The 57,671-nt window shown below is 66.0% G+C and carries 45 protein-coding genes (1 of these 45 running past the window's edge); 21 read left to right on the forward strand and 24 right to left on the reverse strand.

Features of this window, described 5'->3' with window-relative positions; translation table 11 throughout:
- Positions 1-6 precede the first annotated feature (6 nt).
- Entirely contained in the window at positions 7-3,933 is a 3,927-nt protein-coding gene (locus EO174_RS08750) for a YhdP family protein (RefSeq protein WP_126944117.1), read from the forward strand.
- 130 nt (positions 3,934-4,063) lie between these two features.
- Here EO174_RS08750 and EO174_RS08755 read toward each other — a convergent pair whose 3' ends face one another.
- Positions 4,064-4,819 (reverse strand): DUF6065 family protein, encoded by a 756-nt coding sequence (locus EO174_RS08755; RefSeq protein WP_126943874.1) that lies wholly within the window; start codon positions 4,817-4,819, stop codon positions 4,064-4,066.
- 99 nt (positions 4,820-4,918) lie between these two features.
- On the opposite strand from EO174_RS08755, the gene tldD reads away from it, so the two are divergent.
- Entirely contained in the window at positions 4,919-6,364 is a 1,446-nt protein-coding gene (gene tldD, locus EO174_RS08760; RefSeq protein WP_119128498.1) for a metalloprotease TldD, read from the forward strand.
- 256 nt (positions 6,365-6,620) lie between these two features.
- Here tldD and yjgA read toward each other — a convergent pair whose 3' ends face one another.
- Positions 6,621-7,199 carry a ribosome biogenesis factor YjgA gene (yjgA, locus tag EO174_RS08765; protein ID WP_126943877.1) on the reverse strand — a complete coding sequence of 193 codons (579 nt, stop codon included), beginning with the start codon at positions 7,197-7,199 and terminating at the stop codon, positions 6,621-6,623.
- Positions 7,200-7,317: 118 nt separating this feature from the next.
- Between yjgA and pmbA the strand changes: the two genes are divergently transcribed.
- Entirely contained in the window at positions 7,318-8,685 is a 1,368-nt protein-coding gene (pmbA, locus tag EO174_RS08770) for a metalloprotease PmbA (RefSeq protein ID WP_126943880.1), read from the forward strand.
- A gap of 90 nt (positions 8,686-8,775) precedes the next feature.
- On the forward strand, positions 8,776-9,240 hold the full coding sequence (locus EO174_RS08775; protein ID WP_164739140.1) for a DUF4870 domain-containing protein: 465 nt from the start codon (positions 8,776-8,778) through the stop codon (positions 9,238-9,240).
- 70 nt (positions 9,241-9,310) lie between these two features.
- Here EO174_RS08775 and EO174_RS08780 read toward each other — a convergent pair whose 3' ends face one another.
- From EO174_RS08780 to EO174_RS08800, 5 genes are all read right to left on the reverse strand, one after another.
- Positions 9,311-10,399, reverse strand: coding sequence for a M35 family metallo-endopeptidase (locus EO174_RS08780; RefSeq protein WP_104581915.1), 1,089 nt, complete (start codon positions 10,397-10,399; stop codon positions 9,311-9,313).
- Between the two features lie 412 nt (positions 10,400-10,811).
- Positions 10,812-11,687, reverse strand: a complete 876-nt coding sequence (locus EO174_RS08785) for a polyprenyl synthetase family protein (protein ID WP_126943883.1) — start codon at positions 11,685-11,687, stop codon at positions 10,812-10,814.
- Complete coding sequence (locus EO174_RS08790) at positions 11,688-11,951, reverse strand: exodeoxyribonuclease VII small subunit (protein WP_115677569.1); 264 nt, start codon at positions 11,949-11,951, stop codon at positions 11,688-11,690. It lies immediately after the preceding gene.
- A gap of 31 nt (positions 11,952-11,982) precedes the next feature.
- Positions 11,983-13,278: a tRNA lysidine(34) synthetase TilS gene (gene tilS / locus EO174_RS08795; protein ID WP_126943886.1), complete on the reverse strand. Its 1,296-nt coding sequence runs from the start codon at positions 13,276-13,278 to the stop codon at positions 11,983-11,985.
- A 91-nt stretch (positions 13,279-13,369) separates the two neighbouring features.
- Positions 13,370-15,076, reverse strand: coding sequence for an alkaline phosphatase (locus tag EO174_RS08800; RefSeq protein ID WP_104581919.1), 1,707 nt, complete (start codon positions 15,074-15,076; stop codon positions 13,370-13,372).
- 142 nt (positions 15,077-15,218) lie between these two features.
- On the opposite strand from EO174_RS08800, the gene EO174_RS08805 reads away from it, so the two are divergent.
- The 3 genes from EO174_RS08805 (at position 15,219) to EO174_RS08815 (ending at position 18,001) form a co-directional block, all read left to right on the forward strand.
- A complete protein-coding gene (locus EO174_RS08805) occupies positions 15,219-16,559 on the forward strand; it encodes a dicarboxylate/amino acid:cation symporter (RefSeq protein WP_104581920.1) in 1,341 nt (446 codons plus the stop codon).
- Positions 16,560-16,568: 9 nt separating this feature from the next.
- Positions 16,569-17,408 carry a class I SAM-dependent methyltransferase gene (locus EO174_RS08810; RefSeq protein ID WP_164740144.1) on the forward strand — a complete coding sequence of 280 codons (840 nt, stop codon included), beginning with the start codon at positions 16,569-16,571 and terminating at the stop codon, positions 17,406-17,408.
- A gap of 101 nt (positions 17,409-17,509) precedes the next feature.
- Positions 17,510-18,001, forward strand: a complete 492-nt coding sequence (locus tag EO174_RS08815) for an acyl-CoA thioesterase (protein WP_104648042.1) — start codon at positions 17,510-17,512, stop codon at positions 17,999-18,001.
- A 223-nt stretch (positions 18,002-18,224) separates the two neighbouring features.
- Here the strand turns inward: EO174_RS08815 and EO174_RS08820 are convergent, their stop codons facing one another.
- Both EO174_RS08820 and EO174_RS08825 read right to left on the reverse strand, forming a co-directional pair.
- Positions 18,225-18,974 carry a C40 family peptidase gene (locus EO174_RS08820; RefSeq protein WP_104581923.1) on the reverse strand — a complete coding sequence of 250 codons (750 nt, stop codon included), beginning with the start codon at positions 18,972-18,974 and terminating at the stop codon, positions 18,225-18,227.
- A 109-nt stretch (positions 18,975-19,083) separates the two neighbouring features.
- Positions 19,084-19,692, reverse strand: a complete 609-nt coding sequence (locus EO174_RS08825; protein WP_180707890.1) for a C40 family peptidase — start codon at positions 19,690-19,692, stop codon at positions 19,084-19,086.
- A 46-nt stretch (positions 19,693-19,738) separates the two neighbouring features.
- Here EO174_RS08825 and EO174_RS08830 point away from each other — a divergent pair, with 46 nt between their 5' ends.
- The 7 genes from EO174_RS08830 (at position 19,739) to EO174_RS08860 (ending at position 25,746) form a co-directional block, all read left to right on the forward strand.
- Positions 19,739-20,218 (forward strand): peptidylprolyl isomerase, encoded by a 480-nt coding sequence (locus EO174_RS08830; RefSeq protein WP_115677565.1) that lies wholly within the window; start codon positions 19,739-19,741, stop codon positions 20,216-20,218.
- Positions 20,193-20,429 carry a hypothetical protein gene (locus tag EO174_RS08835; RefSeq protein WP_126943889.1) on the forward strand — a complete coding sequence of 79 codons (237 nt, stop codon included), beginning with the start codon at positions 20,193-20,195 and terminating at the stop codon, positions 20,427-20,429. Before EO174_RS08830 ends, EO174_RS08835 begins: the two co-directional genes overlap by 26 nt.
- Positions 20,426-21,670: a DUF418 domain-containing protein gene (locus tag EO174_RS08840; RefSeq protein ID WP_126943892.1), complete on the forward strand. Its 1,245-nt coding sequence runs from the start codon at positions 20,426-20,428 to the stop codon at positions 21,668-21,670. Before EO174_RS08835 ends, EO174_RS08840 begins: the two co-directional genes overlap by 4 nt.
- 7 nt (positions 21,671-21,677) lie before the next feature.
- Positions 21,678-22,928 carry an FAD-dependent oxidoreductase gene (locus EO174_RS08845; RefSeq protein WP_126943895.1) on the forward strand — a complete coding sequence of 417 codons (1,251 nt, stop codon included), beginning with the start codon at positions 21,678-21,680 and terminating at the stop codon, positions 22,926-22,928.
- Complete coding sequence (gorA, locus tag EO174_RS08850; protein WP_126943898.1) at positions 22,925-24,295, forward strand: glutathione-disulfide reductase; 1,371 nt, start codon at positions 22,925-22,927, stop codon at positions 24,293-24,295. Before EO174_RS08845 ends, gorA begins: the two co-directional genes overlap by 4 nt.
- Before the next feature lie 304 nt (positions 24,296-24,599).
- Positions 24,600-25,007 carry an MGMT family protein gene (locus tag EO174_RS08855; protein ID WP_119131279.1) on the forward strand — a complete coding sequence of 136 codons (408 nt, stop codon included), beginning with the start codon at positions 24,600-24,602 and terminating at the stop codon, positions 25,005-25,007.
- Between the two features lie 40 nt (positions 25,008-25,047).
- Entirely contained in the window at positions 25,048-25,746 is a 699-nt protein-coding gene (locus EO174_RS08860) for a rhomboid family intramembrane serine protease (protein WP_026064941.1), read from the forward strand.
- A gap of 216 nt (positions 25,747-25,962) precedes the next feature.
- Here the strand turns inward: EO174_RS08860 and EO174_RS08865 are convergent, their stop codons facing one another.
- The 3 genes from EO174_RS08865 to EO174_RS08875 form a co-directional block, all read right to left on the reverse strand.
- A complete protein-coding gene (locus tag EO174_RS08865) occupies positions 25,963-27,975 on the reverse strand; it encodes a M13 family metallopeptidase (protein WP_126943693.1) in 2,013 nt (670 codons plus the stop codon).
- A 173-nt stretch (positions 27,976-28,148) separates the two neighbouring features.
- Positions 28,149-30,248, reverse strand: a complete 2,100-nt coding sequence (locus EO174_RS08870) for a M13 family metallopeptidase (protein ID WP_126943901.1) — start codon at positions 30,246-30,248, stop codon at positions 28,149-28,151.
- A 380-nt stretch (positions 30,249-30,628) separates the two neighbouring features.
- Positions 30,629-32,731 (reverse strand): M13-type metalloendopeptidase, encoded by a 2,103-nt coding sequence (locus EO174_RS08875; protein ID WP_164740157.1) that lies wholly within the window; start codon positions 32,729-32,731, stop codon positions 30,629-30,631.
- Positions 32,732-33,084: 353 nt separating this feature from the next.
- On the opposite strand from EO174_RS08875, the gene EO174_RS08880 reads away from it, so the two are divergent.
- Positions 33,085-34,680 (forward strand): NAD(P)/FAD-dependent oxidoreductase, encoded by a 1,596-nt coding sequence (locus EO174_RS08880; RefSeq protein WP_126943904.1) that lies wholly within the window; start codon positions 33,085-33,087, stop codon positions 34,678-34,680.
- 146 nt (positions 34,681-34,826) lie between these two features.
- Here the strand turns inward: EO174_RS08880 and EO174_RS08885 are convergent, their stop codons facing one another.
- The 3 genes from EO174_RS08885 to EO174_RS08895 form a co-directional block, all read right to left on the reverse strand.
- Positions 34,827-35,192, reverse strand: a complete 366-nt coding sequence (locus EO174_RS08885) for a DUF6289 family protein (protein WP_126943907.1) — start codon at positions 35,190-35,192, stop codon at positions 34,827-34,829.
- A gap of 291 nt (positions 35,193-35,483) precedes the next feature.
- Positions 35,484-38,570: a TonB-dependent receptor gene (locus EO174_RS08890; protein WP_126943910.1), complete on the reverse strand. Its 3,087-nt coding sequence runs from the start codon at positions 38,568-38,570 to the stop codon at positions 35,484-35,486.
- Between the two features lie 379 nt (positions 38,571-38,949).
- Positions 38,950-41,940, reverse strand: a complete 2,991-nt coding sequence (locus EO174_RS08895) for a TonB-dependent receptor (protein ID WP_126943913.1) — start codon at positions 41,938-41,940, stop codon at positions 38,950-38,952.
- Positions 41,941-42,277: 337 nt separating this feature from the next.
- On the opposite strand from EO174_RS08895, the gene apbC reads away from it, so the two are divergent.
- Together apbC and dcd are read left to right on the forward strand one after the other, a co-directional pair.
- Positions 42,278-43,129: an iron-sulfur cluster carrier protein ApbC gene (gene apbC, locus EO174_RS08900; RefSeq protein ID WP_104581933.1), complete on the forward strand. Its 852-nt coding sequence runs from the start codon at positions 42,278-42,280 to the stop codon at positions 43,127-43,129.
- Positions 43,130-43,226: 97 nt separating this feature from the next.
- Positions 43,227-43,796, forward strand: coding sequence for a dCTP deaminase (dcd, locus tag EO174_RS08910; RefSeq protein WP_010366727.1), 570 nt, complete (start codon positions 43,227-43,229; stop codon positions 43,794-43,796).
- A gap of 21 nt (positions 43,797-43,817) precedes the next feature.
- Here the strand turns inward: dcd and EO174_RS08915 are convergent, their stop codons facing one another.
- From EO174_RS08915 to EO174_RS08930, 4 genes are all read right to left on the reverse strand, one after another.
- Entirely contained in the window at positions 43,818-44,003 is a 186-nt protein-coding gene (locus tag EO174_RS08915) for a DUF5668 domain-containing protein (RefSeq protein ID WP_126943916.1), read from the reverse strand.
- Positions 44,004-44,264: 261 nt separating this feature from the next.
- Positions 44,265-44,432: a DUF5668 domain-containing protein gene (locus tag EO174_RS08920; protein WP_006452352.1), complete on the reverse strand. Its 168-nt coding sequence runs from the start codon at positions 44,430-44,432 to the stop codon at positions 44,265-44,267.
- 27 nt (positions 44,433-44,459) lie between these two features.
- On the reverse strand, positions 44,460-44,897 hold the full coding sequence (locus EO174_RS08925; protein ID WP_119128514.1) for an HIT family protein: 438 nt from the start codon (positions 44,895-44,897) through the stop codon (positions 44,460-44,462).
- Positions 44,894-45,556, reverse strand: coding sequence for a dienelactone hydrolase family protein (locus tag EO174_RS08930; protein WP_104581935.1), 663 nt, complete (start codon positions 45,554-45,556; stop codon positions 44,894-44,896). Before EO174_RS08930 ends, EO174_RS08925 begins: the two co-directional genes overlap by 4 nt.
- A gap of 181 nt (positions 45,557-45,737) precedes the next feature.
- Between EO174_RS08930 and rimO the strand changes: the two genes are divergently transcribed.
- Positions 45,738-47,111: a 30S ribosomal protein S12 methylthiotransferase RimO gene (gene rimO / locus EO174_RS08935; protein ID WP_126943710.1), complete on the forward strand. Its 1,374-nt coding sequence runs from the start codon at positions 45,738-45,740 to the stop codon at positions 47,109-47,111.
- Positions 47,112-47,236: 125 nt separating this feature from the next.
- On the opposite strand, the gene greB is transcribed toward rimO, so the two are convergent.
- Positions 47,237-47,743: a transcription elongation factor GreB gene (greB, locus tag EO174_RS08940; RefSeq protein WP_126943919.1), complete on the reverse strand. Its 507-nt coding sequence runs from the start codon at positions 47,741-47,743 to the stop codon at positions 47,237-47,239.
- A gap of 106 nt (positions 47,744-47,849) precedes the next feature.
- On the opposite strand from greB, the gene EO174_RS08945 reads away from it, so the two are divergent.
- Positions 47,850-49,316 (forward strand): rhomboid family intramembrane serine protease, encoded by a 1,467-nt coding sequence (locus tag EO174_RS08945; RefSeq protein ID WP_164740145.1) that lies wholly within the window; start codon positions 47,850-47,852, stop codon positions 49,314-49,316.
- Between the two features lie 412 nt (positions 49,317-49,728).
- Here EO174_RS08945 and EO174_RS08955 read toward each other — a convergent pair whose 3' ends face one another.
- Positions 49,729-51,003: a DUF4013 domain-containing protein gene (locus EO174_RS08955; protein ID WP_164740146.1), complete on the reverse strand. Its 1,275-nt coding sequence runs from the start codon at positions 51,001-51,003 to the stop codon at positions 49,729-49,731.
- Positions 51,004-51,367: 364 nt separating this feature from the next.
- Here EO174_RS08955 and nudK point away from each other — a divergent pair, with 364 nt between their 5' ends.
- Entirely contained in the window at positions 51,368-51,967 is a 600-nt protein-coding gene (gene nudK / locus EO174_RS08960) for a GDP-mannose pyrophosphatase NudK (protein WP_104581939.1), read from the forward strand.
- A gap of 708 nt (positions 51,968-52,675) precedes the next feature.
- On the opposite strand, the gene EO174_RS08970 is transcribed toward nudK, so the two are convergent.
- Positions 52,676-54,181: a helicase HerA-like domain-containing protein gene (locus EO174_RS08970; RefSeq protein WP_126943922.1), complete on the reverse strand. Its 1,506-nt coding sequence runs from the start codon at positions 54,179-54,181 to the stop codon at positions 52,676-52,678.
- A gap of 283 nt (positions 54,182-54,464) precedes the next feature.
- Between EO174_RS08970 and EO174_RS08980 the strand changes: the two genes are divergently transcribed.
- A complete protein-coding gene (locus tag EO174_RS08980; protein ID WP_164740147.1) occupies positions 54,465-56,048 on the forward strand; it encodes a transglycosylase SLT domain-containing protein in 1,584 nt (527 codons plus the stop codon).
- 655 nt (positions 56,049-56,703) lie between these two features.
- On the opposite strand, the gene asd is transcribed toward EO174_RS08980, so the two are convergent.
- Together asd and EO174_RS08990 are read right to left on the reverse strand one after the other, a co-directional pair.
- Positions 56,704-57,552, reverse strand: a complete 849-nt coding sequence (asd, locus tag EO174_RS08985) for an archaetidylserine decarboxylase (protein WP_126943928.1) — start codon at positions 57,550-57,552, stop codon at positions 56,704-56,706.
- On the reverse strand, positions 57,549-57,671 hold the 3' portion of the coding sequence (locus EO174_RS08990) for an SCO family protein (protein ID WP_115677550.1). It continues 528 nt past the right edge of the window; only the last 123 of its 651 coding nucleotides appear in the window; the start codon falls outside the window, past its right edge; the stop codon is at positions 57,549-57,551. Before EO174_RS08990 ends, asd begins: the two co-directional genes overlap by 4 nt.

A 57,671-nucleotide genomic window follows, 5' to 3' on the forward strand; every position in this document is an offset into this window, starting at 1 on the left:
CCCCTGATGCCCACCCCGCTGCGCCGCCGTCTCCGTCTGTTTCGCCGCTATGCGATCACCGCCACTGCGCTTGCGCTGGTGGCGATCGCGTTGTTGGTGGGTGCGGCCAGCCAGGCCTTGCCGTTGGCCGAGCAGCGGCCGCAGCAGATCGCCGCGTGGCTGAGCCAGCGCGCCGGCCAGCCGATCGGCTTTGATCGCCTGCAGACCGAATGGACCCGGCGCGGTCCGCTGCTGCGGCTGGAAGGCCTGCGGATCGGGCCGCATGGCGAGGTGCGGGTCGGCCAGGCCGAAATCCTGCTGGCGATGTATGCCGGCCTGTTGCCGGGCCACTCGCTGACCGAGGTGCGTCTGCGTGGTCTGGCGCTGACGCTGCAACGTAGCGACGATGGCGTGTGGTCGGTGCAGGGCTTGCCGGCCGGGCGGCGTTCGGACCCGTTGGAAGCGCTGCGTCGCCTCGGCGAGATCCAGGTGGCCGAGGCGCGCCTGCGGGTGGCCGCGCCGTCGATCGGCGTGGACACCACGCTGCCGCGTATCGACCTGCGCCTGCGCGTCAACGGCTCGACCGTGAACGTCGGCAGCCACGCCTGGATCGACCTGCAGCGCGCACCGCTGACCACGGTGATCGCGTTCGACCGCGACAGCGGCGACGGCAGCGCATATGCGCAGGCCGACCCGGCCGATCTGGCCGCCTGGGCGGCGTTGCTGCAGTTCGGCGGCATGCACGTGGACGGCGGCGGCGGACGCCTGCAGGCCTGGGCGCAGCTGCGCGCGCGCCGCATCAGCGCGGTCACCGTGAATGCGGATCTGCGGCAGCTGCGCTTGTCCGGCGCAGCGTTGCCCGGGGAGTCCGCGCGCCGCACGCTGCTATGGGAGCGGCTGCAGGCGCACGCACGCTGGCAGACCATCGACGGCGGTTGGCGGCTGGATGCGCCGCTGCTGCGGCTGGGCGCGGCGGCCAGGCCGCAGCGGCTGGACGGGTTGAGCGTTGCCGGCGGGCGGCGTTATGCAGTGGTGGGCAAACAGCTCGATGTTTCCGGCCTGATCGCGGCGGCGGCATTGAGCGAGCAACTGTCGCCTGGCTTGCGGCGCTGGCTGAGCCTGTCCCGACCACAGTTGCGCCTGGCCGATCTGCAGATTGCAGGCGAGCAGGGTGGCGCGGTGCGGGCGCAGGGCCGGATCGAGCAGCTGGGCTTCCTGCCGGTGGGCAGCGCGCCGGGCATCAGCGGCCTGCGTGGCCGGATCGATGGCGACGCGCAGGCGATTGCGCTCGATCCCGCCCCCGATGCCACGCTGCGCTTCGACTGGCCGGCCGGTTTCGGGGTGGTGCACGAGCTGCAGCTGGCCGGCAGCATCGTGGGCTGGCGCGACGGTGCCGGCTGGCAGGTTGCCACGCCGGCGTTGCGCGTACAGGCCAGGGACTACGGCGCCAACGTGCGCGGCGGGCTGTGGTTCCAGAACGATGGCAGCCGCCCGCGCATCCAGCTGGCCACGCAGCTGGACGATGTCGCCCTGCCGGTGGCGCGCAAGTTCTGGATCCGCTCCAAGATGAGCAAGGCGGCCATCGACTGGCTGGACACGGCGGTGGCCGGTGGCGTGATCACCGGCGGCACCGGCCTGGTCAGCGGCGATCTGGACGACTGGCCGTTCGACAACAACGATGGCCGTTTCGAGGCGTTTGGCCAGATCCGCGATGGCGTGATCCCGTTCAATCCGGACTGGCCGGCGATGGAGCAGGTGCAGGCCGACCTGCGCTTCCTCGGCAACGGCTTTTCCCTGCAGGGCAGGGGCGCGCTGGCCGGTGCGCCGATCGCGCGCCTGGAGGCCGGCATTCCCAGCTTCGCCACGTCAGAGCTCTACGTGCGCGCTTCCACCCAGGCCGATGCCGCGCAGCTGTTGGGCATGCTGCGCAAGAGCCCGCTGGAGCAGCGCTACGGCGACACCTTGCGCAATCTGGCGGTGTCTGGCCCGGCCGCGGTGAGCTTCGATTTGCTGCGTCCCCTGCGCACCCACGGCACCGGCGGCCACCTGCAGGGCACGGTCGCGCTGCAGGGCGCCAAGCTGGCCGATGCGCGCTGGAACCTGGCCTTCGACCAGGTCAGCGGGCATGCCGAGTACCGCGACACCGGCTTTGCCGCCGAGCGCCTGAGCGTGCAGCACCAGGGCCGCAGCGGCGAGTTGTCCTTGCGCGCCGGTGGCTTCGTGCAGGACCCCGCGCAGGCATTCGAGGCGCGCTTCGGCGCCACCCTGGATGCCAAGGAACTGTTCGATCGCGCGCCGCAGATGGAATGGCTGCGTCCCTACGTGCATGGCAGCGCACCCTGGCAGGTGGGCGTGGACGTACCGCTGCCGACCCCCGGGCAAGCGGACCCGCAGGCGTTGCTGACGTTGCGCTCGGAGCTGGTCGGCACCACCCTGGATCTGCCTGCGCCGCTGGACAAGGCAGCCACGCAGCCGCTGGATACGCAGGTCAAGGTGGCCTTGCCGGTGGGCGATGGCGACATCGACGTGGCCTTCGGCAAGCTGGTCGCGCTCAAGGCCAGCAGCCAGGGCAACCAGACCGGCGTGCGCGTGGTGATGGGCACCGACACGGTCAGCGAGCGTCCGCCGGCCAACGGCCTGGTGGTCACCGGCCGTACCGCCTCGCTGGATGCGATCGACTGGATCAGCCTGGCGCGCGGCAGCAGCGCGCCGGACACGCCGCCGCTGCCGGGCCAGCCGGCAACGCCGAAGACGGACGCGGTGCCGCTGCAGCAGGTGGATGTGCAGGCCGACAGGTTGCTGATGATCGGCGGCGTGTTTCCGCAGACGCGCCTGCGCCTGCGGCCGACCCGCGATGCGGTGGCGGTGACCCTGGACGGCCCGTCGCTGGCCGGCCAGCTCAGCGTGCCCAATGCCGATGGCGCCGCCGTGCAAGGCAAGCTGAGCACGGTGCACTGGCAGCCGGTGGCCGCACCGCCCGAACCGGCCGTGCCCGAGCCGGGCGACCCGCTGGCCGGTGCGTTGCCGGAGCCGGCCCGCCGTGCGGTGGCCGAATTCGACCCGGTCTCGATCCCGCCCCTGTCGCTGGACATCGACGACCTGCAGGTCGGCAAGATGACCCTGGGCGCGGCCACCCTGCGCAGCAGCCGGCTGACCGACGGCATGCAGGTGGACCAGCTGCAACTGCGCTCCAACGACCAGAACATCGGCCTGACCGGCGCCTGGCGCGGCAAGGGCGATTCCGCCAGCACCCGGCTGTCGGCGCGGGTGGACAGCCGCAATCTCGGCAACCTGCTGCAGAACCTCACCCTGGGCGGCCAGCTGCGCGGCGGCGAAGGCCAGCTGGAGCTCAACGCCGGCTGGCAGGGCTCGCCGACCGGGTTTGCGCTCGGTTCGCTGGATGGCAATCTCAAGATCGAGGTGCGCAACGGCCAGCTGCTGGAGGTGGAGCCCGGCGCCGGCCGCGTGCTCGGCCTGCTCAGCGTGGCGCAGCTGCCGCGCCGGCTGATGTTCGACTTCCGCGATTTCTTCTCCAAGGGGCTGGCCTTCAACAAGCTGGAAGGCCAGGTGCGCTTCGGCGAAGGCTTTGCGCGCACCGATGCGATCCGCATCGAAGGCCCGGCCGCCGACATCGCCATCCGTGGGCAGACCGACCTGCGCGCGCAGACCTTCGACCAGACCGTGGACGTGAACCCCAAGGCCGGCAACCTGCTCACCGTGGTGGGCGCGGTGGCCGGTGGCCCGGTCGGTGCGGCGGTGGGCGCGGCTGCCAATGCGGTGCTCGGCAAACCGCTGGGCGCGATCGGCGCCAAGACCTATCACGTCACCGGGCCGTGGAAGGATCCACAGGTGGACGTGGTGGAACGCGACGTGCGCGAGCGTGCGCCCGGCAAGCCGCCTGCAACGGGCGCGCCAACGGCGACACCAGGCACGCCCGGTCGGTCGCCCCGCTGACGCGTCCGAATGCGGGCGCGCTGGCGAGTGTCGGTGCCGGTCGTCGCGAGCGCTCAGGCCTTGCCGCAAGTGGATCGAACGCAGCACGCGCGCCAGCGGGCACGTCCCGCGCGCCGACGCAGCGATGTACTCAGTCGAGCGGACTGTCGCCGTCGCTGTCGGCGCGTACGAACATCGGCAGGCGCAGGCGCGAACGGTGGCCCTGCACCGGCGCCTGATCGGCACCGGCGACGCCACGGAAATAGCCGCGTTGCCATTTCTCGCGCGCGGCGGCCGACTGCGCATCCGGCAGGTCCTGCAGAAATTGCGTGCGGCTGCGCGTCCAGTCGACATGCTGCTGCGCCAGTTGCGGCGCCTCGGACAAGGGCTTCCACTGCGGCTGCACCTGCTCGATCAGCTGGCGCGGCAGCGGGAACAGATGGCAGAACGGTTCGCCAGCCGCAAAGCGCACCTGCCCGGGCCGGGTGAACTTCCAGTTCATGGTGAAGGTGTACGGGCTCCAGTCGGTTTCGACCAGCCCGCTCAGCGCGCCGATGCCGTCCTTGGGCCGGTTCAACGGCCCGGTGACGAACAGATCCATGCCGGTATCGGTACGAAACAGGCAGGGCACGTGGAAGGTCAGCACGCCGTAGCCGAAGTGGCTGATCGCCGGTGCCGCGGTGCCTGCATCGGCACTGATCCGGATCGCGTCCAGGCCATCGCGGCCGTCCCAGCTGGCCTCGAACCCGGCCTGGCACAGCAGCTCCCAGCCATGCGCATTGGCGATCGCCAGCGGCAGGCAGCGGTAGGCATAGCGCTGGTCGGTGGCGTCCATCCAGTCGCGCTCGTGCGGGGCGGGGCGGATGTCCAGCGTATGGCCATCCAGGACGTGGGCAATGAGCTTCATGCGCGGGCGTCGGCGTGGCGATGGGTCCGCGATGATAGCCGCGCGGCATGTTCAGCCGGACGACTTGTCTCCCCGGCGCGCGGGCCCCATCCTGACTGCATGACCGATAACGCTCTCACTCTGGCCGAAACCCGGCTGCTGCTTCCTTCCGGCCTGGACACCGGCCATCTCGACCGCACCTTCGGCGCCCTGCTGGGCCCGGGCATCGACTTCGGCGACCTGTACTTCCAGCATTCGCGACGCGAGAGCTGGAGCGTGGAAGACGGCATCGTCAAGGACGGTGCGCATTCCATCGAACAAGGCGTGGGCGTGCGCGCGATTGCCGGAGAGAAGACCGGCTTTGCCTATTCCGACGATATCCAGCGCGACGCCCTGCTGGAGGCGGCGCAGTCCGCACGCGCGATCTCGCGCGAGGGCGGCGCGCAATCCACCCGTTCGCTGGTGCGTGGCAATGGCCGCGCGCTGTACCCGGCCACCGACCCGATCGACGACATGGACAGCGCGACCAAGGTCGAGTTGTTGCGGCGTATCGACCAGTACGTGCGCGCGGCCGACCCGCGCGTCAAGCAGGTAATGGTGAGCCTGTCCGGCGGTGTGGACACGGTGCTGATCGCGCGCAGCGACGGCGTGCTGGCTGCCGACGTGCGCCCGCTGGTGCGCTTGAACGTGCAGGTGATCGTTGAACAGGGCGGACGCCGCGAGTCCGGCTACTCAGGCGGCGGCGGCCGTTACGGCTATGCCGACCTGTTCGCCGACGGCCGCCCGGAAGGCTTCGCCCGCGAAGCGCTGCGTCAGGCGCTGGTCAACCTGGAGGCGATTCCCGCGCCGGCCGGCGTGATGCCGGTGGTGCTCGGCCCGGGCTGGCCCGGCGTGCTGCTGCACGAGGCGGTGGGGCATGGCCTGGAAGGCGACTTCAATCGCAAGGGCACCAGCGTCTACGCCGGCCGCATCGGCGAGCGCGTGGCTTCGCCGGGCGTGACCATCGTCGATGACGGCACCCTGGACGGCCGGCGCGGCTCGCTCAATATCGACGACGAAGGTACGTCCACCCAGTGCACCACGCTGATCGAGGACGGTGTGCTGGTCGGCTACATGCAGGACACCCACAACGCGCGCCTGATGGGCGTGGCGCCGACCGGCAACGGCCGGCGCGAATCGTTCGCGCACCTGACCATGCCACGCATGACCAACACCTACATGCGCGCCGGCGAGCACGATCCGCAGGAGATGATCCGCTCGGTGAAAAAGGGCATCTACGCGGTCAACTTCGGTGGCGGCCAGGTCGACATCACCAGCGGCAAGTACGTGTTCTCGGCCACCGAGGCCTACCTGATCGAAGACGGCAAGGTCACCGCGCCGGTGAAGGGCGCCACGCTGATCGGCAACGGACCGGAGACCATGCAGAAGGTGCGCATGATCGGCAATGACCTGGCGCTGGACGAAGGCGTGGGCGTGTGCGGCAAGGACGGGCAGAGCGTGCCGGTCGGCGTCGGCCAGCCGTCGCTATTGATCGACGGCATCACCGTTGGCGGAACGCAGGCCTGAGATGCGGGGATTTGGGAATCGGGATTCGGGAATCGCAACGGCAGGAGCGGGATATCGCGTTTTTGAGCCTTGCGCCGCGTCGGTCTTGATGCCGCGAATCGGGATAAGAGCATCGGGAAGCGCAGCGGTAGAGGCGCGCAGCGTCTTCGGCGCGCAGGTGTCGCCGACCCAGGTTGCCGATGTTGGAAGCATGCTGCCGCGGTTGGCTGCGGCGGAGGCGCTCGTTGAGCAGTTGCGCGAATGCGGCCGCCAGGTCCTATTCGTCGTCTTCCAGATCCTGATCGTCTTCCAATCCCGAATCCCCACTCTCCAATCCCTGCGCCTGAGACAACTCGCGCAGTACCTGGAACAGCTCGCGGTAGGCACGCGGCGGCTTGTTCTTGGCGCGCTCGTGGATGGCGTTGCGCACCAGCTGACGCAGTTGCTGGCGGTCGGCCGCCGGGTAGGCTTCCAGCAGTTCGGCCAGCGCCACGTCGCCTTCGGCGAGCAGGCGTTCGCGCCAGCGCTCGACGCGGTGGATCGCGGCCACTTCGCGGCGCGCCGTGTCGCTGTTGGCATCCAGCGCATCGCGGATCGCGGCCAGCGTTTCGTCGTCCTCGCGGCGCATGTGCTTGGCCAGAAACGCCAGCTGTCGCTTGTGCGCGATATGCGAGGTGATGCGCTTGCTCTCTTCGATATGTGGGATCAGCGATTCGGGCACCGGCAACTTGGCCAGCTGCGCCGGGGTCAGCGCCACCAGCTTTTCGCCCAGGTCGAAAATTTCCAGCGCCTCGCGCCGCTGCTGGCTACGGCTGGCGCCGCGAAATTCACCGGTCTCTTCATCGCGTCCGCGCATTGCAATCCATCCAGAACAAGAAGTTATTCATCATCAGACAAGCCCGGCCATGGATCGCCGGGCTCTTGCGGAAGGATCCGCAATCAGGTCACTCGCACCATGAGACTAGGATAAAGCATTGAACGCACTCTCCTCCGAAACACCTGTCCACGACGACAGCCTGCAGCGCCTGGACGCGCTCACCGACATCGCCCAGCGCCTGCTCGAGCGCGCGCGTGCGGCCGGCGCCACCCAGGCCGAAGTGAGCTGCAGCGAAGAGCGCGGCCTGGACGTCAATGTGCGCCTGGGCGATGTGGAGACGGTGGAATCCACCCGCGACCGCGGCATCGCGGTCACCGTGTACTTCGGCAAGCGCAAGGGCAGCGCCAGCACTGCCGATCTGCAGGATTCCAGCCTGGAATCGACCGTTGCCCAGGCCTGCGCGATCGCCCGCTACACCGAAGACGATGTCGCCGCCGGCCTGGCCGACCCGGAGCTCATGGCGCGCGACTTCCCCGAGCTGGACAGCTGGCATCCCTGGGCGCTGGACGCCGACACCGCGGTGGACCTGGCGCTGGCCTGCGAGAGCGCCGGGCGCGATGCCGACGCGCGGATCAGCAACTCCGATGGCGCCTCGGCCAGCACCGGGCTGAGCCTGTCGGTCTACGCCAACTCGCATGGCTTCATCGGCCGCGAGCGCGGCACCCATCATTCGATCAGCTGCGCCTTGATCGCCGGCCAGGGAGACGGCATGCAGCGCGATGGCTGGTACAGCAGCGCGCTGGCGCGCGAAGACCTGGAGGCGCCGGAAGCGATCGGCCGCCACGCCGCCGAACGCACCCTGGCGCGGCTGCAGCCACGCTCGCTGCCGACCGGCCAGCTGCCGGTGCTGTTTGCGCCGGAAGTGGCGCGCTCGCTGGTCGGGCATCTGCTCGGCGCGGTCTCCGGCGGCGCGCTGTATCGCCGCGCCAGCTTCCTGCTCGACAGTGTCGGCAGCAAGCTGTTCCCGGACTGGTTCAATATCGAAGAGCTGCCGCACCTGCGGCGCGGACTGCGCTCGGCCGCCTTCGACGGCGAAGGCGTGGCAACCCGGCGTTCGGCATTGATCAGCGACGGCGTGCTGCAGCGCTATGTGCTGGGCAGCTACTCAGCGCGCAAGCTGGGCCTGCAGACCACCGCCAATGCCGGCGGCGTGCACAACCTGCAGGTCACCGCCAATGCCGGCGATCTGGCGTCGATGATCGCCGGCATGTCGCGCGGCCTGCTGGTCACCGAGCTGATGGGCAACGGGGTCAATCCGGTGACCGGCGACTATTCGCGCGGCGCCGGTGGCTTCTGGATCGAGAACGGCGCGATCGCCTATCCCGTCGACGGGCTGACCATCGCCGGTAATCTGCGCGAGATGTTCGCCGGCATCGAAGCGGTCGGCACCGACGTCGATCCGCGCTCGCACGTCAAGATCGGTTCGGTGTTGCTCAACCGCATGACGGTGGCAGGCGACAGCTGAGCGCGTCTGACCAGGCTGCTGCGCCCCTCACCCGGCGCGCGCGCGTCTTGCCGCCGTGCCTGGCGGCAGCCGGCATGCGCCGCAGAGACCATGTCTTCCCGCACTGGTGGCTGGCTGAATCGTTGCTATAGTCCGCCGCACCACAACCATGCATGGGGAGACATGATGAGCGAATTCGAGTCACACGCCGCACCGCCGCCGCCGCCGATCGGCAGCAGCACGCCGTCGGAGGAGCGCACCCTGGCACTGGCCGCGCATCTGCTCGGCATCCTGACGTCCTTCATCGGCGCGCTGGTGATCTGGCTGGTCAGCAAGGACGCCAGCCCGTCCAAGCCGTTCGCCACTGACCAGGCCAAGGAAGCATTGAATTTCCAGATCACCGTGATCATTGCCTATGTGGCTGCGGTGATCCTGACCATCGTGTCGTTCGGCATCCTGTTCTTCGTGCCGACGCTGGTGTGGATCGCCAATCTGGTGTTCTGCATCCTGGCCGCGGTCAAGGCCAACAACGGCGAGCATTACCGTTATCCGTTCACGCTGCGCCTGATCAAGTAATCCGGCGCAATGGCAATGCCACAGGCCCGGCAGCGATGCCGGGCCTGTGTCGTTTCAGGCGATGCCGCGATCAGTTTTGCGCCGGGGTGTTCTCGGCGAAGTACTCGTGGCTGTCGGCATTGGTGATCGCCTGGGCCGGGTTGCTGATCGCCAGGTTGCGCGCACCAGACTGGCCATACACGCGGTCCTGGGTGCCGGCCACCGCGGTGAAGTGGCTCATCTCGTGCACCAGCGTACCGGCCTTGGAGTCGGTGCCCTGGGTCGGCGCGCTCCAAAACGCGTTGCAGACGTAGATCTCGTACGGCGCATTGGCGTAGACGTACGCGTAGGCGCTGTCGGTGCAATCGCAGTTGATGGTGATCTGGCCGTTGTTCTGGTCCAGCGCGTTGTCGATGTTGACGAAGTTCGAGCTAACCCGGCTGTAGCGCGAGGCGTTGTAGGCGCCGAACCAGGTGGTGTAGCGCGCGCCGGTGCTGCCGGCATTGAGGTAGTTGCGCGCGTTCTGCGAGTAGGCGCGGGCCGCCGTGACCGCGCTGCCGGCCTGGCTGGTGCGGGTGGTGCTGCAGTTCAGGTAATTGACGCCGTTGACCACGGCGGTGGGACCGATCGCCATCCGGCGCTGCACGCCGCGGTTGACGCCGTCCAGCCACACCGTCAATGGCGCGCTGCCGGCCACCGCGGGCTTGCCATCGGCGGTCTTCAGCAGGCTGCCATCGGCCAGCGAGGCGTACTGCAGCGGCGAGCTGACCCGGATGGTGTAGTTGCCGCTGGTGGACAGGTCGTAGGCGGCAGCCAGGTCGACCACGCCCTGCACGGTCTGGCCCGGCTTGAGGATGGTGAAGTCGGCCGCCTTGGGCAGGCCGCGCTTGACCAGGCGTCCGGTATAGGTCACCGGCGCGCCATCGCGGCTCACTTCCAGGATGCCGTTGTCCAGCGATTGCAGCGGCAGCTGGTAGGTCGGTACGCGGGCGATCTGGCTGCCGTTATTGGTGACGGTCACTGCGATCTTGCCCTGGTGTCGCCCGGCCTGATCGGCGACCGGTGCCAGTTCAATGGTCAACGGGACCGGTCCGCGCACGGACTGTGCCTGCGCCGAACCGAGCACGCCAACAACGGCCAACGTACCTGCTGCAAACGATGCGAGAAAAACGTTCTTCACCAGTGACTCTCCATGTGGTCGGGGGATGTCCGCGGACGCGGGCAAGTCAACCTAGGCAGAGCGAGCAGACGCAACAAGAGAACCGATTGATGCTGTTTTTGGCCTACTGGTGATCAAGAAACGACAAAAGCGGACACCGATGGCGACAATTCACCTGAAAATTGCGTGGCTATCCACACTTTTCGGCCAATTTCTGAAAATGCGCGTGTGAAAATGTACGGAAAGAGAATTTACGTTCTGTGACGTAGCACATTGCCTGCGAGGCGGTGCGCGACAAAAACGCACCGTGCGCTGGCGCACGGTGTGCGCAAGGAGCGGTGTGATCGCTTGATCGGCGCCGGTAGCGAAGTGGGACGGGGGCGGTGCACGTCCGCCTGGCGTGCCGGGGAGGGTGGCCAGGCCACCGGTTGCTCTAGTGCGCGCGGTCCACCGCAAACCGGCCCAGCGTCGCCAGCGTGTCGCCGGGCGCGCCGTAGGGTTGCAGGATGTCGTACATGCGGGTGGCCAGTTCGGCCAGCTTGGCCTTGGCGCCGTCCATCCCGAGCAGGGCGGGATAGGTGGATTTGGCTTGCGCGGCGTCCTTGCCGGCGGTCTTGCCCAGTTGCGCCGAGCTCGATTCCACGTCCAGGATGTCGTCGCGGACCTGGAACGCCAGCCCCAGCGCGTCGGCAAACGCATCCAGGCGCTGCTGATCGTCGGCTGTGGCAGCACCGGTGAGCGCGCCCATGCGCACGGCCGCGCGGATCAGCGCGCCGGTCTTGAGTGCGTGCATGCGCTCGAGGTCGCGCAACGATTGCAGCTGGCCGGTGGCATCGATATCCAGCGCCTGGCCGCCGCACATGCCGGCAGCGCCCGCGGCGGTGGCCAGACTCTGCAGCCAGCCGACCCGCAGTTCCGCACTGACCGGGGCCGCAGCCAGCAGTTCGAACGCACGCGTCTGCAACGCATCGCCGGCCAGGATCGCAGTGGCTTCGTCGAAGGCGATATGCACGGTGGGTTGGCCGCGGCGCAGGGCGTCGTCGTCCATCGCCGGCAAGTCGTCGTGCACCAGCGAGTAGGCGTGGATCAGTTCCACCGCCACGGCGGGCGTGTCCAGGCTGTCCTCGTCGGCGCCGAACAGCGCGCCGGTTGCATACACCAGCAACGGGCGCATGCGCTTGCCGCCGCCCAGCACCGCGTGCCGCATCGCCGCGTGCAGTCGTTGCGGCGCCAGCGCCGGAGTGGGCAGGCAGGCTTCCAGCCGGCGTTCGGTACGGCCGATCCAGTGGTCAAACAACGCCGAACTCACTCAGCCGCCGTCCTGCGATGGCGGTTCGAAGGCTTCGGCCAGATCGGGGCGCGCGGGGTCGGTCAGCATGCGCACGCGCAGTTCGGCCTGTTCCAGTGCCTGCTGGCAGTCGCGGTACAGCCCGATGCCGCGCTCGTAGGCCGTGAGCGATTGCTCCAGGCTCTGGTCGCCGACTTCCATCTTCTGCACCAGTTGCTCGAGTTCTTCCAGCGACTGTTCGAAGCGGGCGACCGGGGAGGTTTCATTCAAGGATTTTTTGACCATCGCCAAAGTGTGCGGCGCGCAGGCAGGCGGGTCAATTCGCATTGGCGTGGTCGTGCCAGTGCAAGGACGCGCCGTTGGCCTGCAGCCAGTGGCTCAATGCAGCCGAGAGGATGCGGTCGCCGGCTGCCAGCACCTGGCCGTCGGCCCACAGGATCGGCAGGCGCGCGCGTTGCCAGGGCGGTAGATCCAGCGCCTGCAGCAGGTGCTTGAGCCGATGCGAATGCGCGCGCTGCGGCAGCACGATGCGTTCGCCACCCTGGCGTGCACGCACCAGCAGCGGTTGCGCGAAGCGCAGGCCGGCGGCGCCGTGCAACTGCAGGCAGGCGCCATCCGGCAGTGGCAGTGGGCTTGCGCCATCCCAGCACGCCTGCCACGACGCCGGCCAGGCGGCATGCGGATGCAGCAGGTACAGGCACTGGCGCCAGCGCCGCACCTGCACCTGTTGCCAGGCAAAGCAGGCTTGCCGATCCGGCGCGTCGTCGTCGATCTCCTGCTCCAGTGCGGCCACGCCGTGCGCAGGCAGCGGTGGCGCCTGCGCTGCAGCCACCCAGGCGCGCAGCAGCCGCGGCCGACGTGCGGCCGGCTGTGCACGCAGGATCCGCAGATCCAGCGCGCCGGTGGTGGTCAGCAGGCCGGGCAGTTGCGCGCTGTCCTCCTGCAGCAGCAGGTCGCTGGCATCGGCGCTCAAGCGCGCGCTACGCGCCAGTGCCTCGGCAGCTTGCGGCCAACGTTGCTGCAGCACGGGCATCAGCTGGGTGCGCAGGAAGTTGCGGTCGTGGCGGGCATCGGCATTGCTGGGGTCTTCGATCCACTGCAGGCCATGTGCCTGCGCATAGGCCAGCACCGCGGCGCGCGCGTGCTCCAGCAAGGGACGCCACAGCATGCCGGCCGCGAATGGACGCTGCGCGCGCATCGCGGCCAAGCCATCCGGGCCGGAAGCACGCAATGCGCGCAGCAGGAAGGTTTCGGCCTGATCGTCGCGATGATGCGCCAGGGCCAGCCATTCGCCGGGCGCCAGTGCCTCGGCAAACGCGGCGTGGCGTGCCTGGCGTGCCGCCGCTTCCAGGCCCAGGCCGCTGTCGCGCGCGACCTGCACGCGCGCGATCTGCAGGGGGACCTGCAGGGCGTCGCACTGGCGCTGGCAGTGCGACGCCCAGGTATCGGCATCGGCGTGCAGGCCATGATGCACATGCAACGCACGCACCCCCATCTGGCGATAACGCGACGTTGTTGCCAGCAGATGCAGCAGCACGCTCGAATCCATGCCGCCGCTGTAGGCGACTAGGACCGGGCCGGGCGGTGGTGCCGGTGGCAGCAATCCGGTCATCGATGCAGATGGCTTGCTGCGCCGCTGCGTCCGGGTGCGAGCGGCGACGACTGAGTCGTCGCTGCCGCCCGCGCTGCGCGCAGCCGGCGCATCAGCGCTTGGCCGCGGTCTCGAACGTGGCCGACTGCGGCAACGTCACCGGCACGCCGGCGCTGTCGCAGGTGCCGGCCTTGCACAGGCGCTCGCGCAGGCGCGGGGTGGCCTGGACGATGACGTGGTAGATCACGTTCTCCTCCAGCGTGCCGCGGAAGGCCGCGCTGCCCGGGCCGGTGGCCCAGATGCCGACGTCTTCGCCGCCATGGCTTTCGGACTTGGTCGGCACCAGCGATTCCTGCATGTAGCTGGGCGCCTCGGTGTCGACGTGGGTCAGGTCCGGGCGGCCGGCGGCCGGCTCGCTGCTGCTGGGTTCGTGCGGGTACTTCTTGGCGCCGGCCGGCTGCGCGTTGCTGGCGCCGGTGTAGCCGGGGCCGTTGGCGTAGCTCAGCGTGGTGTAGGGCTGGCCGGCCAGGTCGGTGGCCAGTTGGGTGCGGTCGCCTTCTTCGCCACCGGTGCCGCGCACCTTGCCCAGGATCGGGTTGCCACGTACCGGGTAGCCGACGAAGTTGAGCGTATGCGAATGGTCGGCGGTGACGATGATCAGCGTGTCCGGCGGCGCGGTCTGCACGGCGGCGCGCACCGCATCGGACAGCGACACGGTCTCATCGAGCGCGCGGTAGGCATTGCCGGCGTGGTTGGCGTGATCGATACGGCCGCCTTCGACCATCAGCACGAAGCCGTTCGGGTCGCGCGACAGCGACTGGATCGCGGTGCGGGTCATCTCGGTCAGGCTGGGCTCGCCCTGCGCGGTGCGATTGCGGTCGTGGTCGAACTGCATGTGATCCGGCTCGAACAGGCCCAGCAGCGCGGGCGCGCCGGAGGCCGCCTGCAACTGTTGCTCGTTCCAGACATAGGCGCCCTGCGGGTGCGCCTGTTTCCATTCGGCGACCAGGTCGCGGCCGTCCAGGCGCAGGCCGACCTTGTCGTCGTACTCCGGATCGCGTTCCTGCACGGTCTGGAACTGGCTGCGTCCGCCACCCAGCACCACCTGCGGGCCACGCCCGAAGCGCGCGCTGGAAAGCAACTGCTGGGCAATGTCCTGGCAGCCGGCGGTGCGGGCGGACTCGGGCAGGTCGGTATCGTTTTCCCAGTTGCGGTCCGGCGAATGCGCATAGGTCGCCGCCGGGGTGGCGTGGGTGAGCCGGGTGGTGGTGACGATGCCGGTGGCCATGCCGGCGCTGTCGGCCAGCTGCAGCCAGCTGAGCAGACCCTTGCCCAGGCTGTCGGCGCAGTCGCTGCGGTTGCCGCTGCTGACCCCGATCGCGCCCATGTGCGTTTTCACCCCGGTGGTGATCGCGGTCATGGTGCCGGCCGAATCCGGCGTCTGCGAATCGGTGTTGTAGGTCTTGCTGAAGGCGGTGGCCGGGAATTGCTCCCACGACAGCAGGTTCTCCTCACCCGGCCCGCCCTTGCGCTGGCCATCCAGGATGCGCGCTGCCGCCACCGTGGTCAGGCTCATGCCGTCGCCCAGGAACAGGATCACGTTGCGCGCGCGGCCTGCCATTGCGCCATTGCCGGCCGCGCGCGCCGCGCCCGAGCGGTACCACCATTGCGGCGTCTCGCCGGCCGGATGCGCCACCTGCGGCACCTCCACGCGCACGGCGGCAGGCGCGGATGCGCTGGTGCCGGCGCTGGAGGCGCAAGCGGCGACACACACGGTGGTCAGGGCGGCGAGGGCAGGCAGGCGGTAACGCATCGGCATCGAACTCGTGGCTGAATCGGCGCCTATTATGCCGGCATGCCTGGTGTCACACAGATGACACGCCGCTGTTCCAGTCGTGGCCTCGCGGGCGGCGCGGGCCTGGGCTATGGTGCATGCACTCTCCCCCCGGATGACTCGACGCATGACATTGGTCTCGGCCTGGTTGCGCATTCCGTTCTGGCAACGCGTGGTGGCCGGCTTCGTGCTCGGCGCGCTGGCCGGCTGGGCCATGGGCCCGGCGGCCGATGTGTGGTTCGGCCCGCTCGGTGACCTGTATGTCACCCTGATCAAGATGATCGCCATCCCGCTGGTGTTCTTCGCGGTGATCAATGCGATCTCCTCGTTGCACGGGCAAAAATCCGTCGCCGCGCTCGGCGGGCGCACCTTCCTGTGGTTCGTCATCACCGCGGCGTTGGCGGTGGGTGTGGGCCTGGCGGTGGGCACGCTGATGCAGCCCGGCGCCGGCCATTTCAGCCTGAGCGTGGATTCGGCCTGGAAACCGCGCGATGTCCCCAGCCCGATCAAGGTGCTGCTGGACGTGGTGCCATCCAATCCGTTCTTTGCGCTGACCGGCATCGGCACCAAGACCAATGCGGCCGGCGAAACGGTGCTGGCGGCCGGGCGCGGATCGATCCTGCCGGTGATCTTCTTCGCTGCACTGCTGGGCTTTGCGATGGTCAAGCTCGGCGAGCGCGTGGCCGAGGCACGCAAGCTCACCGCGCAATTGAGCGACATCATGATCCAGGTCACCCGCTTCGTGCTGGAGATGACCCCGTTGGGCACCTTCGGGCTGATCGCCAGCCTGGTCGGTAGCTACGGCTTCGAGAAGCTGCTGCCGTTCGGCAATTTCGTGCTGGCGCTGTATGTGGCCTGCGCGATCCATATCGTGGTGGTCTACAGTAGCCTGTTGTTGCTGCATGGGCTGAATCCGTGGAAGTTCTTCCGCGGTGCCGCGCCGGGCATGCAGGTGGCGTTCGTCAGTTCGTCGAGCTTTGCCGCGATGCCGGTGGCGATGCGCTCGATCACGCATAACCTGGGTGTCAGCAAGGACTATGCTGCATTCGCGGTGCCGCTGGGCGCCAGCATCAAGATGGACGGCTGTGGCGCGATCTTTCCGGCCCTGTGCGCGGTGTTCATTGCGCAGTACACCGGCGTGCCGCTGACCGCAAACCAGTACTTCGTGGTGTTGATTGCCTCGGTGCTCGGCAGCTTCGGCACGGCCGGCGTGCCCGGCACCGCGGTGATCATGGCCACGGTGGTGCTCAGTGCGGCCAACCTGCCGCTGGAAGTGATCGGTTACCTGTACGCCATCGACCGCATCCTCGACATGATGCGCACCATGACCAACGTGACCGGGCAGATGCTGGTGCCGGTGCTGGTGGCCAAGGAGACCGGCCTGCTCGACAAGGCGGTCTACGAGTCGGCATCGACCAACGTGGGGCTGGAAGATCCACTGGCCGATCGCGCTCCGACGCAGCGCTGAGCGCCAGCGATGCGCATCGGGTCTCCCACGCTGCGCGATCGCCTGCAGCAGTTGCCTGAGCTGGAGAGCGTCGACGGCGTGTTCGTGCAGCGGTCGTTGGCCGACGACCCGTTCGAGCAGCAGTATCTGGAGGTTCGGCGCAAGGAAGGCCGGCTCTACACCGATGCACAGGTACGCAGCCTGCCGCGCCCCGGCGGCAAGCTCGGCGCCAGTCTGGAATGGCAGGTGCGTGCGCTGTCCAGCGCCTTGCTGGTCCAACATCTGCGCGCGCAGGCAGGCGAGGGCGCCATCGCCGAACTGGGCTGCGGCAACGGCTGGCTGTCGCAGCTGCTGGCGCAGTCGCTGCAGCGCGATGTCTGCGGCATCGACGTCAACCGCACCGAACTGGCCCAGGCCGCGCGCGTGTTCGGCCACGACCAGCGCCTGAGTTTCATCGCCGCCGACATCCAGACCCTGGCCCTGCCGCGCGATCTCTTCGACCTCATCGTGATCCCGGCCTGCATCCAGTATTTCGCCGACCCCGCGGCATTGGTCATCCGCCTGCTCGCCCAACTGCGCGACGGCGGCGAGCTGCACATCCTCGACAGCCCGCTGTATGCGGATGCGCACGCCGCTGATGCAAGCGCGGCGCGCAGCCTGCGCTACTTCACCGAGCTGGGTGTTCCGGCGCTGGCCGCGCACTACCACCAGCACACCTACGCCAGCTTCGACCGCTTTGCGGTGCAGCGCCTGTTCGACCCGCGTCGCCCGGGCGCGCGCCTGCGGCGGATGCTCAAGCTGCGGCAGCCGCATTTTCCCTGGTTGTGCCTGCGCAAACAGGACAACCTGGACGCGCTACGCCCTGAGTAAAGCATCCGCGCTGCCGGACCACGCATCGGGTGTTTGGTCGTGCGCACCCGCGTCCCACCCGCATGGCACACTGCCAGCTCATCCATTGACGAGGGCGGGCGGTGATTGGCCAACAGCGTGATCTGACATTTCGTTTTCTGGCCGAGCCCAGCGACGTCAACTTCGGCGGCAAGGTGCATGGCGGCGTGGTGATGAAGTGGATCGACCAGGTCGGCTTTGCCGCGGCCAGTGGCTGGAGCGGGCACTACTGCGTCACCGTGGCGGTGGGCGGCATTCGCTTCGTGGCGCCGGTGCGGATCGGGGATCTGGTCGCGGTATCGGCCAAGCTGGTCTACACCGGCCGCACCAGCATGCACTTTGCCATCGACGTGCGGGCACGCAGCCCGATGGGTGGCGATTCCCGGCTATGCACGCATTGCATCATCGTGTTCGTGGCGATGGACCCGGACGGCATCACCCCGGTGGCAGTGCCGTCCTGGCAGCCGGGTACGCCGGAAGACCAGCGCCTGGCCGAATACGCGCTCAAGGTGATGGAGCTGAGCAAGGGCATCGAGGACACCATGGCGCATTACCAGGCCGACACCTCGCGGTAACCTGCGGCGCGCGCTGCGCTGCGCCGTTGGCCCCGCCATGCGCGAGGTGCGACAGGTAGCCTGATGCTCGCTGCCTGCTACTTGGCACGGCGATGGATGTCACCCGCTGTCATGCAGCGGTCATGGGGCCTGCGGGACGCCCACGCGCGACGACGACGCAGCAAAAAGGCCGCGGGATCGCCGCGGCCTCTGTCATGCAATCGACGCAATGTCCACCAGTGGGTCAGAGCACCCGGCGTGCCTGGATGAACTTCTCGCTCCAATAGCCGCTGGCCAGCGAATCCACCCGCACGTCCTTGCCGCGACTGGGCGCATGCAGGAACTTGCCATCGCCGACCACCAGACCCACATGGTCGATGCGGCCGCGCCTGCCGAAGAACACCAGATCGCCGGCCTTGAGCGCGTTGGGGTCCTTGATCAGCTCGGCAGACTCGTCGCGTGCGATGTCGCGCGAGACGCGCGGCAGGTCGATGCCCAGGGCGGTCTTGAACACATAGCCGACCAGACCGCTGCAGTCGAACCCTTCGGTGGACTCGCCGCCCCAGACGTACGGGGTGCCCAGCAGGGCCATGGCGCGTTGCAGGATCACCTGGACACGGCTGTCGGCCACGGCGTTCTGGGCGGCGTTGGCCGCACTCTGGGACACGTCGTAATTGGCCAGCAGGCGGCTGAGGTCACCGGCGAACATCGCCGAACGGTCCATCAGCGGGATGGCGTCGTTGGCGGCCAGATGCGGAAGCAGGGCGGCCAGTGTTGCGGTGGCAGCGGCGTCGGCGCGGCTGCGGGTTGCGGCTTTCTCGGCGGCGACGGTGCTGTCCGGCGGGGCCGTCTGCGGAGCGGATGCGGTGCCGTTGGCGGTCTGTGCCAGGGCGGGAAGGGCTGCGAGCCAAAGAGCGGTGGCGCATAGCAGGCGGAGCGGTTTCCGGGGCGGAAGCGGTGCGGCGCCAGTGATGATCTGTTCGTCGTTCGTCACGCGGGAATCACAATTCTGCTGTCGATGCGGGATGATGCCTTGGTGAAAGAATCGTTACGTTCAAAAAAGGTTAAATTTCCGTTTTATGAAATGTGATACGCGTCACATATCAGGGCAAAACCCGCTTTGAGCCTGAATAATGGTCACGCCAGTAGGCGCCATCCAGGAAATCCAAGCGGACGGTACCGCCGGTGGTGGGGGCGTGCACGAAGCGGCCTTCACCGACATAAATGCCGACGTGGGTCACGTTGCCGCTGGAGCCGAAAAACACCAGATCGCCGGTGGTCAGTTTCTCCTGGGGGATGCGGGGTCCCTGCACCGCGGCCAGTTCACGCGAGGTGCGTGGCAGCGCAAGCGCCAGCACGTCCTTGTAGACATAGGTGACCAGCCCGCTGCAGTCGAAGCCGGTCTCCGGCGTATTGCCGCCGAAGCGGTACGGCGTGCCGACCAGGCCCAGCGCACGCATCAGGATGTTGTTGGCGGCGGCCGGATTCGACGGCGGCACCTGCGGCCAGACCCGCGGTGCCGGCGGCTTGGTGGCGGCCGGTCGGCGGACCGGCGCCTGTGCGCAACCGCCCAGCAGCACGAGCAGGCCCAGCAACGAACTGGCCGCCACGCGGCGGGCGCGGGCGGCGAAAACTGGCGTGATATGCATGGAGCCGGGATAATGGGCGGTTCGAAAGGTCGCCATGATGGCGGCGCACCCGGCGGCCGACAAGCCGTCCTCCACCGTCTGCCACCGGGCAGCCTATCCAGAGCCAGGCATGAAGATCGAAAAAGACAGCGTCGTCCGCTTCCACTACACCGTTTCCGAGCTCGGCCAGGAGCCGATCGAGAGCTCCAAGGAGCGTGACCCGTTAGCGATCATGATCGGCCACGGCAACATCATTCCGGGCCTGGAAGCGGCCATGATGGACAAGGAGGCCGGCGAGAGCTTCGGCGTGGACGTCAAGGCCACCGAAGCGTATGGCGAATACCGCGAAGGCCTGAGCCAGCGCGTGCCCAAGAAGCACTTCGGCGCCACCAAGCTGGTACCGGGCACCCAGGTGGTGCTGCAGACCAACTTCGGCCCGCGCGCGGTGACGGTGCAGAAGGTCGGCATGAGCGTGGTCGACGTCGATCTCAATCACCCGATGGCGGGCAAGGACCTGCACTTCGACGTGGAGATCATCGAAGTGCGTGAAGCCACCCAGGAAGAGCGCGACCACGGGCATGTGCATGGCGAAGGCGGCCATCACCACTGAGCGCAGCCGTTATACGGTCTGTGAAGCGGGCGGACCGATGCGGGCAATCGGCAACATCGGCATGCACCGCGTGGTGATGCCGATTCGCCCGCGCCGGTCGTGTTCGCCCGGCCAGCGTTTGCTGGATGTGTTTCTGCGGCCCGCCATTTCGGCGGGCTGCTTGCATGGTGCGCGCCGCGATCGCCGCGCCGTGCTGTCCGGGCCGCGATGAGCCCGCGCGATCTTCTGCTGCCCGTTGCAGCCAGCGAGCGCATGGTGGTGCTGGATGTGCTGCGCGGTTTCGCGCTGCTGGGCATCCTGCTGATGAATGTCGAAGCCTTCGTCGGTCCGCTCGATCTGGCGATTACTGGCGTGGAGCCTCATTGGCATGGTGCCGACCGGGTTGCCGATGCGCTGGTGTACCTGTTCGTGCAGGGCAAGTTCTACACGCTGTTCTCGCTGCTGTTCGGCATGGGGTTTGCGGTGATGGCGCAGCGCGCCGCGCAGGCCGGGCGCGGGTTGGTCGGCCCTTATCTGCGTCGCACCGGTGCGCTGCTGGCGATCGGGCTGGCGCATGCGCTGCTGCTGTGGTCCGGCGATATTCTGGTGACCTACGCCTTGCTCGCCTTGCTGCTGCTGGCCACGCGCGCGGTGCCGACGGTGACGCTGCCGTGGTTTGCCGTGCTGGTCTACTGCTGCGCGCCCGGGTTGATGTTGCTGTACGGCGTCGCGGGCACGTTGACGCAGCTGGACCCGGCATCTGCAGTGGAATGGAAGGCCGCAGTGGCCGACGCAGCGCAACAGGCGGCAGCCAACGTGCAGGCGCAGCGCGCCGCCTTCGGTGGCGGCAGCTATGCGCAGGCCACGCTGCAGCGCTGGCATGACCTGCAGCAGGCGATGACCGGGCTGAGCATCAACGGCCCGGCGATGCTCGGCATGTTCCTGCTGGGCAGCTGGTTCGTGCGCAGTGGTGCAATCGCCGCGCCCGAGCGCTTTCCGCGCCTGTTCCGGGGCTTGCGCTACGGTGCGCTGCCGCTCGGGCTGGGCGTGATGGGGGTGAGTTACGCGCTGGAGCCGTGGATCGATCCGGCGCGCCTGGATCTGCGCCTATCGGGTGCCTTCGCGCTGGCGCTGATTGCCGGCCCGCTGATGAGCCTGGGCTATGCGGCGTGGGTGGTACGCCTGGCGCCGCGCCTGGCATGGCTGGCGCCCGCCGGACGCATGGCGCTGACCAACTACCTGATGCAGTCGTTGGTGTGCACGTGGATCTTCTACGGTTACGGGCTTGGCTACTTCGAACAGCTGCCGCGCGTATGGCAACTGCCGTTCGCGCTGGTGCTGTTTGCGCTGCAGGTGGTGCTGAGCCAGCTGTGGCTGCGCTGGTTCCGCTTCGGGCCGGTGGAATGGCTATGGCGCAGCGTGACCTATCTGCGCGTGCCGCCGATGCGTCGCAGCAGTGCGCGCGTGGGGTAGTGCGCACATGAGCGGCGCGCCTGTCGATGTGGTGGTGGTCGGTGCCGGCGCCATCGGCCTGGCGACCGCGCTGGCCCTGGTCGAGGCGGGGCGACAGGTGCACGTGCTCGATGCCGGTGCGGTGGGTGCGGCAACCTCGTACGGCAACTGCGGCACCATCACGCCGAGCCATGCGCCGCCGCTGGCAGCGCCGGGCATGATCGCGCAGGCGCTGAAGTGGATGCTGACGCCGGACGCGCCGCTGTATATCCGGCCACGCCTGGATCCGGCGCTGTGGCACTGGTTGCTGCGGTTTGCGCAGCGCTGCAATACGCGTCACTGGCAGGCCAGCGCGCAGGCGCGCGCGGCGTTGCTGGGCGATGCGCGACACCGCTTCGACGACTGGGTCGAGCGCTATGCGCTGGACTGCGAATTTCGCAGCGATGGGCTGGACTACGTGTTCGGCGACGCGCGCCGCTTTGCGCAGTATCGCCACGAATGCGGCGTGCTTGCACAGTGGGGCATCCAGGCCGAGATCATCGAGGGCGCCGACTATCTGCGCCAGGACCCGGCATTTCGCGCAGGCATTGCCGGTGCGATCCATTTCCCCGGCGATGCGCATCTGCGCCCGGAGCGCTACACCGCAGAACTGGCAAGGGTGCTGCGTGCGCGCGGTGCGGTGATCCAGGCGCAGTGCCGCGTCGATGCGGTGGTGCCGGACGCACGCGGCGCGTGCGTGCACACCGAGCGCGGGCGATGGCGGGCGCGTGAGGTGGTCATCGCAACCGGCCCGTGGTCGCCGGTGCTGGCGGCGCAGCTGGGGTTGCGCTTGCCGGTGCAGGCCGGCAAGGGCTATTCGATCACCTATACCGCCCCGGCATTGATGCCGCGCCGCCCGGTGGTGCTGAAGGACCGTTGGGTGTTCGTGGTGCCGTGGCGCGATCGTCTGCGTATCGGCAGCACGATGGAATTCTCCGGACGCGACACCCGCCTCAACCCCACGCGCCTGGCGGCGCTGGAGCGCGCAGCGGCCGATTATCTGCATGCGCCGGCCGGCCCGGCCGTGATCGAGCGCTGGTATGGATGGCGGCCGATGACCTGGGACGACGTGCCGGTGCTGGGGCCGGTGCCGGGGCGTCCTCACGTCTGGCTCGCAGCCGGGCATGGCATGCTCGGCATCAGCATGAGCACTGCAAGCGGACAACTGATGGCCGACCTGATCACGGGCCGCGCACCTGCGCTGGACCCGCATCCTTACCGGGCGGAGCGATTCGCGTGAGTGCCCGTTACGACTACGACGTGGTGATCCTGGGCGGCGGCTCCGGTGGATTGGCCGCTGCGTTTCGCGCGGCCAGGCACGGTGCACGCGTGGCAGTGATGGAGCCGAACGAATTAGGTGGCACCTGCGTCAATCTCGGCTGCGTGCCGAAGAAGGCGATGTGGCTGGCGGCCGATCTGGCCGGCAAGATCGAGCTGGCCGGGGCGCTGGGTTTCGATGTGTCGCGACCGACATTGGCCTGGCAGGAACTGGTCACGCACCGGCAGGGCTACATCAACAACATCCACGCCAGTTATCGGCGTCGGCTCAATGAAGATGGCGTGGTCATGATTCCGCAGCGCGGCGTGCTGCAGGATCGCCATACCATCATGGGCGGCGATGGCGTGCCCGTTACCGCCGAGCATATCGTGATCGCCACCGGTGCGCATCCGCTGCGGCCGGACATCGACGGTGCCGAGCACGGTGAGGTGTCCGACGATTTCTTCAATCTCTGCCATGCGCCTGCGCAGGTGGCGATTGTCGGCGGCGGCTATATCGCGGTGGAGATCGCCGGCCTGCTGCAGGCGCTGGGCAGTCGCGTGCATCTGTTCGTGCAGGGCGATCGCTTGCTGGAGCGCTTCGATGCCGAGCTGACCCTGCAACTGGCCGACAACCTGCGGCACCTGGGCGTGCGCCTGCATTTCGGTTTTTCCACCACCGGGCTGGAACGCGATGCACATGGCAAGCTGCGCGTGCACGGCCATCCCGCACACCCCAGCGAGCAGGGCAACGACGTCTTCGACCAGGTGTTTTTCGCCACCGGCCGACGCGCCAACACAGCGGGGCTGGGTCTGGAAGCGGTCGGCGTACGCCTGGGCGACAAGGGCGAGGTGATGGTGGACGAAGGGCAGACCACCAGCGTGCCGAACATCCATGCCATCGGCGATGTCGGCGGCAAGGTCGGGCTGACGCCGGTAGCGATCGCGGCGGGTCGCAAGTTGATGGACCGCCTGTTCGGCGGGCAGCCGGATGCACGCATGGACTACGAAGGCGTGCCGAGCGTGGTGTTCTCGCATCCGCCGCTCGGGCAGGTCGGACTGACCGAGGAGCAGGCGCGCGCGCGGCACGGCAGTGCGGTACGCATCTACCGCAGCAACTTCCGTCCGATGTTGCATGCGCTGGCCGACGCGCCGCAGCGCAGCCTGTTCAAGCTGGTCTGCGTGGGCGAAGAAGAGCGCGTGGTCGGCGTGCACCTGCTGGGCGAAAGCGCCGACGAAATGCTGCAGGGGTTCGCGGTGGCGGTGAAGATGGGGGCGACCAAGCGCGACTTCGACGAGACCGTGGCAATCCATCCCACTTCGTCGGAAGAGATCGTGTTAATGCACTGATGCACTGTGCATCGATGCGGCTGTTGTGGCCGGACCAACGAGGGCATCAGTCCCTTGCCTGATGCCGGTACTGACGTCGGCCCCTGCGTTTCACAACGTGTGGCAGCCCCACGCAACACCGCACGCTAGTTCTGCACCCGACGTAAGTGCGCTTGACGCAGGCCAGGGCCCTGCGAGCGAATAGATCAAAGCCCCTCCCTTCGGGAGAGGGGTTGGGGTGAGGGTCCGGCACAATCGGCGCGTCAATCAACTGCCGATCTGCCGTCCACAGCCGGTCATGCCTCATCGCTGGCATCCTTGCGCGATGTCCAAGCCCCGCAAACCAGTGACGCTTCCCCCTGCCGGCCCACCTGCGCGCGCCGGCTCCCACGGCGCGGCGCTCTCCAGCGAACAGGCGCGACTGCGCATCCTGGCCGCGATTCGCGCAATTCCTTCCGGTCAGGTCGCAGGCTATGGCGAGGTGGCTCTGCGCGCCGGCCTGCCCGGGCGGGCGCGGCTGGTGGCCCGCGTGCTCAGCGGCAATGACGATCCGCACCTGCCCTGGCACCGGGTGCTGCGCAGCGATGGCCGGATCGCATTGCCGGACGGCTCGTCCGGCTACCGTGAGCAATGTCGGCGGCTGCGTGCCGAAGGCGTGGCGGTCGAGCAGGGCCGGGTGCGCCGCGCCAGTGCCGCGCAGCGGCTGGATGCCGCCGTGTGGGGACCTTCATAAGCCTGACGTTATGATGGTTGGCATTCCGAAGGATGCCGTCATGCCCCAACTGCCGCCCGTCACCAAAGCGTTGTTGATCGCCAATATTGGCTTGTTCCTGCTGCAATGGGCACTTGGCGACCTGGGCGCCGGCGTGCTGCCCTCCGATGCGGCGCTGTCGTCGCTGATGCTGTGGCCGATCTCCAACGGCTTCGATGCGTTTTCGCCCGGCGCCAGCTTCATGCCGTGGCAGTTGCTGACCTATGCATTCCTGCATGGCGGCTTCAACCATCTGTTCTTCAACATGCTGGCGCTTTTCATGTTCGGCGCGGCACTGGAGCAGACCTGGGGCCAGAAGCGCTTTCTGACCTACTACCTGGTGTGCGTGGCCGGTGCCGGCGTGTGCCAGTTGCTGATGGCCTGGTTCACCCAGAGCGGGGCGCCGGTGGTAGGTGCGTCGGGCGGTGTGTTCGGCCTGTTGCTGGCCTACGGCATGCTGTTTCCGAATCAGCGGGTGATGTTGCTGTTTCCGCCGATCCCGATGAAGGCGCGCACCTTCGTGATCGTGTTCGGTGCGATCGAGCTGTTCCTGGGCGCAACCGGCTGGCAGCCGGGCGTGGCCCACTTCGCGCATCTGGGCGGCATGCTGTTCGGCTGGCTGATGATCCGTTACTGGCGCGGGCAGTCGCCGTTTGGCGGCAGCGGCGGCAGGAAGGGCGGTGGCAAGGGGCGCAAGCCGCCGCTGCGCGTGGTGCGCTGAGGTCCGGCAGCGCATCGCCTCGTAGGAGCGGACCTGGCCGCGACGGCGGTTTACCGGTAAAGCCTTGTCGCGGCCAGGTCCGCTCCTACGACCAGGGTGTTTCAGGCTGGTAGGCAGATCGATAAACGCCGGAGACAAAAAAAGAGCGCGGATTCCGCGCTCTTTTTCATTGCCTGCCACCGTGCGTTGATGGCCAGTGACGTCCTGGCGCCTGAATCAGCGCCAGATCTTCAACTGCTCGGCATCCACGCGCTGCATCGGCTGGCCGGCCTTGCAGCTGAACGCCGCACCGAACTCGGGCAGGTTGGACAGCGGGCCGTTGGTGCGCCACTGGCCCGGTGCACGGATGTCGGCGCTGGCGCGCTGCACCGCTTCGTTTGGCGACAGCTGCTGGGCCCACAAGCCGGCCCAGGCGGTGAAGAAGGCCTGCTTGTCGGCCTCGGTGGCGGCGGGCTGTGCCTTGCTGAAGGCCTGCCAGGCCAGTTCGATACCGGCCAGATCGGCCAGGTTTTCTTCGGCGGTCTGCGCGCCGTTGACCTTGACGTTGGGCACGCCCGGATACGGGTAGGCGCCAAACTGCTCGGCCACCTTGCCGGTCAGCAGGGTCCAGCTGGTCTTTTCGGCCGGCGTCCACCAGCTGCGCAATTCGCCCTTGGCATCCACCAGCGAACCCTTGGCGTCGATGGCACGGGTGATTTCGTGGGCGACCAGCGCGCCGTAGGCGCCGTACTGCGCGGCCGGCGTGCTGCCGGCGGTGAGCACCGGCGGCTGCAGCACGGCGGCAGTGATGATCAGGCGGTTCTGCGCGATGTCGTAGGCCACTGCCGGCTGCTGCGGCAGCACGTCCCAACGACGGTCGGCGTTGCCCTTGCCGATGCGCTTCATCTCCTCGCGGTGACGCCAGGTCGAGGCGATCAGCATGTTGCCGCCGAAGCTGCCGCGGCCCATCGGCTGCACGGTGTAATCCAGATCGCGACGCGGCGCGCCGACTTCGATCTTCATCGCCGACAGCTTGGCCTTGGCTTCGGCCACTACCTCACCGTTGCCCCAGCCGGTGCGCTCCAGCGCGGCCAGCTGCGCGTCGCGCATCTGGTCGGCGATGGCTTCGGCCTGGCGGCGCGTGTCGCTGCTCAGATAGCGCGCCACGTATTCGCGGCCGAGCATCGGGCCGGCGGCGATGTTGATCGCGTCCAGCACCTGCTGCCAGCGCTGCGGCGGCAGGGCATCGCCACGCAGCAGACGGCCGCGGAACTGGTACTCGGCATCGTGAAAGCTCTTGGACAGGTACGGCGCCATCGCATCGCCCACGCGCCAGCGCAGATAGGCCTTCCACTGTTCCGGCTTGATGCTGACGATCATGCTGTCGAGCTGCTTGAACATGGCCGGGTCGGCCATCGACACCAGGTCGTCCTTGACGCCCTGCGCTTCCAGGAAGTCGGCCAGGCGCAGGTTCTTGTACTGCTTGGTCAGCTCCTTGGTGGCGATCGGGGCGTAGTTGTTGAACGGGTTGTTGATGCCCTGCACCGACTGCGCGCTGCGTGCCAGCGCGGTCTCGATCTGCAGCACCGAGGCGGCATCGGCGTCGAGCTTGTCGGCGGCGGTGCCGGTGAGCGCCAGGATCTGCTTGACGTAGGCGCGGTAGCGGCCCATCAGCGCCTGGGTGTCGGCATCGGTGCGGGTGTAGAAGGCCGGGTCGGGCAGGCCCATGCCGCCCTGCATGAAGTAGCCGATGTGGCGGTCGAGCGCCTTCAGGTCCACGTCCGGGCCGAAGTTGAAGCCGACCGGGATGCCGACCTGGTGCAGTGCGGCGATGGAAGCGGGCACATCCTTGGCCTTCTTGATCGCATCGATGCGCGACAGCAAGGGGGCGATCGGATTGGAGCCGTCCTTTTCCACGGCGGCCTCATCCAGGCCGCTGGCCCAGAAGTCGCCGAGCAGTTTCTGCACGTTGCCCTGCGGCGCCTTCATCGACGCATCCAGCAAGTCGCGTTGCTGCTGCAGCGCGCGCTCGGACAGCTGGCCCAATGCGGTGACGGCACCAGCCTGCGGCATCGGGTTGGCCTTCAGCCAGCCGGCGTTGGCGTAATCGTAGAAGTTGGTGCAGGCCGCCGAGACGGCCGGGGCCTTGGGGGCAGCCTTCTTCTTGCGAGCGGCGTCGGCGTCGGGGGCGGACAGCAGCGTGATCAGGCTGAAGCCAAGAGCGAGGGCAAGCGGACGAATGGTGGGCATCGAGAAGACGGGTGGCCAGATTGAAGTCGGCGGAGTTTAGCAAGGCTGCGTGCTGCGCAGGCATGTGTCCGCTGCCGTTCGTCTCCGCTGCTGGGCGTTTGCGTGAACGCGACAGGCCCGCGTGTGCGGGCCTGTGCGGTCAGTGGTGGGTAGGTGGAAGCGCTTGCAGCCGGTTACCAGATCACCACGCGGTCCTTGTCCGGGCGCACCATCGCATCGCCGGGCTTGCAGGCGAAGGCGTGGGCGAACTGCGGCATGTTGGACGGCGAGGCGTTCGCGCGCAGGTTGTCGGGGGCATGCAGGTTGCTTGCCAGATCGACCAGTTGCTGCTTCTCACGCATCTGCCCGCGCCAGCTGAGCGCAAACCCCAGGAAAAAGCGTTGATCCGGGGTGTAGCCATCGATGGCGGCTGCCCGCTCGGGATGCGCCCGCAATGCCGCCTGTAGCGCGTCGTAGGCGACATTGGTGCCGCCCAGATCGGCGATGTTTTCGCCAAGGGTGAGCTTGCCATTGACGTGCAGGTCCGGGTGGTCGGGCAGTGGAGCGTAGGCATCGAACTGTCGAACCAGGGCGTCGGCCCGCTGCTCGAATACCTTGCGATCCTGTGGCGTCCACCAGTTCACGTTGTTGCCCGCACCATCGAACTGGCTGCCCTGGTCGTCGAAGCCGTGCATGGCTTCATGCCCGATCGTTGCACCGATACCGCCATAGTTGAGGGCATCGTCGGCCTTGGGGTCGAAGAACGGTGGCTGCAGGATGCCTGCCGGGAAGTTGATGGAGTTGGCGCTGGGGTCGTAGTAGGCGTTGACGGTCTGCGGGGTCATCGCCCAACGGGTGCGGTCGGTCGGCTTGCCGATCTGGGCGATGTCGTAGCGATAGTTGAATGTGGCCGCCGCCTGCAGATTGCGGTGGTACGCGCCGGGAACGATCTCCAGCCCGGACCAGTCGCGCCAGGTATCGGGGTAGCCGATCTTCGGCTGGAAGGTTTGCCACTTGGCCAGGGCCTTGGCCTTGGTCTGCGCGCTCATCCAGTCGACGTGTTCGATACGCACCTTGAGCGCAGCGCGAATGTTGTCCACCAGCTCGCTGGCGCGCTGCTTGGCTTCGGGGGTGAACATCCTGGCCACATACAGCTGGCCTAGGCCTTCGCCCATGCTGGTATTGACCCTGCGCAGCACGCGCTTCCAGCGGGGTTCCTGTTCCGGTTGCCCGTGCAGCGTCTTGCCGTAGAACGCAAAGTTGTTGTCGGCGAAGGGCTTGCTGAGGTCGCCGGATGCATCGTCGATGGTATGGAAGCGCAGGTAGGCCTGCCACTGCGCGATCGGAGCGCTGGCGAGCTGGCGGTCGAACTCTGCGAAGAAGCGCGGATGCGACAGCGAGAAGCCGGACCCTGCGTCCACGCCCTGGGCGGCGAAGAAGCGCGTCCAGGAGAAGTGCGGCGTCAGTTTGTCCGCTTCGGCCAGGCTGACGAAGTGATACTGATTCTGCGGTTGACGTGCCTCGACCCGGCTCAACGTAGCAGCCGCCAGGCGCGTTTCCAGCGCAAGCACGTCGTTGGCTTGCGCACGCGCTGCGTCTTTGGCAATGCCGGTGAGTTCGAGCGACTTGGCGATGTAGTCCAGATACGCCGCACGGATGGGCGCGTACTCGGCGGCGCTGTAGTACTCCTTGGTCGGCAAACCCAGGCCGCCCTCGGTGGCAAAGGCAATCTGCATGTCCGCCGTGTGGAAATCGGCGCCGGCGCCGAAGTAGAAGACCTGCGCGTCGCCCTCTGCGTAGCGGCCGGTGATGTAATCGGCGACCTGCCTGCCGGAGGTCAGCGCGGCGATGGCTTCCAGTTGCCGACGGATCGGTTGGTCACCCGCAGCCTCGATCGCGGCTTCGTCCATGCCCGACGCATAAAGCATGCCGATCTTGCGGGCCACCGGATCGGCCTGTGCGCCTGCTTGCTTGGCTGCGGCTTCAGCGATCTCACGCTGCACGAGTTCGCTTTGTTCAGTCAGGATGTCGCTGACGCCCCAACTGGTGCGATCTGCCGGTATCGGGTTGGCCTTGCGCCATTTTTCGTTGACGAAGTTGTCCAGGTCCTGGCACGCGCTTGTTGTCGGATCCAGTTCGCCGATGTCCAGCGCCGACTTGGATGGGGCGAGGGTCGCCGCAGGCGCCAGCGTGTCCGGCGTCTTCGTGGCGCTGCCGTCGTCGGATGCACGCTTGCAGCCGGCCAGTGCGATCAGCAGGCTGAGGGCGAGTGTCGAGGTCTTGATGGCTGACATGGCGGAAATGGGCAGGAAGGAGCGCCGAGGATAGGCGGGCGCTGCCGTGCCGGCACGCAGGCTTGAGCTTTATTGAGACTTGTTTTGAAGGCGACGAGGGGTGGGGCACCGATGCCCGATGGCATGGCCCGAAAAAGGAACAAGAGTGCGCCGTGGCAGGCCGCCTGAGGGTGTAAATGGCAAGGGGAGACGCAAAGAGAGGCGGCCTGCGTAAGTTGCGCCACCTGCAGCAAGCCGCGTCCGATGCGCGATGCACGTCTTGAATCTGCCACCTGCAGGCGTAGCGCGCGATCTTGGCGGCATCACATTCCACTGCCGCAAAACAAAAGGGGCGACGATCTCTCGATCGCCGCCCCCCGTTGTTTGCAGCTACCGTGCAATTACCAGATCACCACCTGCTTGTCGCCCTGGCGCACCATCGGATCGCCGGCCTTGCACGAGAACGCGGCGGCAAACGCCGGCATGTTCGACGGCGCGCCGATGGCGCGGAAGTTGGCCGGTGCATGCGGATCGGTCTTCAGGCGCACCACCAGTTCTTCCGGAGTGAAGTTGCGGCGCCACACCGTGGCCCAGTTGAGGAAGAAGCGCTGGTCACGGGTGATGCCGTCGGTCTTGGGATCGTCCTTGCCGGCGGTGGCGGTCTTCATCGCGTCGTAGGCGGTGTTGAGGCCGCCCAGGTCGGCGATGTTTTCGCCCAGGGTCAGGTCGCCCTTGACCTTGTCGCCGGCCGGGGTGCGATAGCCGTCGAACTGCGCGACCAGCTTGCCGGTGCGCGCCTTGAACGCGTCCAGGTCCTTCTGCGTCCACCAGCCCGGATCGGCGATGAAGTTGCCGTCGGCACCGAAGCGGCTGCCCTGGTCGTCGTAGCCGTGGGTCATCTCATGCCCGATCACCGCACCGATGCCGCCGTAGTTCATTTCCTCCGGCGCATTCGGGTCGAAGAACGGCGGCTGCAGGATCGCGGCCGGGAACACGATCTCGTTCTGCAGCGGGTTGTAGTAGGCGTTGACCGTCTGCGGGCTCATGCCCCATTCGGTCTTGTCCACCGGCTTGCCGATCTTGGACAGGTTCCACTTGTAGTTGTACTCGGACGCGGCCATCACGTTGCCCAGGTAGCTGTCGCGGCTGGTGGTCAAGCCGTTCCACTCGCGCCACTTTTCCGGGTAGCCGATCTTGGGCGTGAAGCTCTCCCACTTGGCGATCGCCTTGGTCTTGGTCTCCGGGCTCATCCAGTCCAGCTTTTCGATGCGGGCCTTCAGCGCAGTGCGCAGATTGGTCACCAGGGTTTCCATCTTGGCCTTGGAATCGGCCGGGAAGGCGACCTTGACGTACATCTGGCCCAGCGCTTCGCCGGTCTGGCTGTTGATGGTGGCCAGCACGCGCTTCCAGCGCGGCTTGATTTGCTTCTGCCCGCGCAGGGTCTGGTTGTAGAACGCGAAATTCTCATCGACGAACGGCTGGCTCAGGAACGGCGAGGCGCCATCGACGGTGTGGAAGCGCAGGTAGGCACGCCAGATCGCCGGATCGGTGTCGGCGATCATCTTGCTCACTTCCTGGTGGAAGGCCGGGATCGCCAGCGAGAACATCTCCGGCGTGGGGACGCCCTGCGACTTGAAGAACTCCGTCCACGACCAGTTGGGCGTCAGCTTGTCGGCTTCGGCCGGCGAGATCGGGTTGTAGGCCAGTGACGCATCGCGCGACATCTGGGTGCTGGTCTTGGAGACCTTGGCCAGACGGGTTTCGAACGCGACCACCTGCTTGGCCTGCGCGGCGGCATCGGCCGCGGCCACGCCGGACAGTTCCAGCACCTTGGCCACGTGCGCCTGGTAGGCCTCCAGCTTGGCCTTGTTGGCGGCGCTGGTGTAGTACTCCGGGTCCGGCAGACCCAGGCCACCCTGCATGGCGTAGGCGATGTTCTGGCTGGACTTCTTGAAATCCGCCTCGGCGCCGAAGCCGAACAGCTCGTTGTTGCCCTTGGCCGCGCTGCTGCGCAGATAGTCGACCAGCTTGGCCTGGTCGCTGATGGCGTCGATCGCGGCCAGTTCCGGCTTCAGCGGCTCGATGCCCTGGGCATTGATCTTGGCCTCGTCCATGCCGGTGGACCACAGGTCGCCGACGATCTTCTCCACGCCGGTGGCGCCGGTGTCGGCTGCGGCCTGTTCGACCAGCTGCTGCTGGATCGCATTGGAGCGCTCGTCGAGCATCTCGAACGCGCCCCAGCTGGTGCGATCGCCCGGCACCGGGTTGGCGGCCAAAAACTTGGCGTTGGCGTAGGCATTCAAATCCGTGCAGGCATTGCCGTTGGGGTCCAGATCGGCGGCGGTGAACTGGTTCACGGCCGGCAGCTTGCTCTGGTCCAGGGTCAGGGTCTTGGGCGCCGTCTGGGTGGTTGCGGCGGTATCGGCCGCGGGCGCGGCCGGCGCGGCGTCTTCGGATTTCTTGCAACCGCTCAAGGCGGCGGCCACGGCCAGGGACAAGGTCAACAAATGAGGTGTACGAATCACAAAGGGCTCCAGGAGCAGATGTGGGACGCCCCGTCGCCGGGGCTGTGGCCGGCACTCTACGCCTCGCCAGCCGGATGGCATGGTGTCGAAGGTCATGGGTGCGGCGTGTGTAGAGGGGCTAGCCCGAGGTTGCCCGGATCGGCGACAGTGCTGCGCAGGGGCTGTGCACAGCGGCAGGCGGGCGTTTCGCGTTCCTGATGTGCCGATTCCGCGGCGTATGCCTGGTCGTCTGGCCTGCCCGTCGATGTCGCTGGCCAGCGGGCAGACAGAGATCGAGATGGCCACTGCTGCCCGAATGGCCTGGCTGCGCAGGCGGTGCTATATACAAGCGCATGCCTGCCGCCTCCGAACCGTTGGATGCCCTGATCATCGGCGCCGGCCACAACGGCCTGGTCTGCGCCGCCTATCTGGCCAAGGCCGGCAAGCGGGTGCTGGTGCTGGAAGCGCGAGACGTGGTTGGCGGCGTGGCTGTCACCGAAGAATTCCACCCGGGGTTTCGCAATTCGGTGGCGGCGTACACGGTGTCGTTGCTGCAGCCCAAGGTCATCGCAGACCTTGCCCTGGAGCAACATGGCCTGCGCGTGGTCGCGCGTCGCCTCAACAACTTCCTGCCGCTGCCCAATGGCGAGTACCTGCTGGCCGGCGCGGGGCGCACGGCTGTGGAAGTCGGCAAGTTCTCCGCACGTGATGCAGCTGCGCTGCCTGCCTACGAAGCGCGTCTGGAGCAACTGGCCGATGTCCTGCGTGCGCTGGCATTGCAACCACCGCCGGATGTCAGCGATGGTGGATGGTTGCGCGCGTTGCCGCAGCTATGGCGCGCAGGCAAGCTCGGGCTGCAGCTGCAGGGATTGCCGCTCGCGTTGCGGCAGGAGCTGCTCGACCTGTTCACCATCTCGGCCGCCGAGTATCTGGATCGCTGGTTCGATAGCGCGCCGATCAAGGCACTTTTCGGCTTCGACGGCATCGTCGGCAATTACGCCAGCCCCTACACACCGGGCACGGCCTACGTGTTGTTGCACCATGTATTCGGGCAAAGCAACGGCGTGAAAGGTGCCTGGGGCCACGCCATCGGCGGCATGGGTGCCATCACCCAGGCGATGGCCGCCAGTGCGCGCGCATCTGGCGCGAGCATTCGTACCGGCTGCGCGGTGGAACGTGTGCTGGTGGAGCGGGGGCGTGCGGTCGGTGTGGTGACTGCAAAGGGCGACACGATTCGCGCCTACCATGTGGTCGCCAACGTCAATCCGAAACTGCTGTATCAACGCTTGATGCAGCCAGAAGATGTCCCTGCGGCAACACGGGAACGCATGGCGCATTACCGCTGCGGATCGGGCACGTTCCGCATGAATGTCGCGCTCTCGCGGCTACCGGATTTCACTGCGTTGCCGGGCACGGGCGATCATCTGACCGCCGGCATCATCCTGGCTCCTAGCCTGGACTACATGGATCGCGCCTGGCAGGACGCGCGCACCTCGGGATGGTCGCGCGAACCAGTGGTCGAACTGTTGATTCCCAGCACCCTGGACGACACCCTGGCACCGCCCGGACAACATGTGGCCAGCCTGTTTTGCCAGCACGTGGCACCGCAACTGCCGGATGGCCGGCACTGGGACGATCATCGCGAAGAGGTCGCCGACCTGATGATCGCCACGGTCGAGCGCTACGCGCCCGGATTCGCCGCCTCGGTGGTGGGCCGGCAGATCCTCAGCCCGCTCGATCTGGAGCGTATCTTCGGATTGATCGGGGGCGATATCTTTCACGGCGCCCTCAGCCTCAACCAACTCTTCAGCGCACGCCCGATGCTGGGGCAGGGCGCCTATCGCGGCGCGATGCCCGGGCTGTATCTATGCGGGTCCGGCACGCATCCCGGCGGCGGGGTGACCGGAGCGCCTGGGCATAATGCGGCGCGGGTGATACTGGGTAAGTAACACCTGTCCTTAAGCGCTTTCTACTCTGCGAGCGTAAGAAGCCCCGGAAGCCGGGGCGATAGAGAAATTCACTACCTGACCGTCAGCCGGTTGTCGCTACCGCCATTCAGACCGCCTCGCTGGTCATTCAGCCAGATCCTGTGTTTTCAGTTATATAAACCGCGCTGCCACGGGCTGGTCAAGTAGCCGTTGGGCCATGGGCCGTCTCCACACATTCCCTGCCCCCATGTATCGCAGAAGTCAGCGCGCAACTGCTGCGAAACTTCGGTGTAGGCGATCGAGTTCACGTTACGCGTATCGCATTCATAGCTGATGACGACACGCTTGACGGTCGATGTCGTGCCCTGATGCTCAGTCTGATTACTGCAATACAGGATGCTCTGGCCGACCAGGTTTTCGTTAGCGTCGAACCACATCCAGGTACGGCCATACTGAGTCGCTGCGTTTGCTTCCTTGGTGACAGCAAGCCCGCTCATCGCCACAAAGACCGCTGCCAAAAGTACTGTCTTCATTCAACTGGCTCCTTGTTGTGCCCCAACTCCCTTGAGGCATGGGTTGTACCTTTTCCTTATTAGCCCCGGAAGATGGGCGACTTGTCGCTACAGGGTTGCAGATGGGACCACTCCTTTCTTTCATTTCCAGAGAGTCCGCTCACGGTGTTGCTTAGTCGTTTTTTCAGCTGGAAATTCATGGCTGAATCGAATTATTTTTGTAAAAAAAAGCTGCAGAGTGACCGTGATTAGGGTTTGTAGTAATCCAATAAGTCACCGGAAGCGTCACAACGACGCTTCCGGTGGTCGCGATCAGAAGTCGTAAGATGCAGACAGACGAACATAACGTGGAGTGTTGTAGCTATAGTTTTCTAGGCCGATTCCATAAGTGTTTGAAATTAGGCCGGGATCTGTCTCATAAACTCCGTCGATACGAGTGACGGCGCGATCATTAAGTACGTTGAACACCTGAAGTCCGAGAGCAAATTTGTGCTCGGCGAACGAAGGGCGATATGTGACGCCCAGGTCCACGTTCTTGATCCAGGGGGTCCGGCCAGCATCACCGGGGCGCGAGGGCTGACCACCGCAATAGTGATAAGCCGATCCGTAGCTGATCGGATCCGGATTTTCTGGATCATTGAAGTAGCCAAGGCAGGAAACTGGCGTACCTGACATGACGCGCAGAGTGGCTGATGCCATCCATTCGGGCGTGATCTGGTATGCGCCGAACGCTTTCAGCTGATGGCGGCGATCGTTTGCCAGACTACCGCCCGCGTAATACATCAGCGCCGCAGCATCCCAGTCCTGTGTTTTGGAAACGTCAGATTGACCGATGTCAGACTTGACTTGACCTTCGGTATTGCCGTAGCTGTGTGACCACGTGTAATCGATGCGGCCGTACCACTTCTCATCAAACGGATGTTCCAAGAAAAGATCAACCGCAATGTAGCTGCGCTTAGCTTTATCAGTGAAGCCCCAGTCGGATTGAGACATCTGTAGCTGGGTAAAGCCCGATCCATCGCGATTTGCAAGATTATAGGTATTGGTCTTGCCTGGATTGAAAATAACGCAATACGGAGTATCGATGGTCCTGGGATCAATTCCTTGCGATGCAAGTTTCAGGTCGCCACGTGCGGTGTAGTCATCGTTGTGCATGTCGCAGACGTCGTCGATTGCCGCTTCCAGCTTCCGATACGTTGCCTTGGCGCCGGAGTTCCAACTTTCGCCAATTGTCTTTTCAAAGCCAAGAATCAATTCATCCTGGTACTGCGACTTCAAGTCGCTTGGAGCAAATGCCCCTGGATTGGGTGCTTGACCAAATTCGCCGTTGGCCGAAACCGGTCCCGGCCCGAACGGCGTCAAGCCAGTTGGTTCGCCGTTGGCGTCGATGCCGGTATAGGTGAAATATTGATCGGTATAGGTAGATGCCGACGCGCCGCGGATGGCAACGCTATTAGGAAGCGCCAGGTAGTAACGGCCGAGATTAGCGAATATCTTCAACGATGAGTCGCCAAAGACATCCCAGCTCGCTCCTAGACGTGGAGCCCACTGGTCACCGCTATCCACGTAGGCGACATGATCACTGTTGAAGTTGGTGAACTGGTCGTTGCGGATGCCCAGCGTCAGCAGCCAGTTGTCGTTAACCTGCCAGCGATCTTCCAAGTAATACGCTTTTTGCTCCACTGCCATGCTTGTGGTTGTGGTGAAAATACGTTGTTGGGCGTAGAACCCGTTGGAGCCAGCTCCGGGAGCACCGACGCCCAGTCCTGGACGTACTGGTGTCTGCTCTGTGAGAGCGCGTCCATAGATCCATTGGTAGCCGGGACCGGTGGTGCGTACGCCCTCGTCATAGGCATTGAAGTACATGTTGTCCACGCCGGCAGTGATGTCGTGGTCGCCCAATCGGTAATTGAGCTCCAGACGCAGGCTGCGCGTCTTGTTGATCGGATCGTCAGCTTTCACCCGGTTGGTCGCCTGATTATTGCGGATTGGCGTACCGCCATTCAGTGCAGGGTTCTGGCTAGTAACGGTGCCCAGAAACGGTAGGCCAGAGACAAATGGGTTGAATTGCTGATTATGCTGGGTGCTGCGTCCCCATGTAGCGTTCAAGGTCAGATCGTCCGTCAAGTAGCTTGTGTACTTGAAGATGTCGTAGCTGTCTTTGATCTTGAATGTGTCTGGATAGGTACCGGTGCGATCGCCACTCACTAGGCCATCGTAATCGAACGAGGTGTAGTAGCCACTACGGCGATCAGTGTTTTGAACGCGCGTGTATTCAAGGATGTTGCTGTCGTTGATGTTCCAGTCGACTTTTCCGTAAAACTTTGGCGTGCTGTATTCGTAATTATTGCGAGCCTGGATGCTTGCATTGCTGGCGTTCGTCCCTAAGCCATCAACTTTTTCAGTTTCACCAGCCACAAAAATAAACAGCTTGTCTTCGATCAGCGGGCCACCTGCATATGCGCTGTAGACAGTACGCGTTTGCTTGTTATCCTTGCCTGCGCGATACAGAGTGCCAGGTTGGTCAGGGGTGTCGTACTCGTATCCATCAGGGAGTGTTCTGTTCGGATACCACACGTCACCACGCGAACTCGCCAGCGAATCTGGCTCCCAAACGGCCTGCACACCAAAATGCCACTCATTGGTGCCGCGCTTGCCGAGCTGATTGATCACGCCGCCCGTTGAGCGACCATATTTGGCGCTGTAGCCACCTGTATAGGTTTCCTGCTGGTCGATAGCGCCGTAGGGCAGGCTGACGCCGCCCAGGTTGCTCAGCGGATTGCTGACGTTGAAGCCATTGATGTAATACGCGTTTTCGGTGACGCCCGAACCGCCGAAAGACACGACGGAGCGCGAGCCGTTATTGAATGCACCGGCACCTGAGACAGCACCGGGAGCAAGCAACGCGATTGCTTCAGCACTACGACCCAGCGGAAGCGTTGCAAGCTGCTGGGACGTGATCACCGAACGCGAGCTGGTGGAGCTGACGTCGATCTTCGGTGCATTGGCGGCGGTGACGGTAATTGCCCCTAGCGTGGTTGCATCGGCGTTTCCGCCAGAGGCAGCTGCGCCAGCAAAAGACACCTCAGTGCCGGATCCGACGCGCAACTGCACATTCTTGCGGGTGTCGACGACCTGATCGCCACGCTTCAAGGTCACGGTGTAAGCGCCGACCGGCAACGAGCCGAGGTTGTAACGGCCATTGGCGTCGATGGTGATCGTGCGGCTGAGGCCGGTGTCGCTCTGCACGACGATGGTGCTACCGGCTTCCGAGGGAGCGCTACCGTAGATGCTGCCGGTCGTGCTCTGTGCGTAGACCGCACCGTTGGCGAGACAGGCGCCGAGCACGACTGCCAGAGCAGTGCGCTTGAGGGCGTGGCGACGAAATTGATTGCTCATTCCTAACCTTTCAGCTGGGTATCGGGAGAAGTGGCGGTCATCGGAGAGTCAGATGGCCTTAACCCGAACGTAATGAATCTGTGGGCTCGGTCGCAAGCGCTTTGAATGATTCGTTAATGAAAAGGGTGAGATCCGCACCGAATATGCGGATCTGCGCACAATTCACCGGGCATGCGAATGAGGGCACACGTCACTTGCACGAGTATTCATTTTTGTCAGTGCGTGCGATGCGGCATGACATCGAATCAATCAACCGAATGCGGCATTCGGGCTGTGCCCCTCAATAGAGTGTCGCGCCTGGTTGAATGGTTTCAGCTGAAACATGACGCAAAAAAGACCCCGTCGGACGGGGTCTTTTCGATGCGGGGGTCAACAGGCCTCAAAACCGGACTGTCGTGCCCAGATAGAAGAACCGTCCGACGTTGTCGTACAGCGCAGAGGTGAAGTCCGAGCCAAAGTAGTTACGCGGCGGATCCTTGTCGAAGGCGTTGTCGATGCCGAGGTAGACGTCGATCTTCGAGCCGGGGAACTGATAGCCGAACTGGAAGTTGTGATAGGTGTACGAGCCGTTCCTGATCGGGCTGGCCGAGCCCGGATTGCTGTTGTAGCTTTCCGGTGTCACGCGCAGGTTGCCGTCCACGTAGTTCATGTCCCACGAAGCGCGCCATTCGTTCCAGTTGTACTTGGTCTGGAACTGCGCGCGCCAGCGCGGGTCGGTCACGTAGGTCACGTACTCGTCGTACTCGGCCGGAAAGTCCTGGAACACCCATTCGCGCGACTGGATCAAACGGGTGCCGACCAGGCGCAGCACGGTGTTGCCTTCGCCGAGCTGGAAGCGGTAGTCCATTTCCAGATCCACGCCCACACGCCGCGAGCGTGACAGGTTTTCATTGAGCGCCTGCCAGCCGATGATGCTGTGCTCTGGATAGATGCGGCCCTGCGGGTCGGTGAATCCACCCAGCGGGGCGCGCTGCACGAAGCCGCAGAAGCTGTTGTCGATGCCACCTGGATTGTCCACGCAACGCGTGGCATTGGTCTCTGCGGTCACGGTGCCGATCGCGTCCTGCAGGTCGATGCGCCAGTAGTCGATCGACATGCCGAAGCCTTCGAAGAACTCCGGTTGCCACACCAGGCCATAGGACAGGCTGCGCGCACGCTCCGGCTTCAGCTCCGGGTTGCCGCCGCTGACGCCGGGGCGGGTGGAGGTGAAGGTGTCGATCCAGCCCACCGGCACGCCCAGCGCGCTGCAGTTGGCCTGGCGCAATGCCACGTCGCCCGCGGTGCCCGGGCGGTTGGTGTTGGTCGGCAGGTAGTTGCAGGGATCGTTGATGGTCGCGAAGTTCTCGCTCTGCGAGTCGTACAGCTCGCCGATGCTGGGCGCGCGCACCGCCTGTGCCAGCGTGCCGCGCAGACGCAGCGAGGGGATGATGGTCCAGTCCAGGCCCACGTTCCAGGTCTTGGTCGAGCCGATGCTGTCGTAGTCCGAATAGCGGCCTGCCACGTCCAGCGCCAACCGGTCCACCCCCGGCAGGCCGGCGAGCAATGGAATGGTGCTCTCGACGAAGATTTCCTTGACGGTGTACTGGCCACCGCTATTGGGGATGGCGTTGAGGAAGGTCGCGCCCGAGGCCGCCAGCGGATCGGTGATCTCCTCGCTCTGCTCCTTGCGGTACTCCACGCCACCGGCAAACCCGATGTCGCCGGCCGGCAGCGACAGCAGGTTGCTGTTGGCCACCGATGCGCTAAACACGGTCTGCTGGATCTTGGCCTGCGAGCGCGCGGTGGTGTTGAACCACGCCGCTGCTTCCGGGGTCACCGCGCCGTTGCCGAACACACTGAACGGCACGCAGCCTTCGCGCGCCAGGGCCGAATAGACACGGTTGGTGTGGGGGTTGATCGCGCCCGGATCCAGCGTGGTGCGGCAGACGATGTTGCCGCTAGCATCGCGTGCGGCGTCGATACCAGCTTGCCAGCGCTCATTGATGCGGTTGTTGAGGTTCAGGCGGTCGACCGTGGTCTTGCCGTAGTTGGCAGACACGTCGTAGCTCCAGTTGTCGGTGAAATTGCCTTCGGCGCCGAGCACTGCGCGGTAGGTCTTGCGCTCGATGTTCTCGCCGCGGCGGCCGGCATCGACATTGAAGCGGTTCATCAGGATCTGGGCGGCACCGCGCGAATCCATCAGCGCACCGAGTTCGGGGCTGATATACGGATTCTGGCGACGCACGCGCAGCGAGCTGTCGAATGCCGGCTGGCCGAAGAATTCCGAATCGGTCTCGCTGTACTTGCCCTCGAAGAACAGGCGATGGTTCGCGCTGATCTCGAAGTTGATCATGGTGTTGACGCTCTTGCGATCGAAGCCGGGCTGCAGGTCGGCAACCGCATTCAGATCGACGAAATCGCAATCCACGCACGAGGTATTGCTGACCACCGGGCCGTTGTAGCGATTGCGGCGGAAGCTGCCGTCCTGGTTGAACAGGTAGCGGTTGCCATAGCTGGCCGGGTTGCGGAAATCGAAGGTGCCCAGGTTGAAGGTGCCGCCGTAGGACGTGGAATGATTGCCGCCCGGGCCGCTGAGCACATTCTGCGGATTGCGTTCGCTCGGCGGTTGGCTCGGGTCGAACGCGGGGTTCGGAACCGACACCAGATATTCGCGGCCGATGGCGCGGTTGCCGCGACCGAAGCGGTCCTGCTTGCTGTATTCGCCGGACACCGCGATGTTGCCGCGGCCATCCGCAAAGTCGGTGCCTGCCGAGAAGCTGGCGAAGGAGCGGTTGTAGTTGCCCTCGTCGGCCAGGCCGGTCTGCGCACGCGTCTCGAAACCGGTGAAGTTCTTCTTGAGGATGAAGTTGACCACGCCGGCCACCGCATCGGCGCCATACACGGCCGAGGCGCCACCGGTGATGACTTCCACGCGTTCGACCCATTCCACCGGAATGGTGTTGACGTCCACCGCGGTCGAGCCCGGGCTCGAACCAACATGGCGGCGGCCGTTGACCAGTACCAATGTGCGGTCCACGCCCATGCCGCGCAGGTCGAGCAGGCCCAGCCCGGCGGTGCCGATGAAGCGGGTGGAGTTGCCCAGCGTGTAGCTCGGTGCCAGCGCGGGCATGCGTGCCATCAGATCGCTGATGGTGGTCGCGCCGGTGGCGCGGATTTCCTCGGCGCTGATCGCAGTGACCGGCGAGGGCGTGACAAAGCCGGTACGCGCAATGCGCGAGCCGGTGACGGTGACCTTGTCCAGATCGGTGGTGCCGGGCGCGACTCCGCTTTCCGACTGCGCGGCGGCGTGGCCGGCAGAGGCGGCCAGCACGGCAAACAACGCGGTGCTCAAACGATGACGCTGGGTGTGTTGCGGAAGACGACTCGACATGACCTTGCGGATTCCTCGCTGGGATTTGGCGAAACAGTCGCGCTCGCTGAGCGCTGGCTGAACTGGAATTCGAACGTAACAATTCCTTAATCATGTGTCCACATTTGTGAAATTTGTCATTGGTCGACACGTGCGTGAGTCTGCGGCGCGCCTGGCTGCTGACGGCTTGCAACGCGTCTGCCTGTGGCCGGACTGGGTAAACTGACGACCTTTCCAGCGCTGCGGCTGGCGATGCAGCCATCGCTGCGGCGCCAGCACGAGCAATCAGGCAGACAATGACGACGATGGTGCAACGCGCTTCAAGCAAGGCGATCGATCTCTCCCGGAGCGCATGCGCATGACCGGCGAACGCAGAATCCCCGCGCATGCGGTGCAGGGCGCGTTGGCGCCGCATCCGCGGATCCGCAATGTGATCGCGGTCGGCTCCGGCAAGGGTGGGGTGGGCAAATCCACCACGGCGGTGAATCTGGCGCTGGCCTTGCGTCAGCAGGGCGCACGCGTGGGCGTGCTGGACGCGGATATCTATGGGCCGAGCGTGCCGGCGATGCTGGGCCTGAGCGGGCGGCCGGACAGCCCGGACAACAAGTCGATCGAGCCCTTGCGCGCGTTCGGCATCGAGGCGATGTCGATCGGCTTGCTGGTCGACCAGGACACGCCGATGATCTGGCGCGGGCCGATGGCAACCTCGGCGCTGACCCAGCTGTTCAACGACACACTGTGGGACGACCTGGATTACCTGCTGATCGACCTGCCGCCGGGCACCGGCGACATCCAGCTGACCTTGTCGCAGAAGATCCCGGTGGCCGGTGCGGTGATCGTCACCACGCCGCAGGACATCGCCACGCTGGACGCGCGCAAGGCCTTGAAGATGTTCGAAAAGGTCGAGGTGCCGGTGCTTGGCATCGTCGAGAACATGGCGGTGCATACCTGCTCCAGCTGTGGTCACCGCGAGCACCTGTTCGGCGAAGGCGGCGGCGAGCGCATGGCCGCGCAATACGGTGTGCCCTTGCTCGGGTCGTTGCCATTGGCGATTGCGATCCGCGAGCAGGGCGATGCCGGCCAGCCGATCGTGGTGGCCGCGCCGGAGTCGGCGGCAGCGCGGGCCTATCTGGCTGCCGCCGCGCGGCTGTCCGAGGAGCTGGGCAAGCGCCCGCGCGCCAGCATCCCGATTTCGGCGTCGTTGCTGTAGCGCGCAGGCCGGCCGTTGGTGCCGGCCGCTTGCTAGAATTCGCTGCCTTTCGCGCGGGCCGCTCGGCCTGCCGCCTTTCGTCTTCAAGGAACACCGCATGAGCATCAAGAGCGACCGCTGGATCAAGCGCATGGCCGAACAGCACGCGATGATCGAGCCGTTCGAACCCGGGCAGATCAAGCACGATGCCGCCGGCCAGCGCATCGTCAGCTTCGGCACCTCCAGCTACGGGTACGACGTGCGCTGCTCGCGCGAGTTCAAGATCTTCACCAACATCAACTCGACGATCGTCGACCCCAAGCACTTCGACCCGGGCAGCTTTGTCGATATCGAATCGGATGTGTGCATCATCCCGCCGAACAGCTTTGCGCTGGCGCGGACGGTGGAATACTTCCGCATCCCGCGCGACACCCTGGTGGTGTGCCTGGGCAAGAGCACCTATGCGCGTTGCGGCATCATCGTCAACGTGACCCCGCTGGAACCGGAGTGGGAAGGCCACGTCACGCTGGAATTCAGCAACACCACGCCGCTGCCGGCGCGCATCTACGCCAACGAAGGCGTGGCGCAGATGCTGTTCTTCCAGTCCGACGAAGTCTGCGAGACCTCGTACAAGGACCGCGGCGGCAAGTACCAGGGCCAGACCGGCGTGACCCTGCCGCGCACCTGATGCCGTGGTGCGGCCGCGCCTTCAGCAGGTGGCGGCCGCCCGCTCGCGGTAGCGCAGCAGGTGGCGTACGCCCGCGGCGATCAGCAACGCCGGCCACCAGGTCGACACCAGGTGGCCCACATCGAGACGGGCCAGCTCGAGGTTGTCCAGCAGAAACAGCGTGCCCAGCGTGATCAGGAACAGGGCAGGGATCAGGCGGTAGTGCATGGTGGCGTCCTCGGTAGGTAGGAGGCCATGCTGCGCGCAATGCGCCTGCCGATCAGGTGCCGGAAGTCAACACGTGCGAATGACAAACGTCATGTCGGCAACGGCGACTGCCAGTCAGGGCACCAGTTGGCGAATTAGCCGCCAGCCCGCAGCGCCGCGCAATCAGGGCTAGTCGCTTGCAAGACAGCGAGGCAAACCAGGGAATCAACAGCGCCTGAAGCCCGCTCTCACGATTCCCCAATCCCGATTCCCGATTCCCGACTACTTGCCGCGCCCAAACAACATCCCCACACCGCAGGCGACCAACGCCGCCGGCCACCAGGTGGCGATCAGCCGGCCAAGACTGACATTGGTCCAGCCCAGGTTGTTGGCCAGGAACAGCAGGCCGACGAGGATCAGGATCAGTGCGGCGACGACATTGGATTTCATGCGGGAAGGTGGTTGTGAGGCGGGCGCCTATCGTAGCCGCTGCGCCCATGCAGCGACACGCTGCTGCAGCGTATCGGGGTCGAAGCGCTGCGCGCTGCCGCTGCCCCACACCGGGCCGGGCCAAGCCGCATCGCCCGGATGCCGGCCGACCAGGTGCACATGCAACTGCTGCACGATGTTGCCCAGCGCGCCGATATTGAGCTTGGCGACGCCGGGCTCGACCCGCAGCAGCTGCGAGAGCTGATTGATCTCGGCCAGCAACAGGCGCTGCTGGCCGCCGTCCAGATCGATCCACTCGCTGGCATCGGCCACCCGCGGCACCAGCAGCAGCCATGGGAAGCGGCTGTCGTCCATCAGCCGCACCTGCGACAGCGGTCCGTCGGCGACGAACACGCTGTCGGCGGCCAGCCGCGCATCGAGCTGGAAGCCGCTCGCCTCGGACATGCCTGCTGCGACCTCGCTCATCCCAGATGCGCTTCGAAGAAGCCCAGGGTGCGTTGCAGCGCACGCTCGGCGCTGTCGGCGTCGTAGTGGTTCGGGTCGATGCTGCGGTTGAAGGCGTGGCCGGCGGGATACACGAAGGTCTCCATCTGCGGCAGCTTCTCGCGGTGGGCCTGGATCGCCTCGGGCGGAATGCTGCTGTCCTGCTCACCGAAGTGGAACATCACCGGTGCGGTCGGAGTTTCGTCCAGCAGCTGGGTGTTGCGGCCGCCGTAATAGCTCACCGAGGGCAGCCCCAGGCGGATCGCCGACAGCAGCGCCACCGAGCCGCCCCAGCAATAGCCCACGGTGCCGACCTTGCCGGCGCGGCTGAGCAGGGTGGCAGCGGATTTGACCACCTCCACCGCGCGCTCCAGGCCGACCGCATTGGCCAGTGCCAGACCGCGCTGCAGGCTCTCCTGGTCGTAGGGCAGTTGCACGTCCTTCTCTTCCAGGTCGAAGAAGGCCGGCGCCAGCACTTCGTAGCCGCGCGCGGCGTAGTCGTCGGCCACCGCGCGGATATGTTCGTTGACGCCGAAGATTTCCTGGATCACCACCAAGCCGCCGCGTGGGCTGGTGGTCGGGGTGGCGTGCCAGGCGGCGACCTGGCCGTCGGGGGTGTCGAGCGTGGTCCAGTGACCCATGGGAACTCCTGCTGCGGTAAGGGGGAAGGCGCGCATTATCGACCGGATCGGCGGCGCTGCAGGTGAGGGACTCGCTAAGATGAGATTGCTTGCCCGGCGCGCGGTTCAGAGCGCTGCCTGCGCGCCGCTATAATTGCTCCACTCAGGCCCCAGGCCGCTCCGTTCCCAGGCTCCTGCTTCCATGTCCCAGCTGAACCCCAAAGTCGGCTTCGTCAGCCTTGGCTGTCCGAAGGCGCTCGTCGACTCCGAACGCATCCTCACCCAGCTGCGCGTGGAGGGCTACGACATCGTGCCCAGCTACGACGCCGCCGACGTGGTGGTGGTCAATACCTGCGGTTTTATCGATTCGGCGGTGACCGAGTCGCTGGACGCGATCGGCGAGGCGATGAACGCCAACGGCAAGGTGATCGTCACCGGCTGCCTGGGCAAGCGCCCGGAGCAGATCCGCGAGGCCTACCCGCAGGTGCTGGCGGTGTCCGGCCCGCAGGACTACCAGAGCGTGATGGAGGCGGTGCATGCGGCACTGCCGCCGCGCCACGACCCGTTCGTCGATCTGGTGCCCGACTACGGCATCAAGCTGACCCCGCGCCATTACGCGTATCTGAAGATTTCCGAAGGCTGCAACCACCGCTGCAGCTTCTGCATCATCCCGTCCATGCGCGGCGACCTGGCCTCGCGTCCTGTGGATGAGGTCCTGCGCGAAGCCGAGCGGCTGGTGCGCGGCGGGGTCAAGGAATTGCTGGTGGTCTCGCAGGACACCTCGGCCTATGGCGTGGATCTGAAGTATGCCGAGCGCCCGTGGCGCGACCGCATGTACCAGACCCGCATGAAGGCGCTGTGCGAAGGCTTGTCGGAGCTCGGCGTGTGGACGCGCCTGCATTACGTGTATCCGTACCCGCACGTGGACGATGTGATTCCGCTGATGGCCGAAGGCAAGCTGCTGCCGTATCTGGACATCCCGTTCCAGCACGCCAGCCCGCGCATCCTCAAGCTGATGAAGCGCCCGGGCGCGGTGGAAAAAACCCTCGAGCGCGTGCAGCGCTGGAAGGCGATGTGCCCGGAGATCACGGTGCGCTCCACCTTCATCGTCGGTTTTCCCGGCGAGACCGATGCCGAATTCGAATCGCTGCTGGAATTTCTGGATCAGGCCCAGCTGGACCGCGTCGGTGCGTTCGCCTATTCCCCGGTGGAAGGCGCCAGTGCCAACGCGCTGCCGGATCAGGTGCCGGAGGAGCTCAAGCAGGAGCGCCTGGCGCGCTTCATGGCCCGGCAGGCGGAGATCTCTGCCGCGCGGCTGGAGGCGAAGATCGGCAGCGTGCAGCAATGCCTGGTCGACCTGATCGAAGACGATATCGCGGTGGCGCGCTCGCGCGCGGACGCACCGGAGATCGATGGCCTGGTACATATCCAGAACGGCGGCGAGCGCGGCTTGAAGGTCGGCGACCTGGTCGACGTGGAAATCACCGACAGCGACGAGCACGACCTGTTCGGCGATGCATTGCCGGCCAATGTCGCAATCCAGCAGGGACGTCCGTTGAATCTGCAGATGGTGTAACTGGGCGCTGGTCCTTGCACATCTGTCGGTAGGAGCGCACTTGTGCGCGATGGGGCCTTATCGATAACGCCCCATCGCGCACAAGTGCGCTCCTACACGCAGGTCAGCAGAGTGCGATCACTCGCTTACTGAGTGGCGTAATCCACCGACACCACCAGGAAGGTGTGCTTGCCCGACGGCAACTGCGCTTCGAACTCGTCGTCCACGCGTTTTTTCAGCAAGGCACGCGCCAGCGGCGAGTCGATGCTGATCCAGCCGCGCGCGGCGTCGGTTTCGTCCGGGCCGACGATGCGGTAGCGCAGCAGCTCGCCGCTGGCGGCATCTTCCAGCTCCACCTGCGCCCCGAAGAACACCGCCCGCGGGTCGGTGGGGGCGGCGTCCACCACGCGCAACGCTTCCAGCCGTTTGCTCAGGTAGCGCACGCGGCGGTCGATCTCGCCGAGCTGCTTCTTGCGATAGGTGTACTCGGCATTCTCCGAGCGGTCGCCCTCGGCCGCGGCGGCGGCCAGCGCACGCACCACTTCCGGCCGACGCACGCGCCAGAGCTCTTCCAGCTCGGCCTTGAGCCGGGCATGGCCGTCGGGCGTGATCAGTGCAGTGCTTTTTTCGGCAGGCGGGCGCCAGCGGCTCATGGGCGGGTGTGTCGGACGGCAGGGCCGCGATGCTAGCGCGCATGGCCGGCTTGCGCATCTGCCGCCGCACGGCGAAGCTTTGCGCACCTCGGACACGGACGTTGTCATGTTGCTGATGCCGCTGCACAAACCCTGGTCGCGCCAGAACATTCCCTGGGTGACCCTGCTGCTGGTGCTGATAAATGTGGTGGTCTACCTGGGCTATCAGCGCAAGGACGATGCGCTGGTCGAAAACGCGGTGCGCTATTACGTCGAATCCGGTCTGGGTGCATTGGAGGCGCAAGCGCACCTGCGTTACCTGGAGCAGAGCAACGACGCCAAGCTGCGCGCAGCGCGCCGGGCCAGGCTGGACAGTGTGCCGGCGCGCCAACGCCTTGCGTATCTGGCGCACCTGACGATGCACGACGTGGCCTTCGCACAGGCGTTGCGCAGCGGCGCATTGTTCGAGGACCAGGCGCGCTTGAGCGAATGGCGCACATTGCGCGCCCCCTACGATGCACGCCTGTCCAGGGTGTTCACGCTGCGGCATCTGCAGCGCAGCTCCGAGTGGTCTCCCGCGAGGATGCTGACGGCCACCTTCCTGCATGGCAGCTTCGATCATTTGCTGGGCAACATGCTGTTTCTGCTGGCGCTGGGCACCTTGCTGGAAGGGGCGATCGGCAGCGGCTGGTTCCTGCTGCTGTATCTGCTCGGCGGGTTCGGCGCCAGCGCGGCCAGCCTGTGGTGGCGCTGGGGAGCGCCGGGCGGTGGCCTGGGCGCCTCCGGTGCGATCGCCGCCTTGATGGGCGCGTTCTGCGTGGTCTGGGGCCGGCGCAAGGTGCGCTTCTTCTACTGGTTCTTCGTGGTATTCGACTACGTGCGCGGTCCGGCGATCCTGCTGCTGCCGCTGTGGCTGGGTTGGGAGCTGTACAGCCTGTTCTGGAACGACAACGGCGACGTCGCCTTCGAGGCGCATGCCGGTGGCCTGATCAGTGGCGCGTTGCTCGGCGTCGCGTTGGTGCTGCTGCGGCGCACGCGTGAGTCCTTTATGGAGGAAAACGAGGCAGTGCTGGTGGACGATCGCTGGGAGCGCGCGCAGCGACATCTGGGACGCATGGAAAACGCGGAAGCCGAGCGCCTGCTGGCGGAGCTGGCCAGCGAGCAGCCGCATCGTCTGGACGTGGCGCTCGCGCGCTACCGCACCGCGCGCAATGCCGGTCGCAGCCAGGACAGCGTGCGGCATGCGCAAACGCTATTGCAGCTGCACACCCATCACGCCGAACAGACGCGCAACCAGCTGACGGTGGCTGCCGAACTGAGCAAGGCCGGGATCGACTACGCGCCATCGGTCCGCATGGCGCTGATCGCCACCTGCCTGCGCAATGGACTGCTGGCCGATGCCGAACGTCTGTTGAAGGAGGTTGGGCTGGATGTGCCGCGCGATGAGCTGGCGCAGCACTGGTTCGTGCTGGCCTTGCGACACGGCGAGTTGCAGGACGGCGCGCAGCGTACGCGCCTGTTACGCCATGTACTGGATCAGTTTCCCGAGCAGGGGCAGGCCGGCAAAGCGCGCTTTTTGCTCGAAAACGGATGAGTGGTTTCTGCGCGATCCGTGTTGCCAACGCAAGCGGTGAGGGCATCGCGCGCTCGACTCACCGAGCTTTGACCTGGCATTTGACTGCACTTGAAAGGCACTGCTACGCGAGGTCCGGGTTGCTGTTGTGTCTTCTGCCTCGAGCAGAATTATCTAGCGCGGATGGATGAGTTGCAGAGCGGTGGATCTGCAGCCTGGCTGCAGGGCCCTTACCCGCCCACCATCGCAGGACACGCCGCAGGTACGTCCCTGTAGGCTCTTGCGCGGCATCCATGCCGCGTAAGGTCCCGCGATGGTGGGCGGGCAAGGACCAGTCGAGATGGTCGGTCTGTAGGGCTGCGAGCAGTACACGTCGCGCGACGGACCGATGGTGGAGCATCTGAGCTGCTCCTTAACAAACTTTGTTGGCTGCTCAGGCTGGTTGGATCGCCACTGCTTTCAACACGGCTTCCAGCTTCGCGCGCAGTGCATCATCGTCGCAGTGAGCCAGTGCGTCTTGCAGTACCTCGCGCGCCTGCTCGTCGCGGCCGAACCGTTCGGCCAGCAGCAGGCCCGCGTCCAGTGACCAGGCCGGCATCATCCGATCGCGCGGCCATGCGGCGATGGCCGCAAGCAGGCCATCGGTCGCCAGCTGGAACTGCCCGGCCATCTTCGCGCGCTCGGCCAGCAAGGTGGCTTGCTCAGGCGTCAGCGGGGTGAACGTGGAGTCGCCATCCAGCGCTTCGCGCTGCAACCCGAGCGCGCGACGCTCCTGTCTTTCCTGCAGCAGACGATTGATGTACTGGCGGGTGTGCTCGCGCAGTTCGTCGTTGCGACGGTGTTGGCGCAGCAGGCGCTGATACAGCTCGTGCACCGCCAGGCTCACCGCACGCGAACGCACCGCCGCGCGCAGTGTCTGGAATGCTTCATCGGAATGGCCATCGCGCACGTACTGTTCTGCTTCGTCGAGCAGGCGCTGATCCGGGTCTTCGCGCTCGGACGCCGCGCCGCCGCTGGGAACGTAGCCCAGTTCTTCGTGGTACTGGTACACCAGATAACCCATCAGGTGGAAGCTGGCGAACAGGCTCCAGATCGAGGCAATCACGATCGTCGCCTCGCGCACGATCGGCGGCAGAGACTTCACCGCGATGAAGATCGCAGCGGTAGCGCTGCCCTGGATCACGTACAGCAAACCGTATGCGGCCAGATACGGCCAGCCGATGCGCAGAGCCATGTCGATCGACACGGCCGGGTTGAGGGCGCGGCGCAGGCTGCCGTCGATGGCCAGCGCAATCATCATGCCCGGCAGCAGCAACTGCACCACTAGGTACGCGATGGTCAGGCCGGGCTTGCCCGCCAGCACGCCTGCCGCACCGATGATGATGCCCAGCGCAAACGCCAGCAGGATCAGCCGCAGCACCGCGCTGTCGAAGCTGTTGTAGCCCAGCCGCGGAGCATCGGCTTGCCCGTCGGCGGTATGGCGCAGGATGTCGAAGGCATAGGTGTAGGTGGCCATGCCGAGCACTCCGGCAATCACCAGTTTCAGGATGCCCGGCAGCACCAGCAGCGCGCTGCACAGCGTCAGTGCAATCAATGCGTAAAGCGCCGAGCCGCGCAGCGGATAGCTGGCAATGGCAGGAATGCGGGTCCAGAACGGTGCCGGCGCGGTCTGCGCGGCCACCTTGCGTGCGCGAAAACGGTCTTCCATGACGCTCCCCAGGCGTGTGATGTGAACGGATTGTGCGGTGGCGCGTGCCGTCGCGCAATTGGGGCAGGGCGAATCAACTGAGTCTGGAATGGCCATTGCTTGGCGGCATGTCGCCGGCACGGCCTGGATATTTGCTGGCCCGGCCGGGCAGGTGTCAGCGCCGGCATTGCATCGGGACGTGTTGGGTCGCCGATAGCGTGATGCGTGTATCGACAGGCCGCCGATGCACTATGTGCGTCATTGCCTGACGCGCCGGCTGAGCGGTAGGTAACATGGTGGCCCGCCGCAATCCTTGCGGCCCATACGAGCGACCGGGCGCGCCGCGTCCCGGCACTGCCATCGCGCGCATCACAAGGAGTGTCGCTTGAATCCATCCGCCACCGGCAACCCGCAGGTCCGCATACGCAGCATCGATGTGCTCTCGGACAATTGGTACGTGCTGCGCAAGGTCACGTTCGATTTTCAGCGCAAGGACGGCCGCTGGCAGACCCTGTCGCGCGAGGCCTACGATCGTGGCAATGGCGCCACCATCCTGCTGTATAGCCGTGCCAGGCAGACGGTGATGCTCACCCGCCAGTTCCGCTTGCCGACGCTGCTCAACGGCAACCCCGACGGCATGCTGATCGAAGCCTGCGCCGGGTTGCTGGATCAGGACGATGCGCTGACCTGCATCCGCAAGGAAACCGAAGAGGAAACCGGCTACCGGATCGACAACGTGCGCAAGGTGTTCGAGGCGTTCATGAGCCCGGGCTCGGTAACCGAGCGTCTGTATTTCTTTGTCGGCGAATACTTCGACGGCGACAAGGTCGGCGAGGGCGGCGGGCTCGAAGAAGACGGCGAGGAGATCGAGGTGCTGGAGCTGTCCCTCGACTCCGCGCTGGCGATGATCGCTACCGGCGAGATCGCCGATGCCAAGACCATCATGCTGCTGCAATACGCCAAGTTGCATGGTGTGCTGGGCTAACGTATCGCGCGGCGACCAGCATGTAAGTCAGCCAGTTCCGCGCGTTGGCACCTGGGCTCGTGCTTAACGGACGCGTCTCAACACCTTGTCGCGGTGTTCTGGTGGACTGCCGCTATGGCAGTTATGGCCGTCTTGAGCTAACGACAAGACGGCTTGCTGTCCATTCGGACCGGTTTCCTGGTTGATCCGAAATCCATACATATTCGGGTCGAGCGAGAGATCGGAGACGTCGTCGCGCGAGAGAATCAGGCACTCGTCTCCCATTTGATCGAGCCACCAAGGCCCGCGCTCGGTAGTGCTTGCTGTGCCGCGTTGCGTCTTGGGTGCGATACATGTCGTCTTCAAAATATAGTGCCGGCTTTGCTTGTTTCCTTTGATGGCTTCAAGCCAAAGTTCTGCGCGGACGGCCTGGCACTGCGTGTTGTTTGGGTGCAGCTTGCCGACATAGTGGCCAGCGAGCAGGTGCTGCCTGCTCGCTGGCCACGCGGTGGGTGGGTCGTCTTAATGTGCCTTCTGCTCAGCGATCACTGATTCGGTCCTGGAAAGCAAGAAGAGTGACGTGATGGCGGCTGCGTATCCTTGCATCTTGCGGGTCTCCTGACTGTGCGGATATAGCGTTGCAAGAGCCTGCTTGCATATGACCTCGGGCTGGTAACGCCTGGTGGCAAGCAATCAGGCAATCGCCCAACCACAGTTGTGTCACTGCGATCAGCGCTTCCCGCCAAAGATGCTGCCGAAGATGCCGCGCACGATCTGCTGGCCGATCCTGTTGCCGATCGTACGCGAGGTCTGCTTGGCCATCGTTTCGAGCATGCCCTGGCGGCGGCTGGTGCCGAACACCGCGTCCTTGATCGCCTTGCCGAAGCCGCGGTCTTGCACATCGTCCTGTTCGCGCGTGCGCGCCGGCGGTGCGGCGTTATGTTCGGCGACCTGCTCGACGCGCCGCGCCAGCAGCTCGGCGGCCGATTCACGGTTGATCGCGGTGTCGTAGCGGGTGCCGACCGGGCTGGCGGCGCGCACCTGCGCGCGCTCGGTCTCGCTGATGGCACCCATGCGGCAGCGTGGCGGGGCGATCAAGGTCTGCTGCACCGGCGCCGGCACGCCCTTGCCTTGCAGTGGTGACACCAGTGCCTCGCCGGTTCCGAGGCTGGAGATCGCCGTGGCCACATCGAGCCTGGGATTGGCCACGAAGGCCTGCGCCGCGGTCCTGACCGCCTTCTGATCGCGCGGGGTGAACGCACGCAGGGCATGCTGCACGCGATTGCCCAGCTGGCCGAGGATGTTGTCCGGAATGTCGTCGGGAAACTGCGAGCAGACATACACGCCCACGCCCTTGGAGCGGATCAGCCGAACGACCTGCTCGATCCGCTGCACCAGTGCGGCCGGCGCGTCGTCGAACAGCAGGTGCGCTTCGTCGAACACGAACACCAGCTTGGGTTGTTCCAGATCGCCCACCTCGGGCAAACGTTCGAACAGCTCCGACAACAGCCACAGCAGGAAGGTGGAATACAGCTTCGGCTTGAGGACCAGATGGTTGGCCGCCAGGATGCCGATCACGCCGCGGCCGTCCGGCGCCACGCGCATCAGGTCGGCCAGTTCCAGCGCTGGCTCGCCGAAGAAGTGCTCGCCGCCGTCCTGCGCCAGGCGCAGCAGGGCACGCTGGATCGCCGCCACCGACTGGCTGGAGACCAGACCATAGCTGGTGGACAGTTCCTTGCGCTCCTGGACCACCAGTGCGAGCAGTGCGCGCAGGTCGTCCAGGTCCAGCAACAGCAGGCCACGGTCGTCGGCCAGCTTGAACACGATGTCGAGCACGCCGGACTGGGTGTCGTTGAGTTCCAGGATGCGCGCCAGCAGGGTAGGGCCCATCTCGCTGACGGTGGTGCGCACCGGATGCCCGAGCTGGCCGTACAGGTCCCAGAGCACCACCGGGCTGGCGGCCGGCGCGTAGTCGGCGATGCCGATATCCGTGGCGCGCTGCAGCACGCCGGCTGCGCCATCGCCGGCCATCGCCAGGCCGGCGACATCACCTTTCACGTCGGCCAGGAACACCGGTACGCCCAGGCGCGAGAAGCCTTCGGCCAGGGTCATCAGGGTCACGGTCTTGCCGGTGCCGGTGGCGCCGGCCACCAGCCCGTGGCGGTTACCGAAGCGTCCTTCCAGCACGACCGGGATGTCGTCGGTGACGCCTTTGCCGAGCAGGAACGAGGCCATTGCGCAGGTCCGGTGGGAAAAGCCGGATTCTAGCGGGCAACGTGGCTGGCCAAATCGCGCGGGGGCGACCCCGCACTTTGGTCGGCCGGTCCGCTGCCAATCGCCAGCAGGCAGTTCGACGCCGCCGCCGGTTTGCCAGCCGCTGACCGCCAGTGCCCGCGGGCATTCCACGCGCCGGGCGCAACGGCCAAGCTAACGGCCCACTGACCCTGCTGCCCCCGCCGCCTTGCCCCGGTGTTGTCCCGGCGGCTACCCTGCCTGCCTTTCCGCTGTACTGCCTACGATGCCGCTCGCTCATTTTGGTTTGCGCCCATGGCCGGTTCTGGTCGTGGTGGCGCTGATGTCTGTCGTCCCCGCTGCCCACGCCATTTCCAAACGCGACACGGAGAAGGCGGCCGTGCTCGATGCCCGCATGGCCGCCGCCGAAAAGCGTTATCGCGATGCGCTGGTGCTGGTGAACAACTCCGACCCCAAGGGCACTGCCGAAGGCGATGCCGCGCTGGAAGACATGGAAGACGTCATCGACGCCTGCATCAAGCAGCGCGGCTGCCTGGTCGCCAATCAGCTGGCCACCTACAAGCGCCTGCTGAAGGCGCGCGCCGATGCCGATGCCCCGGCCGCCGAGGATCCGGAAGACGACGACACGCTGCTGCAGGCGGACCCGGACCACCTCGGCCCGGCGGCCAACGGCGTGCCCGAGGCGGCGCGTGCGGCCACGTTGCTCAACGACCAGCGCCACGATTTCGACAAGATGGTGCAGTACAACCCCGCGGTGCAGGCCGGCATCCGCCGCTGGCTCACCGACATGCGCCCGGCGCTGCTGACCAGCTACGAGAACTACAGCAACCTGCGTGGGGTGATGTGGCCGGAATGGCAGAAACGCGGCCTGCCCGAGGCGCTGCTGTTCGGCATCATGGCCAAGGAATCCAACGGCAAGGTGCACGCGAGCTCGCGCGCCGGTGCGGCTGGGTTGATGCAGTTCATGCCCGCCACCGGGCGTCGCTTCGGGCTGGGTCCGGACGGCACCGGCTTCGACACGCGCTTTGATGCACGCAGCGCCGCCGAAGCCAGCGCCGCCTACCTCAACGAGCGCATGGCCGGGCTCAACCGCAACATCGAACTGGCGCTGGCCGCCTACAACGGGGGCGAGGGCCGCGCCGCGCGCGTGTTCACGCAGAGTGGCGGGCGCGGGTTCTGGGAGCAGGACGTCTACAACCAGTTCCCGGCCGAAACCAAGGACTACGTGCCGATGGTGATCGCGGCGGCCTGGATCTTCCTGCACCCGCGCCAGTACGGCGTGGACTTCGCCAAGCTCGACGCGCAGCCGGCCACGCTGAAGCTGGCCAAGTCCACCACCATCTACGAGCTCACCATCTGCCTGGGCAGCATGGGCACGCGCGACGGCTACATGCGCGCATTGCGCAACCTCAACCCGCGCTACGAATCCGATGGCTGGATCCCGGCCGGCACCGTCATCAACGCCACCAACCGCATCGCCAGCCTGTACACGCGCTACTGCGTCAGCGGCCCGCGCGCGGACCTGGCGCGCACCCTGATCACCGCCGACCTCAACAGCGCGATCGTGCGCAGCAGCGGCGCTCCGGAGTACGTGCCGAGCGTGGCGGTGGGCGATGTCAGCCCGATGGCTGGCGTGCCGACCACCGTGGCCACCGGCCAGCCGGCGATCGCCAAGCCCAAGGCCAGGCAGGCGCGCAGCTACACTATCGCCAGGGGCGACACGCTTGGCCGCGTCGCGCAGAAATACCAGTGCGAAATCAAGGAACTGGCCAAGGCCAATGGCCTGAAGGCGCCGTCGTACGCGCTCAAGCCGGGGCAAAGCATCAAGCTGGCCGGCTGCGATCGCTGACCAGCGCTTGCAGTCCCACGTCGGGTAGAACACGGCCAGCCGCATTAGCGAGCTGCGCTGGGCGGACGACCCGGAAGAGCGGTCGTCGCCCCCGTAGGAGCGGACCCGGCCGCGACGAGGCAGTCCCGGTAGCTTCATCGGCGCAGGCAAGGCAGTTCCGAATCGGAGGCCGGAGTCATGAAGGCGCAAGCCCCAAGCCTCACTGCGAATGCCACGTCGCGGTCGGGCCCGCTCCTACAACCGCATCGTTCTTGTTGGGAGCCGGAGTGGGCATCGGTCTTGTAGCGAGCGAGCCTGGCGGCGATGACACCGTCACGGCGGCGTTTCGTCGCGGACCCATGCTCCTGTATCGGAGTAGGCCATCGAGCTGACCAGCGGCGATCGTCGGCCAGCGCAGGCAAGCCTACCGCATCGGGCCACTGCGCCGGGCTGCGCCGGGCTGCGCCGTTGTAGGAGCGGACCTGGCCGCGACGAAGCAGTCCCGGTAGTTCCAACGCAGGCGAGGACGCTCTACATCGAAAGCTGGGAGTGCGACATGCGCCTGCGCAGTGAACGTCGTCGAGAAGGCCCTGTCGCGGTCAGGCCCGCTCCTACGAGGGCGTCGCTGTTGCATCACTTGCAACCGAAGCGGGCAATCGCAGGCGCGCGGCGGTGATCAGCCCACCTGGCGATGGGCGAGCGCTTGCCCCAGGCGCACCGATGTCTCCGCGGCAAGTCTGCCATCGAGCTTGGCGACACCTGGCGGCAGCAGCACGATCACGGTCGAGCCGTAGTTGAAGCGCGCCATCTCCGCAAACCGCTCCAGCACGATGCCCTTGCCGCGATAATCGGTGCGCGTGATGCGATCGCCATAACGCGGGATCTCCACGCCGCTCCACACCGTCTCCACGCCCGACACCAGCAGCGCACCCACCATCACCGAGGCCATCGGCCCGAAGTCGGTGTCGAAGTGGCAGACCAGACGCTCGTTGCGCGCGAACAGCCGCGGCACATTGCGCACCGCATCCGGTCCCACGCTGAACAGGCGGCCGGGCACATGCACGGTTTCGCGCAGGGTGCCGGTCCACGGCATATGCACGCGGTGGTAATCCTTGGGCGAGAGATAGACGGTGGCAAACAGGCCATCGGTGAACGGCTGCGCGGCTTCGGCGTCGCCGAGCAATTCGGCGGCAGTGAACGACTGCCCCTTGGCCTGGAAGATGCGGTCGTTCTCGATCGGGCCGAGCTGGCTGATGCGGCCGTCGGCAGGCATCAGCAGCGCCGCAGGGTCGGCATCGGGCACGCGTGCGCCCGGCTTCAACGCGCGGGTGAAGAACGCATTGAAGGTGGGATAGGCGCGCGGGTCCGGCTCCAGTGCTTCGCTCAGGTCCACACCGAACTTGCGCGTGACCGTGTCGATCAACCATTGCTTGGTGGATGGCGTGTCGGAATAGGCCAGCGCGCGCGCCAGCGAGGACAGCACCCGGTGCGGCAGCACGTAGGTCAGGGAAGTGACGAGACTCACGGAGCGGTTACCTTGGTCAGTTGCTGGAGGTCGGCGGCGATCGCCTTGGGGTCGAGCGGGGGACGGATCAGCCCGGCCAGGCGGCCCTGCGGGTCGAGCACGGCGATGCCGGCGGAGTG

Origin of the sequence: Xanthomonas sp. BRIP62418 (assembly GCF_003993495.1) — a bacterium.
Classification (GTDB): Bacteria; Pseudomonadota; Gammaproteobacteria; order Xanthomonadales; family Xanthomonadaceae; genus Xanthomonas; species Xanthomonas euroxanthea.

Bases quoted from the DNA above. Each gene is read 5' to 3' on its own strand.
- EO174_RS08880 (WP_126943904.1), top strand. From the start codon at position 33,085: ATGCCTGCCGCCTCCGAACCGTTGGATGCCCTGATCATCGGCGCCGGC.
- EO174_RS08790 (WP_115677569.1), bottom strand. From the start codon at position 11,951: ATGGTCAAAAAATCCTTGAATGAAACCTCCCCGGTCGCCCGCTTCGAA.
- yjgA (WP_126943877.1), bottom strand. From the start codon at position 7,199: ATGCGCGGACGCGATGAAGAGACCGGTGAATTTCGCGGCGCCAGCCGT.
- EO174_RS08845 (WP_126943895.1), top strand. From the start codon at position 21,678: ATGAGCGGCGCGCCTGTCGATGTGGTGGTGGTCGGTGCCGGCGCCATC.
- EO174_RS08755 (WP_126943874.1), bottom strand. From the start codon at position 4,819: ATGAAGCTCATTGCCCACGTCCTGGATGGCCATACGCTGGACATCCGC.
- EO174_RS08915 (WP_126943916.1), bottom strand. From the start codon at position 44,003: ATGCACTACCGCCTGATCCCTGCCCTGTTCCTGATCACGCTGGGCACG.
- EO174_RS08810 (WP_164740144.1), top strand. From the start codon at position 16,569: ATGCGCATCGGGTCTCCCACGCTGCGCGATCGCCTGCAGCAGTTGCCT.
- dcd (WP_010366727.1), top strand. From the start codon at position 43,227: ATGAGCATCAAGAGCGACCGCTGGATCAAGCGCATGGCCGAACAGCAC.
- EO174_RS08925 (WP_119128514.1), bottom strand. From the start codon at position 44,897: ATGAGCGAGGTCGCAGCAGGCATGTCCGAGGCGAGCGGCTTCCAGCTC.
- EO174_RS08955 (WP_164740146.1), bottom strand. From the start codon at position 51,003: ATGGAAGACCGTTTTCGCGCACGCAAGGTGGCCGCGCAGACCGCGCCG.
- tldD (WP_119128498.1), top strand. From the start codon at position 4,919: ATGACCGATAACGCTCTCACTCTGGCCGAAACCCGGCTGCTGCTTCCT.
- EO174_RS08805 (WP_104581920.1), top strand. From the start codon at position 15,219: ATGACATTGGTCTCGGCCTGGTTGCGCATTCCGTTCTGGCAACGCGTG.
- EO174_RS08855 (WP_119131279.1), top strand. From the start codon at position 24,600: ATGTCCAAGCCCCGCAAACCAGTGACGCTTCCCCCTGCCGGCCCACCT.
- EO174_RS08865 (WP_126943693.1), bottom strand. From the start codon at position 27,975: ATGCCCACCATTCGTCCGCTTGCCCTCGCTCTTGGCTTCAGCCTGATC.
- tilS (WP_126943886.1), bottom strand. From the start codon at position 13,278: ATGACCGGATTGCTGCCACCGGCACCACCGCCCGGCCCGGTCCTAGTC.
- apbC (WP_104581933.1), top strand. From the start codon at position 42,278: ATGACCGGCGAACGCAGAATCCCCGCGCATGCGGTGCAGGGCGCGTTG.
- EO174_RS08890 (WP_126943910.1), bottom strand. From the start codon at position 38,570: ATGAGCAATCAATTTCGTCGCCACGCCCTCAAGCGCACTGCTCTGGCA.
- EO174_RS08980 (WP_164740147.1), top strand. From the start codon at position 54,465: ATGCCGCTCGCTCATTTTGGTTTGCGCCCATGGCCGGTTCTGGTCGTG.
- EO174_RS08830 (WP_115677565.1), top strand. From the start codon at position 19,739: ATGAAGATCGAAAAAGACAGCGTCGTCCGCTTCCACTACACCGTTTCC.
- EO174_RS08860 (WP_026064941.1), top strand. From the start codon at position 25,048: ATGCCCCAACTGCCGCCCGTCACCAAAGCGTTGTTGATCGCCAATATT.
- EO174_RS08750 (WP_126944117.1), top strand. From the start codon at position 7: ATGCCCACCCCGCTGCGCCGCCGTCTCCGTCTGTTTCGCCGCTATGCG.
- EO174_RS08840 (WP_126943892.1), top strand. From the start codon at position 20,426: ATGAGCCCGCGCGATCTTCTGCTGCCCGTTGCAGCCAGCGAGCGCATG.
- EO174_RS08895 (WP_126943913.1), bottom strand. From the start codon at position 41,940: ATGTCGAGTCGTCTTCCGCAACACACCCAGCGTCATCGTTTGAGCACC.
- EO174_RS08970 (WP_126943922.1), bottom strand. From the start codon at position 54,181: ATGGCCTCGTTCCTGCTCGGCAAAGGCGTCACCGACGACATCCCGGTC.
- rimO (WP_126943710.1), top strand. From the start codon at position 45,738: ATGTCCCAGCTGAACCCCAAAGTCGGCTTCGTCAGCCTTGGCTGTCCG.
- EO174_RS08945 (WP_164740145.1), top strand. From the start codon at position 47,850: ATGTTGCTGATGCCGCTGCACAAACCCTGGTCGCGCCAGAACATTCCC.
- EO174_RS08870 (WP_126943901.1), bottom strand. From the start codon at position 30,248: ATGTCAGCCATCAAGACCTCGACACTCGCCCTCAGCCTGCTGATCGCA.
- EO174_RS08775 (WP_164739140.1), top strand. From the start codon at position 8,776: ATGTCTTCCCGCACTGGTGGCTGGCTGAATCGTTGCTATAGTCCGCCG.
- greB (WP_126943919.1), bottom strand. From the start codon at position 47,743: ATGAGCCGCTGGCGCCCGCCTGCCGAAAAAAGCACTGCACTGATCACG.
- EO174_RS08835 (WP_126943889.1), top strand. From the start codon at position 20,193: ATGGCGAAGGCGGCCATCACCACTGAGCGCAGCCGTTATACGGTCTGT.
- EO174_RS08920 (WP_006452352.1), bottom strand. From the start codon at position 44,432: ATGAAATCCAATGTCGTCGCCGCACTGATCCTGATCCTCGTCGGCCTG.
- EO174_RS08800 (WP_104581919.1), bottom strand. From the start codon at position 15,076: ATGCCGATGCGTTACCGCCTGCCTGCCCTCGCCGCCCTGACCACCGTG.
- EO174_RS08930 (WP_104581935.1), bottom strand. From the start codon at position 45,556: ATGGGTCACTGGACCACGCTCGACACCCCCGACGGCCAGGTCGCCGCC.
- EO174_RS08885 (WP_126943907.1), bottom strand. From the start codon at position 35,192: ATGAAGACAGTACTTTTGGCAGCGGTCTTTGTGGCGATGAGCGGGCTT.